A 49,451-nucleotide genomic window follows, 5' to 3' on the forward strand; every position below is an offset into this window, starting at 1 on the left:
CTTAAAAATTACATTAATAATATATTATTAAACACTAAGTTTCAATAATAGACCGCCCGTTACTTTGTAGGTAACGGAGAAACCTTTGTTCCTGCTCTTTTGGAGTAGTCAATACGGAAAAATGAAACAATATGCGATTACATTTTTACCCCTGCTTCTTAGAAGCGGCAGAGGGGCGGGAGACCTTTTGCAAAATTTAGAAGTTAACAAAGCCCTAATACAAAGAATCCGCGTGTTTTATTTGTTTAATTCCTGTTTTGAGTAGTTTATTAGAAAAAATGTATGATTTCGTTTGGTTGTTTTAAGAAATATGCTCATATTTACACCGATATTTCAACCCGTTACCTACAAAGTAACAGAATAAAAATCAAGCACTTACACCGACCACAGATCGTTTTATAAAATCAAGTACCTGCATATTTGCTTCATCAATTTTCTTATTTCGGAAAGGCTTCAAATAAGTTTCTGTCACGGTGATGGACGAATGTCCCATCGCTTCGGAAATAATACCCGGATGAATTTCGCAATAATACGCAGTCGTAGCCCAGGTATGGCGGGCGGTGTACGAGCTCAACCGGTCTTTGAGTCCCAATGCCTTTCCTAATAATTCCAACTGATAATTAAAATTGCGCAATGCCAGTTGATATTCCCTATACGCCTTTGGCGAACCTTCGTCACTATGAAGAATCGGGAACAAATAAGGCGACTGTTCCTCCCGATTCATATACTTTTGCAAAAGAAACATCGCTTCCGTCGTCAACGTCACAGACAACGGACGTCCCGTTTTACGACGACGATAACTAATCACATTTCCCCGGAGATCACTCTTGCGCAAATAAGCCAAGTCGACAAAAGGCAGTCCCCGAAGCAAGAACATAAGAATGAACAACTCCTGCGCCCCCTTCATGGCAGGAGTGATGGCGTCCGACTGCAACAGACGGGCAAATACCTTCTTCATATCCTCCATATCCAATGCCCGACGGCGGTCTGCCCGCGTACCTGTATATACGGAGCGAAAAAGATGCGGCACGTATGATGCCTTCCGAAGATCGACAGCGCGATTGTAAACCGCACGCAACGTGCGAAGATACGTAGACACCGTATTCCAACTACACCCACGTGCACGAAGACTACCCTCAAAATGCTTCAGCCACTCCGGAGTGATTTCCCGAAACGACAAACGATCGGAACCCTGAAAAGTAAGAATCGCATTCAACGTACTTCTGTATACATGAGCAGTCCCTAAATTTCCACTCTGCTGCAAATCAACAGCCACTTGTTTCATAAACAAAGTAAAACTTTCCTTTTTCATTAAAAATAAATTAATAATTAATATTTACTTTTCCCACATTTTACTTTAGTAAAATACAAAAATATATCTTCAAAAATTTACATACATAAAATCTAAAAAATAAAAACTAAAACATTTACATTAATCATCAAAGTAAATTTCATACATTTGCGCAATTTTTCAAACAACATATTATTTTAACCATTTAAAGTATAAAAAAATTATGAACAACAATGAACCAGCTGCCGAACGCTACAGCATTAATGGATTCAAGTATTTCTCCGAATTGGCGAAGGAGTATTTTCCCGATCTGGCAAACGCTTCTTCCGCCAGCAAAAAAATGCGCAAACGCATTAAAGCAAACAAGACATTGAACGAACAACTGGTTGCTGCGTATTACACCAGCCAAACAATCGATGTCAGTCCTGAAATGCAGCTAATCATCTACCGACACTGGGGACCTCCCCACATTGACTTGCCGACAAACGTTTAGCGCGTAACAGAAAACGAAAACACGGACAAGAAATAAAAGGAAAATCGAACTATATATTTTTAAATATATCATTTATCTTTTATTGTTTATTATGTATTCCACTTTGCGTTCATCACTTTTTTTCAAAACGAAGATAACTACCAATCATACAGCTATTTACAGAAAGAAAAAAGCGTTCCACAAAGCGTTCGGCAAAAATGACCGTTTTTTCACTACAAACAAGACCTTCGAATCCCCCCAAACGAAGGCTTTGTTTTTTCTCCAACAGAAGCTCCACCAGTCACAAACAGAAGCTCCACCAACCACCAACAGAAGCTCCGCCAACCACCAACAGAGCATTCGTTCCATCCCCACTCCTTCCCCGGCTTCATGAAAGAAGAAAAAAACAGCCATTTGCGCATCGCGGCACCCTTTATTCATCCACACCCGTCCGCACGGAACCACACCCCTTGCGCATCGCACAAGAACGGCGTACCTTTACAGAAATTTAAAACGATAACCCAATGAACAATTTCAATTTTGAAGCCATGATGGAACATGGTTTTCTCATTATCCCCAAAGCCCTGCTACAACAACAGATAGAAGACCCGAACATAGAAGCCGGAGAAATAGAAGCGCTCCTGAAAATCCTGATGAAAGTAAACTATTCGGACACGTTATACAGCGACCGGCAGCACAAAGACTACCTGTGCAAAAGAGGCGAAAGCATGTTCAGCTACCGCGACTGGAGCCGCATTTTCCGCTGGTCTGTCGGAAAAACCTTCCGATTCATACACGCCCTTGCCATCCTGGGGATCATCGAAATCGTCCCCCATCCCAACAACTCGTCCCTGCATATCCGTGTCGTCGAATACGACAAATGGGTAGGAGCCCCCGACAGCGGCAAGCAGAAAAAGAAAGCCGTCAACGAGAAGTTCCGCCTGTTTTGGAATGAGTTTCACAGCATCACGCAGCTTCCCAAAGAAAACATCGCCAAAGCGCAACGCAATGGAAAAAATTAAGCGACAAGGAACAGCAACTCGCCATCGACAAGGTAGAAGATTATTATTTCCACCAAACAAACATCAACTACCTGCTCCACGCCGCCAGCTATTTATCCAACAAAGCTTTCCTAAACGAATACTGATAAAACGAATCCCAATTAAACGAAGACTGATTAAACAAACACTGATTATGAATACCGAAAACAGAGTTTCACCACAGGCTCCCGAAATAGAAGAAGCCATCATCGGCGCCTGCCTGATAGAGCAGAGGGCTATACCACTGATAGCCGACAAGCTGCGCCCCGAAATGTTCTACGTCCTGCGCCACCAACTGATCTACGCCGCCATACTGGCTATGTACCACGCCGGAATGAAAATAGACATCCTCACCGTAAAAGAAGAGCTTTCCCACCGCGGAAAGCTCGAAGAGGCGGGCGGAGCGTTCGGCATCACCCAGTTGAGCAGCAAAGTGGCGACTTCCGCCCACCTCGAATATCACGCGCAGATCGTACACGAGAAATATCTACGACGCGAAATGACCTTGGGATTCAACAAACTACTCGCCTGCTCGCTAGACGAAACGATGGACATCGACGACTCGTTGATGGACGCGCACAACCTGCTCGACCGTCTGGAAGGCGAATTCGGCCACAACAACCACATGCGGGACATGGATGAACTGATGACCGCCACCATGACCGAAGCCGAAGGACGTATTGCCAACAACATAAACGGAGTGACCGGCATCCCTACCGGACTGGCAGACCTGGACCGCATGACGTCCGGACTCCAAAACGGCGAACTAGTGGTAATCGCCGCCCGTCCCGGCGTAGGAAAAACGGCATTCGCACTACATCTGGCACGAAACGCAGCCATGGCAGGACATGCCGTAGCCGTCTACAGCCTCGAAATGCAAGGAGAAAGACTGGCCGACCGATGGCTGACAGCAGCCAGCGAAGTCAGTGCCCGCCATTGGCGGTCGGGAACCGTCAGCCCGCAAGAGCTTGCAGAGGCACGCACGGCAGCCGCCGACCTCAAACGTCTGCCGATACACGTAGACGACAGCACCTCGGTCAACATGGAACACGTACGATCCAGCGCGCGACTGCTGCAAAGCCAACATGCGTGCGACGCGATCATTATAGACTACCTGCAACTCTGCGACATGACAACCGGCCAAAACAACCGCAACCGCGAACAGGAAGTGGCACAAGCCACCCGCAAAGCGAAGTTGCTGGCCAAAGAGCTAAACGTACCGGTGGTACTGCTTAGCCAGCTAAACCGCGAATCGGAAAACCGCCCCGCAGGCCGCCCCGAACTGGCACATCTCCGCGAAAGTGGCGCAATCGAGCAGGATGCGGACGTCGTGATATTACTCTACCGCCCCGCCCTCGCACGAATAACAACCGACCGCGAAAGCGGTTACCCTACCGAAGAACTAGGCATAGCAATCATAGCCAAACAACGCAACGGAGAGACGGGAAACGTATACTTCAGGCATAATTCGGCAATGACAAAAATCACCGAATACGTCCCACCGCTGGAATACATGCTGAAACATGCTAAATAGATACAGATTCACCCCGATTCCATACAATTTTATATTACAATATATAGCTGTATGGAATTTCTTTTTTTATTTCATTATTGATATAAAATAAATAGCAAAATACTTGACTTTCCCTTTCAAATTTCGTATATTTGTAATGTCAACAAGGACAGAAAATATTATTACTTAAACCTTAACTTTTTTAATTGTATGAATGTATTAGTGGAGCGCTATCAGCGCAGAAAGTATGTGAATCAGCCGGATTCACAGATGTTGTATTATGTACGCCAGAAATCGGGTACAGTGAGAGTGATGGACATCAACAAGCTGGCCGATGCCATCGAAGCGAACTCATCGCTTACAGCAGGAGATGTGAAGCATTCCATCGAGGCTTTTGTTGAGCAGTTGCGCCTGTCGCTTACCCAGGGCGACAAGGTGAAGATCGACGGATTGGGCACGTTCCATATCACGTTGAGCAGCGAAGGGGCGGAAAAGGAGAAGGATTGCACGGTGCGCAATATCCGCAGAGTAAATGTTCGTTTTGTGGCAGACAAGGCACTTCAGCTGGTGAATACGAGTCATGCCACTACCCGAGGCGAGAATAATGTCGATTTCATCCTGGCCGGAAAGGGTGACGGAGAAGACGCGGATGGTGGAAACAGCGGTAGCGGTGGAAGCGGAGAAGCTCCGGACCCGGCAGCTTAATCATTAAAAACAGTGCCGCATGGGTATTACAGAGTGATTTCTACAGTTACTCTCCATGCGGTTTCTGTTTTCTTCTACATTTATTTTTTAATTCTCAATTTTCAATCCTCAATTTATTAAAATGCTCGATAAAATCATAGAGATCATTATGACGATCCTGCCCTTTCTGGGCAGTAATCGCAAAAAGCGCAAAGTAATGGCGCAAGAAGTAAAAGAGTTCAGCGAACTGGTGAAAGACCAATATACTTTTCTGATGCAGCAATTGGAAAAAGTGTTGAAGGATTATTTCGACCTTAGCTCGAAAGTGAAAGAGATGCATACGGAGATATTCTCATTAAGAGATCAGCTGGCACAGGCTGCTGCCTTACAATGTATTAATAAGGAATGTGCACAACGTAGTGCAGCAGAGGCATGATAATGATTCAATTAATGCAAATTATGGAACCTGTGCAATTTACAGAACCTATTCAATCTATTTAATCCATTCATGAGAACTATAAACCTGATAGTAATCCATTGCTCCGCTACGCGCGAAGACAAGAGTTTCACAGAATATGACCTGGACGTCTGTCATCGCAGACGAGGATTCAACGGAACGGGTTATCATTTCTATATCCGCAAGAACGGGGATATAAAATCTACCCGTCCGATAGAACGAATTGGTGCGCACAGCCGCGGTTTCAACAAAGAAAGTATAGGTATCTGCTATGAGGGCGGACTCGATTGCAAAGGACAACCGAAAGATACCCGTACCGAATGGCAGAAACATTCGCTCCGGGTATTGATTCTCGCTTTATTGAAAGATTATCCGAATTGCCGGATCTGCGGACATCGGGATCTAAGTCCCGACCTGAACGGAAACGGCGAAATAGAACCGGAAGAATGGATCAAGGCCTGTCCCTGTTTTAATGCTGAAACGGATTGGGATAAAGTCTAAAAAAAAATAGCTTTATTATAATTTAGGCACGGATAACACGGATTTCACGGTTGCTTTGTACAAGCATAGCACTAACCGTGAAATCTATGTAATCCGTGCCTAATCTTTAACTTATGATTTTGCTAGACTACGCGTTATCAAAGGTTGTTTCAAACCGACGCAATATGCTGTCTAATTTTCCAACGAGGTAAAAAGGTAGATTTATCAATTTGAATTCTTTTCCGTCTGCCGTCTTTACCTCATCCACAGCATAAGGCTGCGACCATATTCTGACTGCAACAGTCTGATTAGAGTGATTCATAAAAGAATGTAAGGAACGCAAGTGGGCGTTATGCCCTGATTTGACTTCAATGGGATAAACCATAGAATCCTGCACCCACACATAATCGACTTCTGCATTAGAACCACTTTTATTACGCACCCAGAAACAACGTTTCTGACTGACTTTATCTGTCAGTGTCAACAGTTCTTGCGCTACAATCTGCTCCGCTATCATACCACGCCAAGCATCCATTATATCTTTTGCTCCCAAAACCTCTTTCTGTACTTGTGCCGCATAATTCACCAATCCTGTATCTAACCAGACCAGTTTGGGCATACGCTTTATTTCAGGAGTGGCCGGAACTTCCGTTGCCGTAGTCGGATAAACTAATTCCAGCAACATCGCCTTTTCCAATAAACGAAAAGCCTCTCCCACTTCCCGAGCATTATAAGACGAACCAGCAAATCCTCCTAAAGTTATAATTTGTCCAGCTTTATGCCATCCTTCTTTTAATATAAAGCGAATCACTTCCGGAAGTTGTTTTCCCAAAGCATATTTTTCCACATCATCCCGGTAGCCTTGCAAAAGAGTTTCATAAGTGGACTCCAAGGATAAAATATCCCTGCGCTCCGCATAGAGTTGCACAACTTCCGGCATACCTCCAATCAACGTATAGATATTAAACAATAACATCAAACGATCATGGAAAGCGAGAGTGATTTCAGGCTTATCTAAAACGGATAATAAAGGTTCTTCTCCAACAGCACCCAGAAACTCGCGAAATGAACAAGGACGCAATGCCATATATTGCACCCTTCCCACCGGAAATGAAACACGTACATCTATCAGGTTTTCTAATAATGAACCGGCAGCAATTACATAAATATCAGGTAATTCTTCATAGAAATAGCGTAATAACGCTACTGCCTTTGCTGAATTTTGAATTTCATCAATAAAAAGTAATATAGTTCCTTCATTCCTTATCTTTCCACAATGTGCAAAAAATAAAGGCATCAAATCTTTTAGAGATACATTCAACTCAAACAAGGATGCTGCCTCCCGTTTCTCCAAATTCAAATACAGGTAATTGTCAAACTGCTTTCCAAATTCGTTGACTACCGTTGTTTTACCGACTTGCCTTGCTCCACGCAATATCAAAGGCTTTCTATGCGTATCGTCTTTCCATCTTTCCAGATGAAATAAGATATCTCTTTTAAACATAAACCACAAATTTATTGATTTTCAGCAACAAAGTTATAAAGAATTTCCAAAGATGGGGCAAAATACCATTGATTTTGTTTCAAAGATGGGGCAAAAGTCTATCGTTCATGTTTCAAAAATGGGGCAAAGCCACCTAATACTGTCGTAAATATGGGGCAAAAAGAACGTATTTACAATCAGCTAATCTACAAATTAGACGACTTACCATGTACTAACTCCAATCGTACATCGTAAATCGTCTAATCGTAAATGAACTTAATCGTAAATTATTTTTCTACTTCACGTCGAATGCAGCATCAATCAACGCTTTCAAGTTCAGATAATGACTTCTGTATATTCCACTGGAAGCATTTGCCGCATTGGTCAGGTCTCTTCTAAGATCAGTCAACTGTCCGCGTGCAATAGTCGGTGCTTCAGAAGGGAAATCGAAAGCTACGAGCGAATAACCACCCAGACTTCCGAGCGAACCGGAACTGTTCTTCGGTTTATCAAGCATTCCAATCAACGCATTGACATAAGTCTTTTGCAAACTACGTTGGGAAGCATCCGGTTTCTTTCCTCCTTGCATATCGCTCCAGATACTCTTCTTCAAATCACGGAACAAATCGTTGGCTGTGTATGCCTTCGCTCCGTTGACCAGTTCGTTGTCCGTCATCTTATCAAGTGTGCGGCTGCTAAGCAGTTGTTTCAATGTACTGCTCTGTACACGGTAGATCGAATTGAAAGTATTGATACCAGTTCTTTCGGACAGTTTATCATCCATCAGCCAGGTCGGTGTGGTAAACAGTTCCTTGTTCAGGAAGTCGACCGCTTTCTTCTGAATATCCTTCGGAACATATTCCACCGCTTTCATGTCTGTCTGTTCCACAGAAATCGGATTGTGGTAGATACCGGCCACATTGGTAGCCACATGGCCCATGTACAAGTCGAATTGTCCCACCACATTCTGATACAAACGGACAGCTTTCATATAACCCTCATTCGGTTCATAAGTCCAGTTCATGATTTCAGGCATCACACGTTTCAGGTTTTTGATTCCATACGAGCTTGCCAGCATGGCATCATCTCCCAAATCTTCACTCTGGTTGCGGGGATCGTTTCTGTCGAGTTCCGTTCCGAACGTATAGCGTTTGTCCTCCCGCAGCTTCTCAATGATCCACTTATTCAAATGAGGTATTTCGGCTTCCGCCGTTTCATATTCAGGCATCCAACGATAGCCCCATTCAATCGCCCATTTATCATACATACCGATACGGGGGAATATTCCCGAACGTGAAACGTTGTCTTCCGGCTGTGCCACATAGTTGAAGCGTGCATAGTCCATGATAGACGGTGTATGACCGTTGGCTTCCACCCATATTTTGTCTCTAAGTTTCTCTACCGGGACGGTATTGGAAGAACCGAAGTTATGACGCAGTCCTAATGTATGTCCCACCTCGTGGGAAGATACAAAACGTACCAGTTCGCCCATCAGTTCATCGTCGAACATCGGTTTGCGTGCTCCCGGATCAATGGCTCCTGCCTGCACGATGTACCAGTTGTAAAGCAGGCTCATCACATTGTGATACCAGTTGATATGCGTTTCAAGAATTTCACCGCTGCGAGGGTCGTGCACGTGAGGTCCGCTTGCGTTCGGAATATCGGAAGGCTTGTACACGATAGCCGAATGGCGGGCGTCTTCCAAGCTCCAGGTAGGATCGTCCGTCGGTGCTTCTTTGCCGAAGATTGCATTTTTGAATCCTGCTTTCTCAAAAGCGGCTTGCCAGTCGTTCACTCCCTGAATAAGGTACGGAACCCATTTCTTCGGAGTGACAGGGTCGATATAAATGATAATCGGTTTCTTTGGTTCCACCAATTCGCCACGCAGGTATTTCTCGCGGTCTTCGTCTTTGGGTTCGAGACGCCAGCGGGTGATATTCGCTTTATACTTCACTCCTTGCGGATTCTCGTCAAAATCCTTATAGCTCACAGCAAAGTAACCTACCCGGTCGTCGTGCAATCTCGGTTTCATCGGTTCCTTGGGAAGTAATAGCATAGAGCTGTTCAGTTCGTAAGTCAACGGAGTGGTAGAGGTGGCAAAGAAAGCTGCCAGCAGTTTCTCAAGTCCACTGCCTCCTCCTTTCTTCCGCTGGAAGGTACGCACGGTACGTATTTCGATGTTTTGCGGAAAGGCTTTCAGTGTGTCGATATAACTGGCGTCGTCTACCATGCTGCTCGCTCCGATGTTGTCTTTCACCCGGCTGGTGAATGAAAACATTTCGTTGTCCTTACGGATATAGTCGGTCATGTCGATCACATAGTTGGTAGTTTCTCCTTCTTTACGGACAGTTTTCAGCGGGAAGGTGGCCACAATGGGTTGAACATTGGAGTTCAATACGGCCTGATACATACCCAGTGTATCAGCAGAATGTTCGAGATAAGAGATTTCACGCACGAACAGTTTGTCGCCGCGTCCTTTCTCGAAACGGATCACTTCGTCGCTGATGTAATCTCCCGGATAGCCTACTTTACGTTTCTGCGCGTCTACCGGTGCTTTCACAACTCTGTTCACAATCAAAATATCACGTCCGAAAAGAGAGTCGGCTATTTCGAAGAAATATTTACCATCTACGTAATGCACTTTAAAAAAGCCGTCCATTGTTTTGGCTTTGCCGGTGATTACTTTTGCGTAAGGTTGCAGAGCATCTTTCTTACTCTTGGCAATGGAGTCAGCCTTGGCTTTATCCACCGCTTCCGTCTTGCTCTTCTTTTTCTTCTTTTTCTTGAAGATGTCCGTCGATTGTGCTCCGGCCAATGGAACGATCATTGCCAGAATCATCAGAATTGAAACTAATTTCTTCATGCTTTCTTTTTTAATATTTATATACAGATACAAAGATAATAATTATTCGATACCGGCAATGCCATACATATTTAAGTTGTTGATACTAGACATCTTTTCATTCGGTTTGCCTGAAATAGTATATTCCTGTCCATCAATTGTCAAAGTAAAATTATAGGTATAAGTTAGCCCTGTTTCAAAAGGTACGGCAATCATCATATAACAGGTCTCCAAACTGGCACCAAAATACCCGGCAGTTATCTCGAAGCCGCCATTAGGAAGATTATAAGTAATACTGTTTATCGGAGTACCGGAAATTTTACCTGTCGACAAATCTACAGTTGCTCCATCTTCGTAGGCAATCGGATGGTCACAGCTCACCACCACTTTAGTAAATTTCTTACCGACAAAAGAATCCGGGCATCCCGCACCCGGTAAAGTGATTTGAGAAAACAATGGTTTGAATTCTCCCAAAGAAACAGTTGCAGCAGAATAGCTAGATGTAGTAGCCGAAGCATAAGCAAAGCTATAATTACGATGCGGCATAAACTCTGATTCATAATACTCCTGCACAGCTAAGTTGGGCAAAGCGACAGCCTTATAATCTTGTGAAGCTGCGTTATAGGGCGTATAGGCATAAATAGTGTGATCGCCACCCTTAAATCCTGCAGCAAGTTCGGAAGAAGGATTCAGCGTAATATCTTCAGTCACACGACTATCACGATCATATACTATATACGTTTTACCATCCAATTCTGTAGTAGTAGCCACCGCTACTTCCGACGGAGCATACGGCAAGTTATCCTGCGGTTTGCCATCGGACAACACATATATTCCTATCTTGTCCGCTTCAATCCATCCCTGGCTTCCATGGGAATACACATTATAAGCACCGGAAACAGCAATTTTCCCCACTACGGGAATATCTGCATCTTCTTCTTCACCATCGTCACTGCTGCAACTTACTGAAGACAATACTAAAGCTACACAAGCAGCAAAATAAAACAGTCTATTTTTCATACTTTTCTCGTTTAAATGATTAATTATTTACTGATAGGTTATTTTCTTTTTCCAATTAATATTCTCCTTCATAGTTCGTGCACCATACCATGCCTTTCACATCGCCAAACCCGCTAAAAGTCTTCAATTCCAAATCGGGAGCAAAACCTTCGAAGAGACGTACCATCTGGCTCGTGTTTACATCGATGATGGCGATATCCCCATTTTCCTGCGAAAGTGCCAGCCGGAAATTCGGATCAGTGCTATTTCCCCCATAGCCATAAAACTCACAAACAACAGGACTTCCACTGATGCCGGTGATACGGCTGCCTGCTGTGTAAGCCAGCATATGGCTGCGCATCTGCATACTGTATATATAGAGATTCTTATCTCCATCGGTAAAGTAGAAATAAGGGTTCTTTTCAAAATTGGAGGACATCTTAATGACACTTTGCGGAGTCAATAAGGAGCTGCCGCTGAATCCGTATTGATCCGTACCGGTTATCAGGTGAGAGTTATTATCCATGTCTTTTACGGCAAACTCGTGCAAATCATAATTTCCGGTTCCCTGCACGTCAATCAGCGACACGTAGTTTGACCAAAATGTCAGCCCGCCGTTGGAGGCTACATCTTTCTTTTCGTAAGCCCCTATTGCCAGGCAGCGGGTTCCCGCTCCCATATTGTTCACCCGCAACACACCGGAGGGAACTTCCAAATCCTGATCGTATGTTTTGAAGTAGACGATGGCAGGAGTATAAACTGCTCCCCACTGCGGATAATGTGTAATGCCGATAAAACGGGCATTTTGCTCATCATACAAGATACAACGTTCTTCGTCGGCACACCAATAAGTGACGTTGTGGAACGGTGCGAAACAGGTGATACGGCTACCTCCCTCAAACTCATACGGCATGGCGCCGTACTTCCCGTAATAAGGAATCGCTTTATTGTCAGTGCCTACGGCACGGATATACACTTCCCCCTGTTCGGAGCAAATCACGTAATATTCTTCCTTGAATGCGAAGTCCATTATCTTCAAGCCTTCCGGCTCTTTACGGTTTTCAAATTCGTGGGCAAGCCACATGTCTTTTTGCAACGAATTGCCATCTAGCGTGACACTTCCACTACCCTGATTTATCAGGATTTTCGGCAAACCTGACACGTAGGAACCGGAGATAGAGCCTAATACATAATAGTAATAGATCCCGAGCGGGTCTGTACCCAGACCATCTTCGATGATGTTTTCTACATCGTGCGTAGCCCGGAGGCCGGGATTGATGAAAGATAAAGAAGATTTTCCGTCTCCTTTGTTGGAGAGAATCATCCAGCCCCAGTCGAAACTGTTCTTTCCCGTCAAGGTATATTTATTGCTGATGTATGTTTCATTCGTTTCCTTATTGATGACTTTCAGTATCAGTTCGTACGTTCCGCCTTTTTCGAACTGATACTTCAGATGATAACCTGTGTAGATCAGTTCACGGTTCAGATACCATTGAACGGTGAAAAGTTCATCAACATTCCCGATGTCCGTTGAGAAGTTGATGGGCGCATCCATCTCGAAAAGGTCGCCTACCATAAACGTGTAGTCCGATGAAGCGGAGTTCACAAAAGAAACTTTGGTAGAGTTTGTATAGTCATAGTTTCCCAAATCGTCATAACAGCCGGTTATCACGAGAAGCTGCAGGATTGAAATGAATAGTATTGTTTTTCGCTTCATAATTTATTATCAGTTATCGAGAATGGTTTCATACAGCGGTGTCACTCCGTCTGTATCATAATATTGGTAATTGCCTTGCTGCCACTGGTCTTTCCACCAGGCCTTGAAGTCGGCTATCAGGTTGACAAACTCAATACCGGTGTATTTATCCAATGATTCGAGTATCTCACCATCCATGAAAATGATAAAAACACGGTATTTCATATCCGAATAAGTACCCAGATTGGCTGCCGAACTCTGGTTCCACCAAACAGGTTGGGAAATCCGGTCGGTCACTTGAATCGTGACGTGTTTGTATTCTGCCGGACCCACCAGACAGTTTTCCACTGCATCCAGTGAAAGGGTAAGGGTGTAGTCTGTGTTGAGCAGGTCTTCATTGCGATAGACGGTGACTTCGTAGGTGTCTTCCGCCAGTCCGCTATGGAAGATGCCGGAGGTCAAAGGGGCATAGTCGATGCCGGAACGGGCGGTGCTTTTCTCTCCCACTGCGGAAATATCACAGGTGGCATTTTCTTCGAGCAGGTAGCCAAGAAGTGTCATTTTCACTTTCACGGTTCCTTCTCGAAGCAAGGGTGCATCTGTAGCAAAGTTGAATGTTATTTTCTGTGGAGACTTATCGCTCATGTAAGTAAAATAGACGTAATTGTCTCCATTATAAACGTCCAGCTGCTCTTCACTGCAAGAGGTGAGAACGAACAGCAGGCAGAAGATGGTATATGGCAATATTCGTTTCATCTTATCCGGGCATTAGTTGGTTGTTTCACTGGTAGGCAATGGAAGTACATAAGAACCTGTCATGTTGATTTCTCCTTCCTCGTCGGAATCGGGCACGGTGGAGAGGTTCATCCGTTTGTAGGTGTAGAAGGTTCCACCTTCGCCTATCATTTCTTTCCGTATATCGAGCAGTATTTCGGCATCCAGTTGTTCACGGGTGCTGACTGTCAGACTAAGGGTACGTTCAGCTCCACGGGCTTTTCGAACTGTTTCGAGGTAGTTGATTCCTTCGGTTATCTTGCCATTATAGCTACTGATCTCCGCCAGGATATGACAGATTTCACTGAACCGGATCACTGGTATCATCGGATTCTCCATTGCTTCTACTACTGATTCTACGGAAGGGTTATACTTCAGTGTGTAATACTTCGACTGGGTTTCATTGGTAGTCCCGATCAGGTAGGTGAGCCGATAGTCGGTATATACGCCCGTATTGTCCGAAGCAAACAGGGAAGGGATATTTGCCAACGGCAAACGGGTGGTTGACGAAGAAGAGGAAGAGCCCCATACGGCCTGTTCATAATCCGTAGCCAGCTGTTTCTTGTACAAGCCGAACAATATGTCGTGGGAGACTTTTGTATATCGGGAATTGAGATTGCAGGTAATGTTCTCTCCTTCTGTAAAGCCTATCCACCGTTTCTGCTGGTAATAGGTGTTGTAAAGTTCTTTGGCGGCTGTCTCGGCATTCTTGTAGTAGGCAGGACCGGCATAGATGCAGACACGGGCTTTCAACCCCAGCAATGCCAGATAGTTGAAGCGGATGCCACGATACCAGAAGAATGCTCCCATATCGTCTATATAGGAACCGGAGTTGAAGCGGTAGCGGGCATTCCATTCGGGAGTAGGTTCGTACATTTGTGAAGCGTACATCGCTTCGGGATGGTATTCGGTGTCAAACTTACGCAGAATGTCTTCCGCTTCGAGCAGGTCTTTCAGGACTTTCTCGATAAAATCGGTAACGGTACATTTTTCTACCACTGCGGCTTCGTATTTATCGCGGTAAGGAAGATAGGCGCCCGAAGGATTGGTTGCCGTTGCAGGAGCAAACAAGCGAAGTAGGTCAAAATGCATCATGGCTCTTAATGACAAGGCTTCGGCGTAAATGAGGTTTTTCTCTTCTTCTCCGTATTCGAACAAAGAGATGTCCGTGGGCCGGATGTTCTCGATGAGCTTGTTCAGGTTGGCTATCACTTTATAGCCTTTTTCCCAGATAGCTGTCACGACGGGTTCGGTGTCGACCGTGTTATAGATAAGTTCGGAAGCGTCGGCATACATCGGAGAGATGGTTCCCGCCTTTTGATTGTATTGCTGGGAGATGGCACTAAGGAATCCCCAGCTTAGTTGCTTACCGTAAAGTTCGTCGGACGCCAGATTGGTGTAGATACCATTCAGGGCATTCCGGTAGCCGAAACCGGTGGAAAACAGATCGTCGTCGGCTATCGCATTTTCTGGTGTTACGTCCAGCCAGGCATTGCAGGAAACGGCTAACATTCCTGTCAGGGCTATTAGTATATGGCTGATTAGTTTCTTCATTTGTATGGTTAGAATATGATGTTAGTAGTCAGATTGAATGAACGCGAATAAGGATAATCCAGTCCCCGTTCCTGACGGATGGTAGACCAATAGAACAGGTCGTTCATCGTGAACGAAAGACGCAGGCCGGACAGATGGAGTTTCTTTAATTGTTCGGGACGGAAATTGTAGCTCATTGTCAATGAACTCCATTGCAGGGTATTGTTTTTCTGTACAAAACGCGAAGATGCGCCGGTGGTGACATTACGGTCACGAATATCTTTCATGGTGGTTATGTCTCCCGGTTTCTGCCAACGGTCGAGCAATACCCGCTTATCTACATTGTCATTTTTAATGTCGGCATTCTCTACATAGGAGACGAGGGTATTGTTGTAAGCATCTCCACCAAAAGTATAGAGGAAAGAAGCAAACATGGATAACTGTTTATAGGACAGGGTATAACCGAATGAGCCTTGTCCCTTGGGAGCTGTATCGCCAATAATGGTCCATTCGTCGGCAGACCATACATCGGTAACGTCACCATTCCGGCGAAGGTAGATTTCTTTGCCGTTTGTGGGGCTGATTCCCAATGACTTCATCCCGTAAATAGAGGTCAGAGAGGCTCCTTCGTAATATTTCAGGTATGTTTTAGCATATTTTGAATCGGAGCTGCTTTCGGGGTTATATCCGCTGAACAGTTCTTCCACTCTTTTATTATAGTCGCGCATTGCCTGGGAGATTTCAATAATCGTGTTTTTGTTTCTTGCAAAGCTGCCGTAGAGCTGGAAGAGCCAGTTTCTGTCACTGTAAAGTCGTGCCCGCAGTTCCAGTTCGACGCCGGTGTTTTTCACCTTTCCCATGTTTTCTTTGTAGGAGGTGAATCCGGTAGAGGAAGGGATGGTATAATCGGTTATCAGGTCGATGGTACGCTCGTCGTAGGCAGAGGCTTTCAGATAGATTTTATCGTGCCACAGTCCGATTTCAACTCCATAGTCGAGGGTGTATTTACGTTCCCATTTCAGGTTCGGATTTCCCATCTGATAGAGGAATACACCGTAGCCTGTGGGATACCAGCTGTCTGTTTGCAGCTGATACATATCTTTGGCCGAATAGAGGGAGAAGTTGGTCTTTCCGGTCAGTCCGTAGGAGACACGGAACTTCAACATGGAAAAGAGTTCATTCGACTTCATAAAATCATAATTATGAATGTTGATTCCTGCTCCTGTTGACCAGAACATGGACCATCTTTTATCGGAACCGAATTCGGAAGAACCGTCGATACGTCCTGTAAGGTCGGCGAGATAGATATTGTTGTAGGTGTAGTTGGAAGTGAGCAAGGCTCCTACCAAGCGGGTGGTATTATCGGAGCTGCTGGGCTTTCCGTATACTTCTGCCGCATAGTTTGAAGAGACAAGGTCGCCACCCGGAAATCCCCGGTAACGTGTTTCGGAAGCAGTGCTCTGCGTTTGTCTCATGTTGGAGGACAAGCAGATATTGAGATTGTGTCCCTTGAAGGTATTGTTGTACATGAGTGACAGGCTTCCGTCTATCACTGTTCTCTTTTGTGTGGATTCTGTTTTTTCACCATTGATGTTGCCTGTACTGGCTGAATAACTGGCCGATGCGGGATCTTTGTACAGATCACCGGTAGAATTTCTCATCAGGACGGAAAACTGACCGCGCAGACGCAGACCGTCGGTGATACGCCAATTCAGACTAAGATCATCGGTTACTTCATCATAACCGGAATGGTCGAAGCTGTTGTAGAAGTTGATTTCGTACAGTGGATTTACTTGTGTGCCGCTAGCCCCGTCGAACTTTTCGAGACGGCGCACATAATCGCCATTTTCATCATACAGACGCATATAAGGAAGTAAATGGGAGTAATCGCTGAATGAATTGAAGGGGACATCTGTACTTTTGTTATAAGTGTAGGTCACTTTGTTCTTTATTTGTAGTCCGCCAATGCGGTAGTCTACATAAAAAGCGGCATTGGCATTCTTACGGGAAGAGTGTTTCATCACTCCTTCCGTTCCTCTGAATCCCAGTTCCACTCCCCAGCGCACGTCGTTTTCTCCACCGTCTATGAAAACGGAGTGCTTATGGTTCAGAGCCGTGCGTAGTCCTTGAGAAAGCCAATAGGTATCGACACCTGTCAGTACATTATTGAGTCGTTGGTAGTAACCGTTGGTATAGGGGTCTATTTCCGGGGTGTTGCTGTCATATAGTCCTGCCAGGCGTTCGGTTTCCAGCTTCTCACGGGCGTTCACCAGATTGTAGGAGGATAAATCCGGCAGTTCGGCAGAAAGTACTCCGGAATACTGTACACGGAACTTTCCGGCTTCAGGCGCACGCCGTTCAATGACAATTACTCCGTTGGCCGCACGTGAACCGTACATGGCAGTGGCGGCAGCATCTTTCAGGATATTGATGCTGTGGATGCTATTCATATCGAGGTCGTATATCTTTTCTACATCGACTTCAAAGCCGTCCAGTATGAAGATAGGCAGGTTGGAATTACCGCTTAGCACTTCCCGCGAAATGGAGGAGGTGGAGGTCTGCCCAAGTGTCGTTTCTCCGATACCGGTCTGACCACGCAAGACGAATTGAGGCAGGCTGTTGGGATCGGAACCAGCAGCCAGATTCTCCTGTATTCTGAAAGAGGGATCGAAAGTCTGAATGGCCGAAATCAGGTTGTTCGGGTTGACTTTTAACAGGTCTTCTTTCTCTATCTTTGTGGTATTTCCAGTGAAACTTTCTTTCTGTATGGAGTTATAGCCGGTTACAATCACTTCCTGAATACTTTCGGTAGCTTCTACCATCTGCACATCGACTTTCTGCCGGGAAGTGACTTTGATTTTACGGGTTTCAAAACCGATGTAGGAATAGATAACCAGACCGCCTTTTTCGGGCAGGGTCAATACATAGCAACCGTTTATATCGGTAATTACACCAGTAGAATGACCATCCAAACGAATCGTCACTCCTACCATCGGTTCTTTAGAGAGTTTCTCAATCACCCGGCCATAAACATAATTTCCGTGTGGAGGAAGAAGATATGTCTCTTTTGAATTATTTTTGTTTTGGGCTATTGCATTAGTAGATAGTGATAAAATGTATACAAACAATAAGATTCTATTCAAAGCCCCGGAATTTAGCTTTTGCATAACGGATATATATAGTTATTACACCCGCAAAAGTATTCTTATATGATAGACGGAGCAATCACGAATTTTAGGTATTTTACACAACTATTATACCAAAATATAATTAAAGCAAAATCTTTTTGCTTCTGTTTAGGTATTAATCAATAGCAAAAAGAATAACTGCATCATTTATCCTCTATCAAAAGGCAAATGATGCAGCTGTCGGTTATATCTGTTTTTTTATAATGCCAGACGGTATATCTCTTTGCTGTCCTGTTTCGCTAATTTGACATAGTTGCCTACCAATTCACCTTTATTCCGGTGCAGACTATCTGCAAGGCGGTCGATGTCGGGATTCTCAATGCCAAGTTCTTTGAAGGTCACAGGCAGGCCGATGGAAGTAAAGAAGGATTTCAGACGGGAAATTCCTTCAAGGGCTACCGCCTTTTTATCGTCTGATTCTGCCACTCCCCACACTCGGATGGCGTATTGGGCTATCTTATCCACATTGTGTTCTGTCATCCATGTCATCCAGGCAGGGAAGATTACGGAGAGTCCGGCACCATGAGTCACGTTATAGATGGCGCTGATTTCATGTTCGAGGAAGTGGGAAGCCCAGTCCTCTTCACAACCTACACCACAGGTTCCATTGTGGGCGATCGTTCCGCACCACATCAGATTGGCACGGGCTCCGTAGTTTTCGGGGTCTTTCATGACGGTAGTTGCCTCTTTGATGATGGCAAGCAGGGTACCTTCGCACAGGCGATCGCCTATTTCTACATCTTTCGTGTTGGTGAAATAGCGTTCCATGATGTGTGCCATCATATCGGCAATGCCGCAGGCGGTTTGGAAAGGAGGAAGTGTGTAGGTCAGCTCGGGGTTCATCACGGCAAAAACAGGACGTAGTACACCGGGAGCACGGAGGCTTAATTTCTGTAAGCCATCGACTTTCGTGATGACGGTGTTACCGGAACCTTCGCTTCCGGCAGCAGGAATCGTTAACACAACGGCTACTTTCAATGCTTTCGTCACAATGGCTTTTCCGATGTAGAAATCCCAGAAATCTCCGTTGTAAGGAACTCCGGCTGCAATGGCTTTCGCCGTATCAATCACAGAGCCACCACCAACGGCGAGCATCATGTCTACGTTTTCTTTCCGGCAGAGATCGATTCCTTCATACACTTTCGTGTCTATCGGGTTAGGCTGTACACCACCCAGCATGCAATAGGGAATACCTACTTCCTGCAATGATTTCTCAACACGGGCCAACAAGCCGCTACGTATCACGGAACCGCCACCATAAACAATCATTATTTTGCGTGCACCGTATTTCTGTACTAACACTCCGGTCTGCGCTTCCGTATCCCGACCGAACACGAATTCAGTAGGGCTGTAAAAGATAAAATTATTCATTGTCGTTTCCTTTATAGGTCTTTTCGTCAGTCTTTTCTATAGATCCAAATAGAACTCCTTTGACAAGTTTTTCTATAAGTTCTTTTATAGAGCCCTTCATAAGAGTCTTTATAGATCAGACAAAGTTATAAATTTAAGCAGAATATCTTTCTTTTGATTGTTTAAAATTTCCTACTTTCATTAGTACAAGTCCGATTACAATCCAGACCATTTCGCGTATACGGGTAATCAAAGCGGCATAGACTCCGTAAGCTCCGGAAAGGGAAAGGCCGCCTACGGCGAGGGCAAAGCCACCTTCACGACCTCCCAATTGCATAGGCAGGAAAAACAGCAGATTAGCAAGTAAAGAAGAGAAAGCCGCAATCAGGCAGCAGTCGGCAAAGCTGACATGGGTGGTCAGCACGTTCAGTATCAGCCATATTTCAAGACAACTGACTACACGGGCGGTATATTCCAGTAAGAGGGCGCTATAAAAGGTTTGTTTCTTTTGTTGGTGGAGAAGGGCAATTTGTTTGTCTATATTCTCCAACTTCTCTTTATGCGCGTTTGCAAAATGAAATACTTTCTTTTTCAGAAAAGGAATACGACCACCCATACGGACAAAAGCCACAGCCATCCCCTGCCGATAGCCTTTCATAAAAAGAATAACAATCAGCAAGCAAAAGACAGTAATAGCTCCTAAGATTATCCCCATCATCCACCCCACCGGATAGAGACAAACGTAAAGCAACACTGAACTTAACCAAAAGCAAAAGTGGGAAAAGATATGCATCATCACATAAAGAATCACGGAAGAGGTGGCGCGTTCTATTCCTATATAGGGTTTCAGCTCCATAATGCGATATGGTTCGCCTCCCATCAGCCCAACAGGAGTCACGTAATTAAGCGCAAAACCTGTTACTGTGAATTTGTAGAGCCGGACAAATGAAAACCCCGTCTTACCACCACTACGGATGATGATGTACCACGATACTGTATTAATAAGGTAGACAAACAGCCATAGCAACAAAACCAAAGGTAAATATACCCCTGCACGCTTCAAATTCAGCCAAAGCTCCTGATAATCCATATCAAAAGTGAATATCATTATCAGAACGGCAATGATACCAAAAGCGAGAAATATATTACGGTACTTGTTCTTCACTATTTGTGAGACTTATATCTATTTTTTATATGGGTATATATCTGCTTTTATATGAGTATATACTTGCTTTTTGTATGGGTATATATCTCACTTTATTCACATATAATCTTACTTTATATACGTATAATATCTTTCGAAGAATCTTTTGAACGCCGGGATTCTCATCAATATGTATTCGAATACCAGCCAACCGATTAACGCGCAAGAGATGCCAAGTAATACATCAATGATATAATGATGGCATGAATAAATAGCTGTTCCCCAAATGCCGACCATGATAATAGAGAAAAGAGTAACCACATACCACCTGCATTTACCAATAATGGCATACACCAATGCAACTACCATATAGGCCGCATGCAGTGAAGGCACTGCCGCAAAAACATTAGCATTACGCCCGTAGATAGAATCAAAGATGGTTACTCCGAAGAATGCATCAAAGCGTCCCAATCCTGCAACATTACCCGGTGTGTTTAATATCGGTTCGAAACCGTAGTTGATGGCATACCAAGGCGGAGCGGCCGGATGAATATAATAACCGGCAAAACCAATCAAATTGACAAACAAGAATACTAACGCAAAGCGAAGGTAGGTTTTTCTTTCTTTCTTGAAATACAGGCAAAGACCGAACAGGATGGGAACGGGAACCCAACAAAGGTAGAAGATTCCGGCAAAAACGTCCGCTATCGGCCAGTTGTGTGCAGCGAAGTATTCGCAAGGAGTAACCAGAAGACCATTATCCATTACTCCGAAAAGAGACTTTTCGAGATTATACAGTCCGGCCACATCAATCGGGTTCACTTCGTAGTTGGGGCAAATACGCATCCAGTCATACGAGATTCCAAAAATGGCGAAAGGTAACAGGGCCACAGCCAACTTACGAGTAGGTAATCCGGCAAAAAATAAAACTAAATAGAGTACCGCCATTAACAGGTGCTCGGAACGAAGCCCGATGAAGATACTTGTCAGCAAAAGGAAAAGAGCCATAATGACTGTCACAGTCAGGGCTTCTCTCTTCGACGGCATTTGAATATTCTTTATCATTATAATGTTTTGATTAGACAACTAGACTATTTACTATTAGACTATTTACTATTGGACTATTTACGATGTACTATTTAGGATGTACGATGTAAATAGTAAATCGTCCAACAGTAAATTAATTCATTCTTTCATCACTTTGTAGCAATGTCTCACACGAGCAAATGCCGTGATATTGGCAAACAGGGCAACAAAAGCCAGAGGAACAATCATAATCAGGATTGGTTCGAAAACGGTGATATCTTTGAAAACGCCACAGAACAAAGCTCCGAGACTGGTCAGCACTACGCGTTCCGGACGTTGCATGAATCCGACTTTACATTCAATTCCTAAGCCTTCGGCACGGGCACGCACATAGCTTACCATCAGTGAGCCGATTAGTGCCACAAATGCAATGAGTGCATAAAGGAAATAATCTTTCATTGATAAATAGTAACAGATACCAAAGAAAGTCATCAATTCACTATAACGGTCGAGTACTGAATCGTAAAGCGCACCGAACTTGGAACTCATGTTGCCTAGGCGAGCTACACGTCCGTCCATCATATCGAACAGTCCGGCAAACAAAATCACACCTCCTGCCCAGCCGATAATGGCCAAATCGTTCTGTCCGCCATATATGCCGGCATATACAAACATACCTGCCGCTACTACATTCAGGATAAATCCGGTAGTGGTGATAAAGTTAGGAGTGATTCCTATTTTAATCATTCCGCGTATCAGGGGATTGATAATCTTATAAATCAACTGTTGTAAATAATCTCTGTAATTCATCTGTTTAAATCTGTTTATAGCTATTTTTATCTAAATCTTCTGTTTTCTCAATCTGTATATATCTAATTCTTTCGTTTTCTCATCAGTCTTTTCAATCCGTTTTTCAGTTTCTTTTTCCGAACAAACTTCTTATATCTATATTCCGGTAAACAAAAAAGCGTTGCATATTATAGTTCCAGAACAGTGCCACGATGACTGCCACTACCACTTTAGGAATAATGAAAAAATCTCCGAAATACAGGCTAAGTGTGTTGCGTACCCAGGGAATCTTCGCTAATGATTCCGTCAGTGCATACGTTCCCCACGTATTGAGCCAAACACTGCAAACCCATACAAGGATAAATTTTACAGCAACGTGTGTTTTCTTTCCTTTCGATTTAAAAGTCCATTTATAGTTGATAACGCAATTAACGATTCCTCCATAGATAGCTCCCGCCAGGGTGGCATATACATAGTAGACATCAAACAGCCTGACCAGAAGAATCGTAACGAGAAAGTCTGCAATAGTTGCCATTTGAGCAGAAAGCTGCGCCCTCAAAAACATGAAGATGCCGCCTTTCTGGGAAATCATCCGTGCAACTTTTTTCAGCCAATCACCCATCTCGCTCCCACTAACAATATAAAACTATACACTCCCGCCAAAACATCGTCCATCATGACCCCTACCCCACCTTTCAGGCTTTCCATACGACGTATGCCCAACGGTTTGGCTATATCAAAGATGCGGAACAAGGCAAAAGCCGCAATCACGTACCAAAACCATTTGTCATCATTGGGAACAGCCAACAACGGTATCCACACTCCCACCATCTCATCCACTACCACACGCGAAGGATCTTCTCCCCAATAAGTCTCCAGCTTATCGGCAGCCCAAATGCCGGCGAATGTAAATACAATCACCAAAGCGGCAGTCAGCCATAATACCCAAGAGAAAGGAAGGAGAAAATAAAGTGCAATCCAAATGATAGAAGCCAGTAACGCCCCAGCCGTGCCGGGAGCAAAAGGAGAAAAACCGGAGCCAAAGCCCGTGCCTATAAAAACAGGTAGAAAGGGAGGACGCTTCATTTATTACTAATTACTAATTACAAACTACGAGTCGGTTGTGTCACGAGTCCCCCAAACGAATGGGGAATTTGTACAATAAAAAAGTAAAAGTTGAGGTTGAGTATCCACCAGTCTTTATAGGATGGTAAATCTCAATCTCAACTTATTATTTGGGGTTACTGATTAAGCTAAGTAATCAGGTTCTTTTTCACCAATCATGTTACGCAATGTCTGTTTTACCATTCTCCATTGTGTAAACAAGTCGTGTTCGGGCTGATGTTCGAAATCGTGCATCGGGCTCTTGCAGAAGAATGACAACCAAGTCTGGATGCCACACATGCCTGCACGCATTGCCAAGTCGCTGAACAACACAAGGTCAAGAGCGATAGGAGCTGCAAGGATAGAGTCGCGGCAAAGGAAGTTCACCTTGATTTCCATCGGGTAGCCCATCCATCCGAAGATGTCGATGTTGTCCCATGCTTCTTTGTTGTCTTTGCGGGGAGGATAATAGTTGATACGTACTTTATGATAAACATCTCCGTAGAGATCCGGATATTTTTCAGGTTCGAAGATAGTATCGATTACAGACAGCTTGCTGACTTCTTTTGTCTTGAAGTTGTCCGGATCATCGAGCACTTCACCGTCGCGGTTACCGAGGATATTGGTAGAGAACCAACCGTTCACACCCAGCATACGGGTTTTGAACATCGGAGCCAATACGGTTTTCATCAGTGTCTGACCACTCTTGAAGTCTTTACCGGAGATAGGTACATTCTTTTGTTTAGAGAATTCCCACATAGCAGGAGTATCCACACACAAGTTAGGAGCACCCATCACGAACGGAGCGTCTTCTGCAATAGCAGCATACGCGTAACACATACTCGGAGAAATCACGTCTGTATTGTTTTCCTTCATTGCTTTCTCTAAAGCAGCGAGTGACATGTGTTCGTCAGACAGCGGAATGTAAATTTCAGTACTTGCAGCCCAAAGCACCACTACGCGTTCGCAGTTGTTAGCAGCTTTGAAGTCGCGGATATCCTGACGAAGTTGTTCTACCATTTCCCAACGGGTAGCAGCCTTCTTCACGTGTGTACCGTTCAGACGTTTTGCCCAGTTGTGATCGAAAGCAGCCGGCATCGGTTTGATAGCTTCCAACTCTTCTTTTACTCCATTCAGGTCTTTTTCTTTCAAAACCTCGGCGTACATAGCAGCTTCGTATGCGTTGTCCGGGAAAATATCCCATCCTCCGAAAACAATGTCTTCCAAATTCGTCAAGGGCACAACGTCCTTGATGAGTTTTTCTTCGTTGTTCTCCATGCGCATTGTGGCTAACTGTGTAATAGATCCTATCGGTTTTGCCAGTCCCTTGCGAGAGGCTAGTGTACCTACAATCATCGTGGTAGCTACCGCACCACCCACTCCGACTACCAAGACGCCAAGACGCCCGGTAGCGGGTTTAATTTCTTGTTTCATTTCTATTCTATTAAAATTAAACTAAAATTGATGCAAAAATAAGATTAATTAATTACTAATACAGTCTTTATTTGTCATATAAACATTGCAATTAGCAGGATTTAACTTTTAAAAGGTCATGTGGAGACTTATTCTCAAGCCTGATCTGTCAATCCCGGGCGAATCACGATAAGTGAGCCTCCAGATATAGTCCAAACGTAACACCTTGAAAATGTTTTCGATACCTACACCCGCCTCCACATAAGGTGTTTTTCCCATTGTTTGTGTGTTTTCTATCGGAAAAGCGAACAAACCGTCACTCAAAGCCGGGTTGTTTTTATCGCTCAAATGTCCATATAATCCACGACAGGAAACTATTTCCCTCCATTTAAGTTTTTTCAACAACGGCACCCGGTTGAACAACCATCCGTTGAGGAAATAAGTAACATCCCACGAGAAATACTCATCGTTCATAAACTCCATCGCATTCATCAACGAGTAAGATTCCGGTTGGATGGTATAAGAAAGGTTGGCATTAGGCATGATAAGCAGCGGGAAAGGTACTTTATCCCACACTTTACCTGCTTTTAGTATAACGTCCGTATAGCCGAACGCAGAAAACCAGAAGCGTTTCTGAATACCGGCTTCGGTATGATTGTAGGTGTAATCGCTGCCCAACACTCCTTTTCCGGCAATGGTATGCGACAAGGTAAACACCGGTGCATCCAACGATACGGGAAAACGGTTCCATTGGGTCTGGAAGAATTTCTCGTTCGGAGCATAACGCAACTTCAACTCTGCGGCACTGATAGAGAAATCTTTTACCGGGGTGTAGGTATCTCCTTCTTTCTTTAAAAAAGGAATCAGGTAGGAGGACTCATCTTTCCGTGTACGTGCTGTCAACTGGAAAGAAAAGCCGGAATAAAACTCATTGGTATAGGTCATCTCCGCCTGCCGGAAATAGCCGATACGGTCGTCCTTCTCACGTTTCAAGGCCAGGAACACATTGTCTTTGCTTGTATACAGGTAATTTTGTCCATACTGGTTCACATCTGATTCGTAACGCAATTTCAATGAATGGATGGGAAATTCGTTGGCGTATTCTTTCTTCTTTTTGAAAGAATATTCCAGTTCTGCCAATCCTTTCACTCTTTCATCTTTAAACCCGTAAGCCACATATCCTTTGCCAAACAGGTGCGGATTGAGCCAGGCGGTAGTCATACCTCCGGCACGGATACGGGGACCTTCCAATGTGTTACCGCTGATAGTGGCATTCATCGGACCGATATAGAAAAGCGGCGCTTCTTTGGAGGTAGGAATATATCCCGTAAAGAGAATGGAGAGTACTTTCTCCGTCCAGTAATATACCGGATAACTGCGTAATTGTGTCATCAGGCGGTCTACCGAGTTTTCCTGCTGGGAGATAGCGGCTTGCGGACGATTCTCCGCCCAGAATGTTGCGGGACGCGACAGGGCTTCCGTCTCTTCAATAATACGTTCGGGTTTGGTGAAAGCTTTGTCGGCTTCGGCAGTCGGCGTAAAGGTGTAGTTGCTGTAATCCGCTACACGGCGGGCAAAAATACCGTCCTGTCCTTCGGTCAGTTTAAACTCAACAGTGATACTTTCATGATCGAGCAGACGTGTGCCGTCTTCAGCGCGCTTAAATTCCTGTTCGAGCAACATGTAGTCTACAAAGTTCAGGTTTATCTTTTTGGGAAAATTGAATACGGCACGTTTGACAAAGTAGGTAGAGTCGAGCGTCACATACAGGTGTCCGTTGAAACCGAAAGACTCGGAATTAAAAGGCGTGAAAGCAAGGTCTGCACAAGGCTCTCCGGCAATCTGCAACGTGTCCATCAGGTAATATTTATAAAAGCCTGTGCCGATACGGGACAAGGGACTGACAAACTTATTTGTAAACAGGGAAATGTTGTTTTCATAGATGTCGACGTCTTTAAAGACTTCATTGATAGCTGCCTGCATCCCTTGTTTAGAGAGAAATTCATCAACACCGGCCTGTTTGCGTCCTTTCACCCATTGCTTCTCGGAACGGGGAGATTTCCGGTAATAGTCTGTGGCAAGCAGTTCACGGGCTGATACCGTCAGAATCGGTTTACCGGTAACGGCAGAAGTATCTACATATTCCGTCAGGAAATCAAATTTACGATATAGCCATTTTTTCTGTTTCTCTTCATCGAAGTTATTCAACGCAAAGGTGGTCTTTTCATAACGTTCGCGTTGCCAGAAGTCTTTCTCGTAGGGAGAGTAGTTGTCACGGCTTTCAATCATACGGCGGACAAATTCTACGGCGGGATTATCTTTCTTCCGGTAGTGCTCACGTTTGGGTTTGACTACCACTTCACCAAGCGCGTATTCGGTAGGCGCAAGTGCTACTTTATAGGATGCATTACGGGCAGGGCGAATGGTGCGGATATAGTCATTATATCCGATTACAGAGATTACAAGCACTGCTTCCGAGCGATGAGTTTTGAAGTAAAAGCGTCCGTCGCTTCCGGTAGTAGTTCCTTCGGTCGTGTCTTTTAAGCGTACAGATGCATAAGGCAAAGGCTCTTTGGTCAGAGAATCAGTCACCACCCCTTGTACCACATACTGCGCACTTAGCGGAATACTGATAGCCAATAAAAGAAAGAGCGTCAATGTGCCTTTTTTCATTAATCTCATACCTTAAATCCTATTGAATTGAGCGGGGCAAAGGTAGGAGTGATTTCAAGACAAAAAAAGGTCTATTTGACGGAAGAAATGTTCTTATTTGACACAATTAGGGGAAAGTAATACGGAATCGGGTCAGTCCGTCGGCATAGGTTCGCAAAGAGAATGTACATCCATGACGCATCAGTACTTCGCGAATAAAGATAAGTCCGATTCCCTGTCCGTTCGGTTTGGTAGAGAAGAAAGGACTGAACAGTTTAGCTTCTGTTTCTTTGCTGATCCCCAGACCGTTATCTATCACTTCAACAGTGGCCGGAGCGAGGGTGCGGACTATTATTTCCCCATCGGTCTCAATGCTTTCCGCTGCATTCTTGATGATGTTTACGAGTACTTGCTCAAACAAAGCGGCATCCAGCATCACATCTTTCAGACTTTCGTCTATTTCCATGCGGAGTGTGATGCGACGGTCATTACACATTCCTTCCATAAACCGCTTGCAGGTGAAAACCAAATCATTCAGATTAACAGAAGAAAGTGTCGGTTCGGGGATTTTCACCACATCGGCAAAACGAGTGATGAAACGACTCATCGAGAAACAACGGTCGGTACATACACGCATCACGTCGCAGATGTCTTCCATTCCTTCTTCGCTGGAAAGGGCTTGTTCTACCGTATCCAGTGTGGAAGTAATGCCGGCAGTCGTGTTGTTCACTTCGTGGGCAATCATGCGAATCACTTTCTCGTATGCTTTCTTTTCCGCTTTCATCACTTCGTCGGTGAGGGTTTCTACCAAGTAGAAGGGATGCTGAAATCCACGATCAATGAAAGAAGAATGAGTACACCGGTAGATATTCGAGTCGTTCAAACGGACGGTTACCTTCTCTCCTTTCGGGAGGTTGGCCAATTCCACCGCTAACGGAGAATCAACCTCTTTCATCTTCTTGCCTTGTACGTCTTCCAAACGAACACCCAGCATTTTCAAAGCCATCGGATTCAATTCCGAAAGGTCTTCATCAAGGGAAGTTATAATCACTCCCATCGGAGAAGCTTTAATCAGCAAATCGAGAAAATTATTCTGTTCACGCAGGCGGAGACGTTCATTCTTGAGCTGTTCCATCATGCGGTTGAAAATATTCACCACACGATCGGCCTCATATTGACCTACAGGACTAAGGCGGCTACTGAAATCCTGCTCACGCAACAGTTCCATACCGCTTCCGATTGTATTCAACGGCTTCACAATCTTACGATAGAAAAAGGTCAGATAAATGAGGATGAAAAGTATCAGCCCCTCCCCTATGTAGAAAAAGATTGTATTCAGTTGACTGGAAAGGAACAGCAATACACTACCTAATGCCAGCAGCAGAAAGACTAGTATGTAAAAGAATCCTTTTATACGCACGTTATCTGTGGTTAACGGTTAATCTTAATATTATTAGGCACGTGCCTAAATTTATCACATTGTTATATTATATTTTTCGAGACGGCGATAGAGTGCTGCACGGCTGATACCCAATGCCGTAGCTACCTGACTCAAATTTCCTTTGTAACGGTCCAACGCCTGGAGAATGGTCTGGCGTTCTATTTCATCCAAAGTCATACCGGCCAGAGCTGCGCCTTCGGTCACTCTTGCGTCATTGTGGCGAATATACTGCGCATCAAAATCGGAAGCATCAAGCAGCGGTTTACCACTTACCAGAATGGTACGTTCCACCAAGTTCTTCAATTCACGAATATTCCCCGGATAGGGCAATCGGCTCAAGAATTGCAGGGCATCGGCAGAGAACTCCGTACGGGGCAATCCGTTGGTTACCGCCTGACGGTCGGCAAAATGACGTGCCAGCAAGGGAATATCTTCACGACGTTCGCGCAAGGCCGGCAGTTTCACTGTTATCAGATTGATACGATAGAAGAGGTCTTCACGAAAAGTACGTTCGCCCACCATTTTGCGCAAATCGGCATTGGTGGCTGATACTACCCGGATATCCGTCTTGCGCGGACGGCTGTCGCCGAGCACTTCAAATGTCTGATCCTGCAATACACGCAGTAACTTCACCTGGCACGAAGGGTCGAGATCACCTATTTCATCCAGGAAAATCGTCCCTTTGTTTGCCATTTCAAAACGTCCGATACGGTCTGCGGAAGCATCGGTAAAAGCTCCTTTCTTGTGCCCGAACATTTCACTTTCGAACAGGCTTTGGGAGATACCTCCAAGATTCACTTTCACAAAGGGATGTTTGGCACGCTGACTGTTGATATGAATGGCCTCGGCTATCAATTCCTTACCTGTTCCGCTTTCCCCTGTAATGAGGACAGAGGCATTGGTCTTTGCGATGCGGGCAATCGTGTTCAACACCTCCATCAATCCCTGGCTACGCCCGATGATGTGGCTGCGGTCGAAAGAATCGCTCTGTTCCTGCGTTGGTTCCTGTGGAGTTCCCGAAAGTTGGAGTGCCGTTTCAATGCGTTGCAACAAGGCGGCATTATTCCAGGGCTTCGTTATGAAATCAAAAGCTCCTGCCTGCATTCCTTGCACAGCAAGTTGGATACTTCCCCAAGCGGTCATCAATATCACTGGTGTTTCGGGACGGAATATTTTTACTTGTTTGAGTAGGGTCAAACCCTCCTCACCCGTTGTAGAAAGAGTGAAGTTCATATCCATCAGGATCAAATCCGGAGCTACGGAACGTACTACTTCCATAGCTTCCCGCGGACCGGGAACGGTCTGTGCTTCATATCCTGCCCGCTTCAACATGAAGCTAAGCGAAGAACGCACTGCGCTGTCGTCATCAATTATCAGAATCATAGTTAAAATTGCAAGATTCCTCTACCAAGAAAACTTCTTCTGTTTTTTCAATCTTCCAAGAAGAAGTATTTCTTTTTTTATTTATAATGGGGGATGAATTTTTCTGTATTATTTACGTATTTTTCATTTCCCGAGTGTTAAAATCGAGTTTCAAAGGTACTATAAATAGTTCGTAATACCAAATGAATCAGGCATAAATACGCAATAGTCTGTTTGCAGACTTGAAAAACTTTTCCCATAATCTCCGGCAAGTTCCTCCATAAGATTCAAAAGCTTTTTCCTCCCCTTTCTATTGCCGGATGATTTCATCAAAATCAGCTTCAAGTTCGGTATTGGTACGAAAATCCCATAGTGTCAGACTGCGAATCTGATAATAATAATACCAATAATAATAAAGTTCGGAAATATGTTTCTGTCTCGCATCATCTTTAGAGTTCTGCGCATCATTCAAATCCAAGGTATTGATTTTACCTATCAGGAAAGTTTCAATACTTGTTTTATATCGTTGCTGGGCTATCGCATCGGCTTCTTTGGCTATGTCCAATTGCTGTGCCTGATTATTGAAATGCTCCACCAACAGAAAAATATCCTGGTTGAAGTTTATCTGTTCCTGACGAATTTTTGAAAGCACTACATCCCGGTTACTCTTGGCTACCCGGACTTTCCCACGGCGTTTTCCCCAATCGAGAATCGGAATCTTAACGCCTACCTGAACAATCTGATTGTCCTGCAAGTTCCTGTAAACGGCCGGAAAATTCCGGTTCTCACCCGTATACCCTACGCTTGCAAACAAATCGACACTACGCAAATTTCCGCGTGCAGTAGCTACTTCATAATCGGCTTCCAACTGGCGGCGACGGATATTCTGTGCAAAAGAATTACGTTCCAATGCTTTATTTAACACCTGATTGTACTCCATCCTCGGGCCATCCACAGCTTCGGGAAGAACCGGGTTTAGTACTTCATCCTCTCCTACTCCCAAAAAGGCACGGAGCTGGAACATCTTGGCATTGAGATCACTCTCTGCTTCCGTCAATGCAGCCTTCGCATTTAAAGCGGAGAGCTTCAACTGCAAGAGTTCATTCTCGGAAATTTGCCCCATTTTGCGTTTGGCAAGGGCTACTTCATAAAGGTGGTCGGCGTTTGTCTGGTTCTGTTTCGCCGTGCCAAGATTTTCTTTTGCCAACAAAAGATTAAAGTAATAAGTGATGGCACGCATCGTCACTTCTTCGGTAGCAGTGATAAAAGCTGCTTTCGCTTCGGCATAACGAACCGGTTCGATGCGTCTGTTCCACTTTATATTATTGACTCCAAAGATGGGTTGTGTAAGTTGTAATGTGACAGGAACCGACATAAAATGCCGGTCTCCTCCGGCTCCCAATTGCTTGATATAGTCGAGAGAGGAAGTCAGCGAAAGTTTACCACCGGTAAGCCAGATGTTTTGATCGATAGAAAGATCACCGGTAAGCCCCAATGTGTTATTACGGACGAAACCGTAAGAACCGTCCGAATTTTGATAGGAACTATATGATTTGTTATAATTGGGCAGGGTTCCGGTCAAGTTGACTTCCGGCAGAAGATCGGCACGAAAGGTACGAAATTCCCAATAGGCCGTTTTCAATTCATTCAAGGCAACAGCAGCGTCAACAGATTGAATACGCGCCATAGCAATAGCTTCATTCAAGGTTATTTCCCTTTCCTTCTGTGCCGACAATGCCAACGGCAGGCAAACGGCAGCAAGAGCAAACAATATACTTTTCTTTTTCATTATGCACAGTATTTTCCACTATGAGAGAATCAAACGATGTGCCAAAAAAGTAAAGTTTTTATTATCAACAGATTAGAAAATAAGAAAAGTGTCCATTTTCGGACACTATGCCCAAAAGTGAACGTTCGATTATTCGCAGTAGTTAGGAAGGCGCACAGTGAAACGAGTGCCTTTACCTACTTCGGAGGTGACGGAGATGGTACCATTCAGACGTTCGATGATGGTCTGACAAATACTTAATCCCAAACCTGCCCCTTGGGTGAAATTATCGACTTTATAGAATCGTTCGAATATATGACGGATACCTTCTTCAGAAATACCGACTCCGGTATCCTCCACAAAGATGCGGGTGTAGCCGGGAACCTCATCGTCTTCATAGCCGAAAGTAATGAAACCGCTGCTCGTAAATTTAGCAGCGTTATTTATCAGATTATTCACGACTTGCTGCAAGCGTACATTATCTGTCGTGAGATATTTCTTATCACTTTCGGGCATACGCAACACCAGTTCTACTCCCGGTGGCATATTCAAGCGTTGAGAATCATGGACGGTCTTTAATAACAGCGGCAGGTTATGCTCGGCGAACATAAATTCCATGGTTCCCGATTCGATACGTGACAAATCAAGAATATCATTAATCAAAGCCAGCAACAGGCCACAATTCTTATTAATAGTTCCGATAAACTGGGCAATCTCTTCGCTTGTAAAACCACTCGTATCGCTTAGCAAATCGGAGAAACCTACAATCGCATTCAACGGAGTCCGAATCTCGTGACTCATGTTGGCAAGGAACGCCGATTTCAGTTTGTCAGCCTGGAGGGCTTTATCACGGGCCTCTCTCATCTCCTGCTCGGCAGTCTTATATCGCTGGATACTCTGACAAACACCTAATATATTGTACAATGAATCTTGTGTCAATCCCGTGATTACGGAAGAACGATATTCCCACCATTCATACTCTCCGTTGACATTCCGCTGACGGAAGTTCAGACGGGTATTGGAATCTTCCCCGGTCAATGCTCTGTTAAACAACGGTCTTATTTCTTTCAAATCGTCAGGATGGATAGTGCGATCCATTTCATCACGGGGGATGGTAGTAACCGATTCATCGTATCCGAGACGTTTCAAGAAACCTTGCGGGAAAATAAAACAGTTCGTTTCCATATCAAACTGCCACGGATATATGGAGCTTTCGTCTACCGCCATATCAAAGAAACGTTTCTGCATTTCTTCATCCGAAATATTCCGCGCAGAAAGTGCCATACCGGTAATCGCGTCCTTTGAACGGATCGGAACTATTTCCCCCGACACAGGGAAGTACTTATCACTATGCACTTCTTTCATGAAAGCTCCCTGCGGTATCTTCACACTTTCTCCTTTTGAAGCTACCTGCTTCAGCATTTTATGAAGAATGTCCTGACCGTTATAATAGATCTTAAAGATACTGCCAGCCATCATTCCTTCATAAAAACGCCCACCTGCCTCATACGGCAAATGAAGCATTTGTAATAAGGAACGGTTTGTGAAATGAATGTGCAAATCGGTATCATACGTTATCACACCATCACGGATGGAATGAAATACATTATCAAACTCATTACGCTGTTCCACCAGTTTATTCTGTACCAGCAGACGGGTCTGTGCCTGAATCCGTCGTTTGGATTCACGCCGGTTGGCACGCATCAGCCACACGATAGAGGCTATCAACAATGCGAGGATAGACGGATAGAGAAGTATAAAAAGGTATTTATATTTCTCCCAATATGGTTCATTGACTATGGTTCCGCTAGAGGATACTTTATCAGAGTCGACATGGAAAAAATCTAATTGCTTGTAGTCAAAGATGAATCCCTGTGTAATTTCCGTCACTCCTATATCCCGGGGAGAGGTACCTTTTAAGACCGAAGCAGCCCTTTGAGCAGCCAATGATGCAGAAGTATAGCTGTCGGCATCATAAGCACTAAACACACCGTTAGTCAATCCTACATTTTGAGTTGAAAATACGGGAGCTTTTGAGTTTTTACCTACAAATGAAAGGAAAGGCGACCATTTAGGAGCAACAACCAAACGTTCGTAGCTGTTACGAGGGTAACAAATTGCCGCAATGATATGACTAGTCGTATGATTTTGGGTATTATAGATTTTCATTCTATAATCCGGGTTGTCTTTCTGAAAGATTTTCCACTCTTCTTCAAAATCTTCAAGCCCTTTGTTACTTAAAAAGCTGTTATCTATCACACAAACCACTTCTTTCCGTCGGGGAAATATCTTTTGTGCCTGACGTAATATGACATCGAAATCCGGATTGGCTGTGAATCCGCAAACATTGGGATGAGTGGTAATCAACTTCGTATCGGGATACTTAATACCGAAAAACACCACCGGAATCTGCAAAGGCAACGAATCTCCACATGCAAAAAGGGTATAAAAAGCTTCATCACTCGCAGTTACAATCAAATCTGTCTGCCTGTCGCGGGCACGCTGACAAAAACGACGCATGATTACCTTCTCGGAATTGAATGCCCAAAAATCTGCATCAAGATATTCCGTTGTTATGTTAACCTTTAGACCGCTCTCTTTAAACCCTTTAGCCAAGCCCTGATTAAGGTCACTGTGCCAAGGAGTCTGCGAGGTGTAAGACTGTATAAAAAGGATATTGAATGTACGTTCCGCTGCCGCCGCCTGAGTAAGAACAGCAAAGAACAGAACTATAAACATACAATAGTAGCGTCGATTCATATAATTAAAACCTGCGGTGTTTTCAATATTATGCCGACAAAGATACGTTAAATCTATTGAAAACAAATAGATAGCCCAAGTTTTTTATTCTTCGCGCAGCGCTTCGGCAGGCTGTATGCGGATTACCTGACGGGCAGGAAACCAAATACCTATAAGAATCATTAAAGACATCAGGAAGTAGGTTATGACAAATGTAATAAGAAAACGCACTACTCCCCACTCCATATACCCTTCAGTCAACTCCAGATGGCCGATATTATAACAGATGACGGCGGCAGGCAAAGCAGCCAGAGTCAATAATAGCAATCCTTCTTTATTTAAACGTTGCCAAAGCTGCATCCGGCTGGCCCCGACTGCTATACGAAGCGCAGACTCGGCACGACGGTGCTGCGTACGGAACCAGAAGGTGCCGACAATGCCCAACAGGATATTAAGCAATAAGAAGCCCATCATCCAGAAACGTACCTGTACCTGATTATAACTTCCTTGCTGGAAGTCATTCCGCAGATCTTCATAATCATGCACTTTCAGAATGAATAAGTTACCGACACTCAACTGGTTGGCGGACAATTTCATCAAATGTTCCGCAAAGTCTCTGGAAGTCCCCGGTTTCACCCGCAGACAAACTTCTACACTCGAAGGATAAAGTTCATCGTCAAGTTCGACCATTATCTTTTCAGGAAATTCAATGGCTACATACCGATCACTGTAGTTAGGCCAAAAGTCATTGTAACGCACCTTCTTCGAAACTCCCCCTATCTTGTACACTTTCGTAGAATCATCCACATCGACCATTTCTTTACCCAACAGCGTACGATCGCCTTTATAATCTTTGGGCCAGAAATTTTCACCAACAACGACATTGCCATTCTTTAAAGCTTGCACCAACGGCTGATAACCACGCCCATCAGCACTTTGATAACGGAAGACCTGAAAAAAGTCAGGGGTTACCGAACGTCGTAGCGGATTACTAACCAATGTATCGATACGTAACATACTACCGGAATTACTCCCGATATAGGGACGCGCATTATTGGATATTGAAACGGCCTCCACTTCCGGCAATCTCCGGAGACGATTGGTCAACTCGATAATATCTTGTCCTAAAGATGTACTCTTTTGCTCTTTCGAAAGATAAGAATTACTCTTGTCGTTTTTCAGGCTTAGCTCCAAATAATACGTATCGGTAATATCAAATCCTACCGGTTCGTAATAAGTACGCGCTGTCACATACGTCCAGTCGACCACATACCACAGGACCACAAAAACAATTAATAGTTCTGACCACAACCATCCGTTTGACCGGCGCTCGTTCCATATTTGTTTTAATAGTTGCATTTTCTTTAGAATTTAGATGAGTTGAAGAATTATCTTTCGTTGATGGCATCCACAATATTGGTGCGAGTTACTCTCCATGCCGGAATGGCGGCACTTAATAAATTGAGTAGGAAGCAAGCCAGAAATGCCAGCAGGAATACGGTAGGATCGAACAGTAAGTCGACACACATGGTCCGCAAATCTTCCACCCCATTGGATACAAAGTCTACGGAGAAAAGCATTCCTCCCAAAAGGAAAGCGGCGACATAACTTAATACCAGTCCGAGAATTCCTCCGAACAGGGAATAAAGCATATTTTCGGATAGTACCTGCATCATAAGCTCCCGTCTGGGGGCACCAAAGGCTTTTCGCACTCCTATTTCGGAGATACGCTTACGCATGCGTGACAAAGTAAGTCCGGACAAGTTGACGGCAGGAACAATCAATAAGACAAGTAATGTCAGTATGTATTGCCGTACTGCTTCTTTCACAGCCGGAGGATTGTTGGCGGAATAGCGTTGCGCGGCTACGAAATAAGTATCAGGCTGTCCGCGATAGAGTAAATCGAAATTGGGATGCCCTGCCATAAAGATAGCCCGCAAGCGGTCTGCCTCCTGACGAATAGCCGGAAAATCGTCTTTCGATTTAGCCAGTATATAGACGGCAGTCATACCCATGATATTGTCATCGCCCCAAGTGGCTATGAAGGCACTTGTTGAACTCAAAGGAATCCAAACTTGCGCATAGGCGTACTTCGCCAGTTTAGAGACCGGACGTACCACTCCGCAAACAATATAAGCCGAATGATTCAGAAGGAATGTCTTTCCAACCACTTCTGATGTTCCGAACAAACGGCGAGCCATATCTTCGGAAATCACAGCTTTTGCTGCTCCGGCATCAAAATCGGCATTATCATACGGTTTACCGGATAGAAACTCAAATTCAAATATTTTCCAGAAAGCATCGTCTGTTTGCAACACACTACAACTTTCCATCTCACCTGCCGGTTTAGCAGCCAGCATTGTTTCCTGCCAGATATTGGTTATGGAAACTGCTTCGGGAATTGTCATTGCTTTGAAACAAGCCTTTGCCGTATTGTATCCGATAGGGCCATTGCTTTGCCAATTCACGTTGGACTTACTTTGAAGTCCGGCAAACCGGAAAATAAGCATCCGGTCACGATGGGTTTCCGGTGCAAAGGGAGCAATAGTCGCACGTAAAGTAATCACAATTACCATTATCATAGCAATAGCCAAAGCTGTACCAATAATGGAAATAGATGAAAGCAGTTTATTTTCTCCCAACAGATGGAATGCTTGTTTAAAATAGAGTTTTATCATGATCGTTACCAGTATAGAGTTCAGTATATTTCTTACCCGTCTTTTTTATTCTTCTTCGATTAGGTTCCACAGAAGTTCGTCAAAGAACGTTCCATATTAGAAATTCCATCCCTTCTTTGTTATATCCTTACATTTCAGGTTTTTGTAATTGATTTTACCAACACCATCCTTTTTAAAGAATGCAGTATCAGTCTTACCCGATAAAGTGATATTCCCTACTCCATCCACTTTAGCCTTGATAAGGCCACAGTCAACATTCATTTTCATATTGCCTACTCCGTCGACATCGAGTTTCAGTTCATCGCAATGAAGATTTTTCACGTTGCAATTTCCCACTCCGTCAAGTTCGAAAGCTATATTTTTAAGATTCAATTTTTCCTTTGTATCAAAGTTCCCTACCCCGTCGATTTTCACTTTACTCAAATCGGGAGCAGTGATGTAAAAAGTCAGATTCTTGACATTCTTTACGTTCTTCTCTTTATAATCAATAACCAGTGTACCGTTCTTCACCGTTACCCGGGTTTTCTCTACAAATTCGGAAGGCCCTTCCAAACGGCAGGTACATTCTGCCGATTGAGCGAAAATAATATTTCCGACAGATTGCAGGTTGATGGCAGAAAAGTCGCCTACATTATAATCTTTACTCACATTTTGTGCCGATAGCGAACAAAAAGCAACACTTAACAGGACAGCTATCGCAACGATAAAAATATTCTTTGTCATGGTGGTTTTTAATTTAGAGAGATATTAATCTATTTTCTATTTAGTTTTATGTATAAAACGCAGGTTCTACTGCACCTGTCGTCCGTCAAAGAAACGAATGGTACGCGAAGTCTGCTTTGCCTGTTCTTCATTATGGGTGACCATAACAATGGTTCGTCCGTCTTCTTTATTCAGCCGGTGAAGCAGTTCCATGACTTCGGCTCCCATCCTTGAATCCAAGTTACCTGTCGGCTCATCGGCAAGGATTATTTCAGGATTACCGATAATAGCACGGGCAATAGCTACACGTTGGCACTGACCACCGGAAAGTTGTGTAGGAAAATGTCTCATACGATGGCTTAACCCTACTTTTTCCAATACCTCTTGTGCCAACCTCTTTCGCTCACTACTGCCAACACGGCGATAAAGTAAAGGCAACTCCACATTATCCGTCACATTTAACGAATTAATCAAATGGAAAGACTGAAACACAAAACCAAGCGTTTTATTACGGAAAATTGCCAATTCTTTGTCCTTCATTCCTTCTGTACGTATTCCATTGATTTCCACTATTCCCATGGTAGGTGCGTCAAGTAATCCCATTATATTCAACAATGTAGATTTTCCGCACCCGGAAGGTCCCATTATACTTAGGAATTCTCCACGTTCTACCGTCAGATTCACATTTTCCAACGCTACCGTTTCAATCTCATCAGTACGGTAAATTTTGGAAAGAGAGTTCAATGTTATCATAACTTCTAGTGTTTAATTTATTTAATCTTCAGCTTATTCTTGTTCTTATATGCACTCATATCGCTTATCACTACCCTGTCACCCGGTTGCAATCCACTCAAAACTTCTACATATTCAAAGTTTGAATCACCCAACTGTATCTTACGTTTGACCAGTTCATTGTCAGAATTGCAGACAAACAATTCGTATTCACCACGCCCCACATAGAAAGAGCCATTGGCAACACGCATCACATCTTCCTTCACAGCATTCATCACATAAACATCTGTCTTCAATCCGGAGCGCAGACGACGATGATTATCTTCCTTCAACTGAACCGTGAATGATATGACGCCATTTTTGGATAACGGTGTTACACTGCTGACCGTTCCTTCCAGTTTATCGCTTCCTATCTTAACAATTGCTTTTCCTCCAGCTGCCACACGGTCGCCATACGTATCAGCAATCTCACCTTCCACCTTAAAATGACTTAAATCGGAAATGATAGCGACTTGTCCGCCTTCGGAAATCTGCGCACCAATCTGGTTATTAATATAGGTAAGAATAGCTCTGCGCGGAGAACGGATTTGCGCATCATCCAAAGTACGTTTCTTTTCGGAGAGACTCTTACGGAAAATATTAAAATCAAGTTCCTGTACTTTCAGTTCGGCAGCAGCCACCTCCTTCTCATTTTTATATTGCTGCCGGAGTTGTTCGTACTCTAACTGGGCAACATTATAGCTCAATTCAGCTTGGCGCACTTTATCCGTTGTTCCCGCACCGAGACTGTCCAAATAGTGTTCATTTCTCAACTCCACCTTCATCCGGCTTAATTTCATAGCCGAAACTTTGATCTGCATCGCCATATCCGAAAGCTTCGTCTGATTATTGACACGAAGCTGATCGAGCTTATACCGACGCATCTGCTCTTCGTCCAGCAACTTTTTATATTCGGTTTCCGTACTCTGAAGATCTAGTTTCAGAATCGGAGTACCTACATCTACGCTATCTCCTCCTTTTTTATAAACTTCAAGAATACGACTGTTGATTGGAGAATTGATTATTTCTTCAAATGCAGGAACCACCTTGCCGGAAGCACTGACACTTACCTCAATAACTCCTGTATCGACTGTGGAAAAGACAAGTTCTTTTGCCTCCACTCCTGCCCTTAGTAAAGATATAAGTACACCAATGACAACAATACTTGCCACCCCGATGGATGAATAACGAATGATCTTCTTGTTACGTTCTTTCTGACGTATTTCTTTAGGAATTTCTCTGTCCATATCTGATCGTTTACGATTTTATCATGTATCAATTTAGCATTTTATATACCAAATCTATGCCAAAAACGTAAGTAATTGATAAATAGAATATAACAAAAAACAAAGGGTGTCCGATATCGGACACCCTGTACGAATTTACTGTTCAGAATATGAATCTATCCACCTGTCGGCGGAAGGTCAGTACACTTGGATAATGACGGATTGTCAACTACGGTATAATGACTTCTCATTGACTATTTTTTCTCTTGTCCGGAAGCTTGCTGAATCTCCTGCGGAGAGTGTTGCTTCGGTTCCTGTATCAGTTCTTTTCCCCAATGATTAGTCTCCTCCAGTTTTTCACGATCACGAATTTCTTTTGCTTTACGGGCATAGACAATCATACGCATGGATTGATCGTAAGTGAAATAATTCCAGATCCAATTTAAGAGCACAATCACTTTATTACGCACTCCAAGGATAGAACGCAGATGAACAACCAGCCACATCACCCAGGCAAACCATCCCTGCATCTTTACTTTACTAAACTCTGCCACGGCACGATTGCGTCCGACAGTCGCCATCGAACCTAAATTGCGGTAATGGAAAGGTTTCATTTCCTGTCCTTTTTCCATACGAATCAGATTCTTTGCCAATAGTTCTCCTTGCTGGATCGCCACTTGTGCCAGTTGAGGATGCCCGTTCGGGTAATTTTCATCAGCCAACTGAATACATTGGTCGCCAATAGCAAACACATTATTCATCCCTTCTACACGGTTGAATGAATCGACTTTAATACGTCCTCCACGCCCAATCAGAGAGGCATCCAGATTGCCGATAGTCACACCGGTGACACCACTCACCCAGATAAAAGTACGCGTGGCAATCTCTGTACCATCTTCGAGTACTACTTTATGGTCACGATAATCCACAACTCGTTTATTCAACAGGATATTTACTCCCATTTCACGGAGAAACTGTTCAGCATGTGCAGATGATTCTTCCGACATTCCGGCAAGCAATCGCGGCCCGGCTTCAATCAAATAGATGTGCATCAGACTGCTGGGCATATCAGGATAATCATTCGGCAAGACAAATTTCTTCATCTCGGAAAGTATTCCGGCTACTTCTATCCCGGTAGCTCCACCTCCCACAATTACAATATTCAATAACTCTTGTTGTTCCTGCTTCGTTGAACAGGTCAGCGCTCGTTCCAGATTAGCCAGAAGAGCGTTTCGCAATCCCATCGCTTCTGACACATTTTTCATCGGCATGGCTTCCTCTTCGATATGTTTATTACCGAAATAGTTGGTTGTAGTACCTGCTGCTAACACCAGATAGTCATATTCTGCTTTTCCGATGGAAGTCTGTATCATATTCTTTTCCGGGAAAATGGCACGTACTTCCGCCATACGGAAATAGAAATCTTTCCGATGCTGGAATATTTTACGGAAGGGGAAGGATATGGAAGTTGGCTCCATACCGGCCGAAGCCACCTGATAAATCAAAGGAGGAAACTGATGATAGTTGTTTTTATCTATCAATACGACTTGAAAGCCTGACTTTTTCAGCTTGTTAGCCAGTTTCAAGCCACCGAAACCACCGCCTACTATGACGACACGTTTCTTATTACTTTTTGCAATGTTTAGACTCATATTCTAATCATGTTTTATCAAGATAATAACACATGAATGAGTCATTAAGTTTTCGAAATTCGAACCTTTTGAGAGAAGCCTCTACCGCAGACGCAATCTATCTCCGATTTCCGGAACATACTCACCATCCTTACGATTCATCTTATACAGATTTTTGAGGCGGATACCATATTTTTGAGAGATGCCATGCATGGAATCTCCATCTTTCACAACATATACAGTATAAGGTTTGGAAGCCTTTTTCTTCTTGCTCTTCAGGTAGATGATATCTCCTTCCATCAAGGTATAATCACGCTGCAAGTCGTTGTACTTCACTAGTTTCTTCCAACTAATATCAAATTCGTTACCTAAATCTTTAAAGGTATCACCGTTGCGGGCTACCACATAAGCAATATCATTAGCGATATACACCTGATGCGGGCTCATCAACCAAGGATTCTTTTTCAGCTTCCGTTCCGAATATACACCCTTACGGTCGTATTTATACAAGTCATAATCTTCGATAATTGTAATCAGACGGTTAGCATAAGAAGGATCGGTAGCATAGCCTGCTTTTTTCAGTCCACGCGCCCAGCCTTTATAATCGGTGATATCCAGTTTGAAAAGAAAAGCGTAACGGGCACCTCTTCTAAGGAAGTCGGAATGATCTTCGTAAGAGTCACGCGGATGCTTATAAGCACGGAAACATTCGTTGCGCGCATCATCATCATGACGAACCGTACGTCCCCGCCAACTGCCACCACACTTAATACCAAAGTGGTTATTACTCTTTCGTGCCAACTGGCTGTATCCGGCACCGCTTTCCAACAATCCTTGCGCCAATGTGATACTAGCCGGAATCTTATGAAGCTTCATCTGTTCAACAGCCAAATCACTATACTTATTTATATATTCGACGTAACGAGCATTCCGTTTCTGTGCCTGCACTCCTACGGCAAAGAAAAAAACAACGGTTAAAAAGATAAGTCTATGCAGTTTATTCTCCATTTTTATTCAGATGTGAATTAGATGGCACAAAAATCCGAAAAATAATTGGGATTATCAATCTCTTTCCTAACTTTGTAACATTAATTGTAGAAACCAATACCCTGACGTATATGAAAGACCTCACAATTACCGCTATTATTAAAGTATATCAATATGATGAGTTGAATGAGGGCGATCGGTCACTAATAAAGACTGCCATGGAGGCAACAGCTCGTAGTTATTCTCCGTACTCCCATTTCTCCGTAGGTGCCGCTGCGCTATTGGGCAACGGGACAGTAGTGACAGGAACCAATCAGGAAAATGCGGCCTATCCGTCGGGGCTTTGTGCAGAACGTACTACCCTATTCTATGCCAACTCCCAATATCCCGACCAATCGGTTGTCACTCTTGCCATTGCGGCACGAACGGAAAAGGACTTCATCGACCATCCGATTCCTCCCTGCGGTGCTTGCCGGCAAGTGATTCTGGAAACGGAAAAGCGTTACAAACACCCCATCCGCATCCTATTATATGGCAAAGAATGTATCTACGAAGTAAAAAGTATAGGCGATCTACTGCCATTATCATTTGACGCATCAGCAATGGAGGATTAATTATGTTACAACAATATCACACGAAACTAAAAGGAACACTCGCACTTACAGACTCTTATCTGACAGAAAAAGCACTGCAAAAAGAAAAAGGGCTTTATAAATTTATATGGGTACGCAACGGAAGCATCACGGTAGAAATCGACCATCAGGAAATGACGCTTACCAAAGATGAAGTGATTTCACTCACTCATCTGCAACACCTCGAATTTAAATCGATTGATGGTGAATACCTGACTTTATTGTTCAATAGCAATTTCTATTGTATCTATGGCAACGACCATGAAGTGTCATGCAGCGGCTTCCTGTTCAACGGTTCATCGCACCTGATCCGTTTCACACTGAACGAAAAAGAACGTAAAGAACTCGACACTATTACCGAAGCACTGGAAAATGAGTTTACCGTTTCCGACAGCCTGCAGGAAGAGATGCTGCGCATCCTGCTGAAACGTTTCATCATCCAATGTACCCGGATTGCACGTCATCGCATGAATATCACTCGTGAAAAAGAATCCGGTTTTGAGATTGTCCGCCAATACTATAATTTGGTCGACGAGCATTACCGGACGAAGAAACAGGTGCAGGACTATGCCGATATGTTGCATAAATCTCCCAAGACACTATCGAACATCTTTTCCACCTGCAAACTGCCTTCGCCGCTTCGGGTTATCCACGAACGGGTGGAAGCGGAAGCTAAACGTCTCCTGCTTTACAGCAACAAAAGCGCCAAAGAGATTGCCGATATTCTGGGATTTGAAGACCAGGCTTCTTTCAGCCGTTTCTTCAAAAATATGACCGGACAGAGCGCCGTGCAATTCAGAAATACACAGGAAGGGAAAAATTGACAAGGCATACGGAAGTATTGCTATTTGGGGGGTAGTGGAAATGGACGACCTTTGCAACATAAGATAAACCAATTAAAACCCCAACAAAATGAAAGAGAAATTGATCGCTTTACTGACCTTCACTTCAAGTCTGAAAAGTTTTGGTATGAAATTTATCCGCGTTGCCATTCTGGTGGTATTTGTATGGATAGGCGGATTGAAGTATTTCCATTATGAAGCCGACGGGATTGTTCCGTTTGTTGCCAACAGTCCTTTTATGAGTTTCTTCTATGCTAAAGGTGCACCCGAATACAAAGAACATAAAAATGCGGAAGGTGCTTTTGTCCCGGAAAATCGTGCATGGCACGAAGCAAACCGCACTTATACTTTCTCTTATGGACTGGGAGCTCTTATTATGAGTATCGGCATACTGGTATTCCTGGGAATCTTTTTCCCAAAAGTGGGATTGGCAGGCGACACCCTCGCCATTATCATGACGCTCGGCACACTTTCTTTTCTTGTCACCACCCCGGAAGTCTGGGTTCCCGACTTGGGAAGCGGAGAATTTGGTTTCCCATTACTATCCGGTGCAGGGCGGTTGGTGATTAAAGACATTGTGATCCTGGCCAGTGCCGTAGTGTTATTATCCGACTCGTCACAACGCGTACTCAAAACACTTAAAAAAAACTAAGACAACCACTAAAGAGGATTCTGACTTCTTGCCATTGCGGAACAAATCGTATTTTCAGACTGTTATATAGTCTCATACGAATCGTTAATACAAGAAGTTATGAAACAATATGATGCAATTATTATAGGATTCGGCAAGGCAGGGAAAACCCTGGCTGCCGAACTTTCCAACCGCGGATGGCAAGTGGCCATCGTAGAACGTTCCAACATGATGTATGGAGGAAGCTGTCCGAATGTAGCCTGTATCCCAACAAAGACGCTGGTGCATGAAGCCGAGGTTTCCGCTTTGCTTTACCACGATGATTTTCCGAAGCAGACGAATATGTACAAACAGGCCATCGGCCGAAAGAACCGCCTCACTTCCTTTCTTAGGAATGATAATTACGAAAGACTAAGTAAACGTCCTAATGTGACTATCTATACCGGAACGGGGTCTTTCATATCCGCCGATACCATAAAAGTGGAACTTCCCGAAGGAGAAATCGAACTGAAAGGAAAAGAGATATTTATCAACACGGGGTCTACTCCCATTATCCCTGCAATAGATGGTATTCAGCAAAGTCAGCACGTATATACCAGTAGTGCGCTTTTGGACTTAAGCGTACTTCCTCATCACCTGATTATCATAGGTGGAGGATATATCGGACTGGAGCTCGCTTCTATGTATGCCGGTTTCGGCAGTAAAGTGACGATACTCGAAGGAGGAAACAAATTTATGCCTCGTGAAGATCGGGATATTGCAAACAGCGTCAAAGAAGTGATGGAGAAGAAAGGTATTGAAATCCATCTGAACGCTCGTGCGCAGTCTATCCATGACACGAATGACGGAGTGACACTGACTTACTCGGACGTATCCGACGGTACTCCTTATTATGTAGATGGAGATGCCATTCTTATCGCAACGGGACGTAAACCGATGATTGAGGGATTGAATCTGCAAGCAGCGGGTGTAGGAGTTGATGCCCACGGAGCTATCATCGTAAACGATCAGTTACGCACTACTGTTCCTCATATATGGGCAATGGGAGATGTGAAAGGCGGATCGCAATTTACTTATGTCTCGCTGGATGATTTCCGGATTATCCGTGACCAACTCTTCGGTGACAAGAAACGTGATATCGGAGACCGTGATCCTGTGCAATATGCAGTGTTTATTGATCCGCCATTGGCGCATATCGGAATCAGTGAAGAAGAAGCTCTGAAAAGAGGATATTCATTTAAGGTTTCCCGGTTGCCGGCATCCTCCATCGTCCGTACCCGTACATTGAGGCAGACAGATGGTATGCTAAAAGCTATCATCAATAATCATAACGGGAAGATTATGGGCTGTACTCTATTCTGCGCCGATGCTTCAGAAATCATCAATATCGTAGCTATGGCGATAAAGACAGGCCAGACGTCTACATTCTTGCGCGATTTTATCTTCACGCATCCCAGTATGAGTGAGGGATTAAATCAACTGTTTGATGTATAAGAATAAGAAAGAGTATAACTCACTTCTAAAACAGAGCCTCTGAATAGAGTAAACAGAGGCTCTATTTGGAGTAATCGGAGGCTCCGAATGAGGTAAACGGAGCCTCTAAATAAATGAAATTCATTCTTTTTCAGTCTTAATAGAGTGAAATCTAATAGAAAGTGTTATCTTTGCAGCCAAGTTAAACTATATACCTACCACAATGAGAATTACTAAGTAAGACAACACTTCTAAGTAAACATCACTTTTCTTATATGCTTTTTCTATTTTGTTAAGCATCACGAAATCCGTGTTGTTTAGCCAGTATTGTGTTTGTCGTTCCCCCTATCCTGTGTTTTTTTTCACTCTATTTTCAACCTCAAACCCAATAGATCATCATGTCTATCAGTATCCAACAAATCAGCTATATCCATCCGGATAAAGAAGTATTATTCAGTGACCTCAATTTCGCCATCAGTAAAGGGCAGAAATTGGGATTAGTCGGTAACAATGGTTGTGGCAAATCTACTTTGCTACAAATTATTGCCGGACAGTTATCACCCTCTTCCGGTGTCATTGTCCGCCCGGACGACCTATATTATATCCCGCAACATTTCGGGCAATATGATTCACTGACCATTGCACAAGCTCTTCAAATAGAGCGTAAACAGCAAGCTCTGCACGCCATCCTGGCAGGAGATGTCTCAAACGAGAATTTCACCATTCTAAATGATGACTGGAATATCGAAGAACGTTCCATTGCCGCTCTCGATTTATGGGGATTAGGACAGTTTACGCTATCCTACCCGATGAATCTGCTTAGTGGCGGCGAAAAGACCCGCGTATTCCTGGCAGGTATGGACATTCATCATCCATCTGTCATACTTATGGATGAACCGACCAATCATCTCGATTCTTCCGGCAGACAACGTTTATATGACTGGGTAGAAAAATATCGTTCCACCCTGTTGGTGGTAAGTCATGACCGTACCCTGCTCAATCTTCTCCCCGAGATTTGCGAACTGGAGAAGCATCAAATCAATTATTATGGCGGAAATTACGAATTCTACAAAGAACAAAAAACGCTGATGCAGGAAGCATTGCAACAACGTATTGAAGAAAAAGAAAAGGCACTACGTATTGCCCGTAAAGTGGCTCGCGAAACGGCCGAACGCAGGGACAAACAGAATGTACGCGGCGAAAAGAGTAATATAAAAAAAGGAGTTCCACGCATTGTATTGAACGCACTCCAAGGGAAATCCGAGAAGAGCACTAGTAAACTGACTGGCGTTCATCAGGAAAAAGCCGAGAAGTTAACAGATGAGCGCAACCAGCTTCGAGATTCGCTCTCTCCGACTGCTGCATTAAAAACCGACTTCAACAGTTCCTCGCTTCATACCGGGAAGATATTAGTGACAGCAAAAGAGATTAACTTCAGTTATCATTCCAATTCGGTTAACAATGATATTCTGACGAATGATGAAATAAATTCGTCTAACACAGGTTATCATCCCAATCCGAATAGCAATGATATTCAAGAAAATAGCATCTCAAAACAACAGCTTTGGCAAGCTCCTGTCAGCTTTCAGCTAAAGAGCGGAGACCGCCTCCGTATAGAAGGAGCCAACGGTAGCGGGAAAACAACTCTATTGAAATTAATCACCGGCCAACTTCAACCACAGGAAGGAACCCTGACACGGACGGAGTTTAGCTATGTCTATTTGAATCAAGAGTATTCGATCATTGACGACCGGAACAGTATTCTTGAACAGGCTTACGCTTTCAACAGCCGGAATCTGCCGGAGCATGAAATAAAGATTATTCTAAACCGTTACTTGTTTCCTGCATCCGAATGGGACAAATCCTGCCGGAAACTTAGTGGTGGTGAGAAAATGCGTCTCGCTTTCTGCTGTCTGATGATTAGTAACAATACCCCTGATATGTTTATCCTGGATGAACCTACCAACAATTTGGACATACAAAGTATTGAAATTATCACTGCTACTATCAAAAATTATGCAGGTACTGTGATAGCAATCTCACACGACAATTATTTTATTCAGGAAATTGGTGTCGAACAATGCATTTTATTGAGTTAGTCTATTGATATTTTATCCAGGGCAACCGCACCAAAATTTAATTCATATCCGCACAGTTTTGAATAAAATAATGGAGTATTCTGGAAACGTTGTGGTAAATCTGAAAAAGATGATTGAGTTTTTAAGATTCCCCGTTATCTTTTTATTATAAGATATGGGTCAAAGGTGAGGGTTGGTGAGGGTAGATTTATAACTTTCGTATTTTTTTTTATAGATAAAAAAGGAGATAGTATAGAAAATAATAAAATAAAAGGTTATAAATCTACCCTCACCAACCCTCACCTTTGACCCATTCATTAGCGCAACGTTTAACTCGTTTCAGTACAGTTCTTAATTAAATGGGAATTTAGCGGTTAAATGAGAATTTATCGGTTAAATGGGAATTTTGCAGTTAGGCTGAAAGCCTTACAATTATATATTTATTGGGGTGCCCTGAAAGGGCTTAATTATATAGCGTAGGGCAACGCCCTACGTAAAAACGACAATCTGAATTTGCGCCCTGAAAGGGCATAATTGTATACAGTTCCGCCCTTTCAGGG

At 43.8% G+C, this 49,451-nt stretch carries 38 protein-coding genes and 1 pseudogene; 11 read left to right on the forward strand and 28 right to left on the reverse strand.

Annotation, left to right across the window (positions count from 1 at the left end):
- Positions 1 to 367: 367 nt before the first annotated feature.
- Positions 368 to 1,312, reverse strand: coding sequence for a tyrosine-type recombinase/integrase (locus DW173_RS08545; RefSeq protein WP_004314322.1), 945 nt, complete (start codon positions 1,310 to 1,312; stop codon positions 368 to 370).
- A gap of 202 nt (positions 1,313 to 1,514) precedes the next feature.
- On the opposite strand from DW173_RS08545, the gene DW173_RS08550 reads away from it, so the two are divergent.
- Positions 1,515 to 1,784: a DUF4248 domain-containing protein gene (locus tag DW173_RS08550; protein ID WP_004300655.1), complete on the forward strand. Its 270-nt coding sequence runs from the start codon at positions 1,515 to 1,517 to the stop codon at positions 1,782 to 1,784.
- Between the two features lie 156 nt (positions 1,785 to 1,940).
- Here DW173_RS08550 and DW173_RS23795 read toward each other — a convergent pair whose 3' ends face one another.
- The gene (locus DW173_RS23795; RefSeq protein WP_153882625.1) at positions 1,941 to 2,246 is read right to left on the reverse strand and encodes a hypothetical protein; all 306 of its coding nucleotides are present in this window, start codon (positions 2,244 to 2,246) and stop codon (positions 1,941 to 1,943) included.
- Between the two features lie 41 nt (positions 2,247 to 2,287).
- On the opposite strand from DW173_RS23795, the pseudogene DW173_RS08560 reads away from it, so the two are divergent.
- From DW173_RS08560 to DW173_RS08580, 5 genes and pseudogenes are all read left to right on the forward strand, one after another.
- Positions 2,288 to 2,910, forward strand: a pseudogene (locus DW173_RS08560) (hypothetical protein).
- A gap of 47 nt (positions 2,911 to 2,957) precedes the next feature.
- Positions 2,958 to 4,337: a replicative DNA helicase gene (dnaB, locus tag DW173_RS08565; protein WP_004314319.1), complete on the forward strand. Its 1,380-nt coding sequence runs from the start codon at positions 2,958 to 2,960 to the stop codon at positions 4,335 to 4,337.
- Between the two features lie 189 nt (positions 4,338 to 4,526).
- Positions 4,527 to 5,021, forward strand: a complete 495-nt coding sequence (locus DW173_RS08570; protein WP_004314318.1) for an HU family DNA-binding protein — start codon at positions 4,527 to 4,529, stop codon at positions 5,019 to 5,021.
- 121 nt (positions 5,022 to 5,142) lie between these two features.
- Positions 5,143 to 5,436 carry a hypothetical protein gene (locus DW173_RS08575; RefSeq protein WP_008648736.1) on the forward strand — a complete coding sequence of 98 codons (294 nt, stop codon included), beginning with the start codon at positions 5,143 to 5,145 and terminating at the stop codon, positions 5,434 to 5,436.
- 72 nt (positions 5,437 to 5,508) lie between these two features.
- Positions 5,509 to 5,958 carry an N-acetylmuramoyl-L-alanine amidase gene (locus DW173_RS08580; RefSeq protein ID WP_004314316.1) on the forward strand — a complete coding sequence of 150 codons (450 nt, stop codon included), beginning with the start codon at positions 5,509 to 5,511 and terminating at the stop codon, positions 5,956 to 5,958.
- Between the two features lie 127 nt (positions 5,959 to 6,085).
- Here the strand turns inward: DW173_RS08580 and DW173_RS08585 are convergent, their stop codons facing one another.
- From DW173_RS08585 to DW173_RS08710, 26 genes are all read right to left on the reverse strand, one after another.
- Complete coding sequence (locus DW173_RS08585; protein ID WP_004314315.1) at positions 6,086 to 7,441, reverse strand: ATP-binding protein; 1,356 nt, start codon at positions 7,439 to 7,441, stop codon at positions 6,086 to 6,088.
- Between the two features lie 274 nt (positions 7,442 to 7,715).
- Positions 7,716 to 10,283 carry a zinc-dependent metalloprotease gene (locus DW173_RS08590; protein WP_008016862.1) on the reverse strand — a complete coding sequence of 856 codons (2,568 nt, stop codon included), beginning with the start codon at positions 10,281 to 10,283 and terminating at the stop codon, positions 7,716 to 7,718.
- A 42-nt stretch (positions 10,284 to 10,325) separates the two neighbouring features.
- Positions 10,326 to 11,282: a fimbrillin family protein gene (locus DW173_RS08595; protein WP_004314313.1), complete on the reverse strand. Its 957-nt coding sequence runs from the start codon at positions 11,280 to 11,282 to the stop codon at positions 10,326 to 10,328.
- 55 nt (positions 11,283 to 11,337) lie between these two features.
- Positions 11,338 to 12,978, reverse strand: coding sequence for a PKD-like family lipoprotein (locus tag DW173_RS08600; RefSeq protein ID WP_008016860.1), 1,641 nt, complete (start codon positions 12,976 to 12,978; stop codon positions 11,338 to 11,340).
- A gap of 9 nt (positions 12,979 to 12,987) precedes the next feature.
- A complete protein-coding gene (locus tag DW173_RS08605; RefSeq protein ID WP_117809070.1) occupies positions 12,988 to 13,713 on the reverse strand; it encodes a DUF4843 domain-containing protein in 726 nt (241 codons plus the stop codon).
- Between the two features lie 12 nt (positions 13,714 to 13,725).
- Positions 13,726 to 15,285 carry a RagB/SusD family nutrient uptake outer membrane protein gene (locus tag DW173_RS08610; protein ID WP_004304210.1) on the reverse strand — a complete coding sequence of 520 codons (1,560 nt, stop codon included), beginning with the start codon at positions 15,283 to 15,285 and terminating at the stop codon, positions 13,726 to 13,728.
- 8 nt (positions 15,286 to 15,293) lie between these two features.
- On the reverse strand, positions 15,294 to 18,431 hold the full coding sequence (locus tag DW173_RS08615; RefSeq protein ID WP_008648740.1) for a SusC/RagA family TonB-linked outer membrane protein: 3,138 nt from the start codon (positions 18,429 to 18,431) through the stop codon (positions 15,294 to 15,296).
- A gap of 219 nt (positions 18,432 to 18,650) precedes the next feature.
- A complete protein-coding gene (locus DW173_RS08620; protein ID WP_004314277.1) occupies positions 18,651 to 19,823 on the reverse strand; it encodes an iron-containing alcohol dehydrogenase in 1,173 nt (390 codons plus the stop codon).
- Positions 19,824 to 19,956: 133 nt separating this feature from the next.
- Positions 19,957 to 20,967 carry a lysylphosphatidylglycerol synthase transmembrane domain-containing protein gene (locus DW173_RS08625; protein WP_032851591.1) on the reverse strand — a complete coding sequence of 337 codons (1,011 nt, stop codon included), beginning with the start codon at positions 20,965 to 20,967 and terminating at the stop codon, positions 19,957 to 19,959.
- Positions 20,968 to 21,075: 108 nt separating this feature from the next.
- A complete protein-coding gene (locus DW173_RS08630) occupies positions 21,076 to 21,993 on the reverse strand; it encodes a phosphatase PAP2 family protein (RefSeq protein WP_004326585.1) in 918 nt (305 codons plus the stop codon).
- A 138-nt stretch (positions 21,994 to 22,131) separates the two neighbouring features.
- Positions 22,132 to 22,782 (reverse strand): CDP-alcohol phosphatidyltransferase family protein, encoded by a 651-nt coding sequence (locus DW173_RS08635; protein ID WP_009040796.1) that lies wholly within the window; start codon positions 22,780 to 22,782, stop codon positions 22,132 to 22,134.
- A gap of 103 nt (positions 22,783 to 22,885) precedes the next feature.
- The gene (locus tag DW173_RS08640; protein ID WP_081104589.1) at positions 22,886 to 23,353 is read right to left on the reverse strand and encodes a GtrA family protein; all 468 of its coding nucleotides are present in this window, start codon (positions 23,351 to 23,353) and stop codon (positions 22,886 to 22,888) included.
- Between the two features lie 14 nt (positions 23,354 to 23,367).
- Complete coding sequence (locus DW173_RS08645; RefSeq protein ID WP_004326579.1) at positions 23,368 to 23,847, reverse strand: phosphatidylglycerophosphatase A; 480 nt, start codon at positions 23,845 to 23,847, stop codon at positions 23,368 to 23,370.
- Positions 23,848 to 24,009: 162 nt separating this feature from the next.
- Entirely contained in the window at positions 24,010 to 25,299 is a 1,290-nt protein-coding gene (locus tag DW173_RS08650; RefSeq protein WP_004300682.1) for an inositol-3-phosphate synthase, read from the reverse strand.
- A 108-nt stretch (positions 25,300 to 25,407) separates the two neighbouring features.
- Positions 25,408 to 27,960 carry a DUF5686 and carboxypeptidase-like regulatory domain-containing protein gene (locus DW173_RS08655; protein WP_120144307.1) on the reverse strand — a complete coding sequence of 851 codons (2,553 nt, stop codon included), beginning with the start codon at positions 27,958 to 27,960 and terminating at the stop codon, positions 25,408 to 25,410.
- Positions 27,961 to 28,057: 97 nt separating this feature from the next.
- Positions 28,058 to 29,350: a sensor histidine kinase gene (locus tag DW173_RS08660; RefSeq protein ID WP_120144309.1), complete on the reverse strand. Its 1,293-nt coding sequence runs from the start codon at positions 29,348 to 29,350 to the stop codon at positions 28,058 to 28,060.
- A gap of 54 nt (positions 29,351 to 29,404) precedes the next feature.
- Positions 29,405 to 30,754, reverse strand: coding sequence for a sigma-54-dependent transcriptional regulator (locus DW173_RS08665; protein ID WP_120144311.1), 1,350 nt, complete (start codon positions 30,752 to 30,754; stop codon positions 29,405 to 29,407).
- A gap of 289 nt (positions 30,755 to 31,043) precedes the next feature.
- Positions 31,044 to 32,522: a TolC family protein gene (locus DW173_RS08670; protein WP_004326575.1), complete on the reverse strand. Its 1,479-nt coding sequence runs from the start codon at positions 32,520 to 32,522 to the stop codon at positions 31,044 to 31,046.
- A gap of 129 nt (positions 32,523 to 32,651) precedes the next feature.
- Positions 32,652 to 35,261 carry a PAS domain-containing sensor histidine kinase gene (locus DW173_RS08675; protein ID WP_008644664.1) on the reverse strand — a complete coding sequence of 870 codons (2,610 nt, stop codon included), beginning with the start codon at positions 35,259 to 35,261 and terminating at the stop codon, positions 32,652 to 32,654.
- 84 nt (positions 35,262 to 35,345) lie between these two features.
- Positions 35,346 to 36,599 carry an ABC transporter permease gene (locus DW173_RS08680; RefSeq protein ID WP_120144313.1) on the reverse strand — a complete coding sequence of 418 codons (1,254 nt, stop codon included), beginning with the start codon at positions 36,597 to 36,599 and terminating at the stop codon, positions 35,346 to 35,348.
- 29 nt (positions 36,600 to 36,628) lie between these two features.
- Positions 36,629 to 37,918, reverse strand: coding sequence for an ABC transporter permease (locus DW173_RS08685; protein WP_120144315.1), 1,290 nt, complete (start codon positions 37,916 to 37,918; stop codon positions 36,629 to 36,631).
- 96 nt (positions 37,919 to 38,014) lie between these two features.
- Complete coding sequence (locus DW173_RS08690; RefSeq protein WP_120144317.1) at positions 38,015 to 38,641, reverse strand: GIN domain-containing protein; 627 nt, start codon at positions 38,639 to 38,641, stop codon at positions 38,015 to 38,017.
- 66 nt (positions 38,642 to 38,707) lie between these two features.
- Positions 38,708 to 39,373 (reverse strand): ABC transporter ATP-binding protein, encoded by a 666-nt coding sequence (locus tag DW173_RS08695; protein WP_004314289.1) that lies wholly within the window; start codon positions 39,371 to 39,373, stop codon positions 38,708 to 38,710.
- A 17-nt stretch (positions 39,374 to 39,390) separates the two neighbouring features.
- Complete coding sequence (locus DW173_RS08700) at positions 39,391 to 40,638, reverse strand: efflux RND transporter periplasmic adaptor subunit (RefSeq protein WP_120144318.1); 1,248 nt, start codon at positions 40,636 to 40,638, stop codon at positions 39,391 to 39,393.
- A 233-nt stretch (positions 40,639 to 40,871) separates the two neighbouring features.
- Positions 40,872 to 42,269 carry an NAD(P)/FAD-dependent oxidoreductase gene (locus DW173_RS08705; protein WP_008025751.1) on the reverse strand — a complete coding sequence of 466 codons (1,398 nt, stop codon included), beginning with the start codon at positions 42,267 to 42,269 and terminating at the stop codon, positions 40,872 to 40,874.
- 81 nt (positions 42,270 to 42,350) lie between these two features.
- On the reverse strand, positions 42,351 to 43,256 hold the full coding sequence (locus tag DW173_RS08710) for a glucosaminidase domain-containing protein (protein ID WP_004314292.1): 906 nt from the start codon (positions 43,254 to 43,256) through the stop codon (positions 42,351 to 42,353).
- Between the two features lie 110 nt (positions 43,257 to 43,366).
- Here DW173_RS08710 and cdd point away from each other — a divergent pair, with 110 nt between their 5' ends.
- From cdd to DW173_RS08735, 5 genes are all read left to right on the forward strand, one after another.
- Entirely contained in the window at positions 43,367 to 43,849 is a 483-nt protein-coding gene (cdd, locus tag DW173_RS08715) for a cytidine deaminase (RefSeq protein ID WP_049702434.1), read from the forward strand.
- A gap of 2 nt (positions 43,850 to 43,851) precedes the next feature.
- Positions 43,852 to 44,691: an AraC family transcriptional regulator gene (locus DW173_RS08720; protein WP_008025757.1), complete on the forward strand. Its 840-nt coding sequence runs from the start codon at positions 43,852 to 43,854 to the stop codon at positions 44,689 to 44,691.
- 88 nt (positions 44,692 to 44,779) lie between these two features.
- Positions 44,780 to 45,361, forward strand: coding sequence for a DUF417 family protein (locus tag DW173_RS08725; protein ID WP_049702433.1), 582 nt, complete (start codon positions 44,780 to 44,782; stop codon positions 45,359 to 45,361).
- 99 nt (positions 45,362 to 45,460) lie between these two features.
- Positions 45,461 to 46,834: an FAD-dependent oxidoreductase gene (locus DW173_RS08730; RefSeq protein ID WP_120144320.1), complete on the forward strand. Its 1,374-nt coding sequence runs from the start codon at positions 45,461 to 45,463 to the stop codon at positions 46,832 to 46,834.
- A gap of 377 nt (positions 46,835 to 47,211) precedes the next feature.
- On the forward strand, positions 47,212 to 48,912 hold the full coding sequence (locus tag DW173_RS08735; protein ID WP_120144321.1) for an ABC-F family ATP-binding cassette domain-containing protein: 1,701 nt from the start codon (positions 47,212 to 47,214) through the stop codon (positions 48,910 to 48,912).
- Positions 48,913 to 49,451 lie beyond the last annotated feature (539 nt).

This window comes from Bacteroides sp. AM16-13, assembly GCF_003602705.1.
GTDB lineage: Bacteria > Bacteroidota > Bacteroidia > Bacteroidales > Bacteroidaceae > Bacteroides > Bacteroides xylanisolvens.

Coding starts and splice junctions, on each gene's coding strand:
- DW173_RS08545 (WP_004314322.1), bottom strand. CDS start 1,312: ATGAAAAAGGAAAGTTTTACTTTGTTTATGAAACAAGTGGCTGTTGAT.
- DW173_RS08550 (WP_004300655.1), top strand. CDS start 1,515: ATGAACAACAATGAACCAGCTGCCGAACGCTACAGCATTAATGGATTC.
- dnaB (WP_004314319.1), top strand. CDS start 2,958: ATGAATACCGAAAACAGAGTTTCACCACAGGCTCCCGAAATAGAAGAA.
- DW173_RS08570 (WP_004314318.1), top strand. CDS start 4,527: ATGAATGTATTAGTGGAGCGCTATCAGCGCAGAAAGTATGTGAATCAG.
- DW173_RS08575 (WP_008648736.1), top strand. CDS start 5,143: ATGCTCGATAAAATCATAGAGATCATTATGACGATCCTGCCCTTTCTG.
- DW173_RS08580 (WP_004314316.1), top strand. CDS start 5,509: ATGAGAACTATAAACCTGATAGTAATCCATTGCTCCGCTACGCGCGAA.
- DW173_RS08585 (WP_004314315.1), bottom strand. CDS start 7,441: ATGTTTAAAAGAGATATCTTATTTCATCTGGAAAGATGGAAAGACGAT.
- DW173_RS08590 (WP_008016862.1), bottom strand. CDS start 10,283: ATGAAGAAATTAGTTTCAATTCTGATGATTCTGGCAATGATCGTTCCA.
- DW173_RS08595 (WP_004314313.1), bottom strand. CDS start 11,282: ATGAAAAATAGACTGTTTTATTTTGCTGCTTGTGTAGCTTTAGTATTG.
- DW173_RS08600 (WP_008016860.1), bottom strand. CDS start 12,978: ATGAAGCGAAAAACAATACTATTCATTTCAATCCTGCAGCTTCTCGTG.
- DW173_RS08605 (WP_117809070.1), bottom strand. CDS start 13,713: ATGAAACGAATATTGCCATATACCATCTTCTGCCTGCTGTTCGTTCTC.
- DW173_RS08610 (WP_004304210.1), bottom strand. CDS start 15,285: ATGAAGAAACTAATCAGCCATATACTAATAGCCCTGACAGGAATGTTA.
- DW173_RS08615 (WP_008648740.1), bottom strand. CDS start 18,431: ATGCAAAAGCTAAATTCCGGGGCTTTGAATAGAATCTTATTGTTTGTA.
- DW173_RS08620 (WP_004314277.1), bottom strand. CDS start 19,823: ATGAATAATTTTATCTTTTACAGCCCTACTGAATTCGTGTTCGGTCGG.
- DW173_RS08630 (WP_004326585.1), bottom strand. CDS start 21,993: ATGCCGTCGAAGAGAGAAGCCCTGACTGTGACAGTCATTATGGCTCTT.
- DW173_RS08635 (WP_009040796.1), bottom strand. CDS start 22,782: ATGAATTACAGAGATTATTTACAACAGTTGATTTATAAGATTATCAAT.
- DW173_RS08640 (WP_081104589.1), bottom strand. CDS start 23,353: ATGATTTCCCAGAAAGGCGGCATCTTCATGTTTTTGAGGGCGCAGCTT.
- DW173_RS08645 (WP_004326579.1), bottom strand. CDS start 23,847: ATGAAGCGTCCTCCCTTTCTACCTGTTTTTATAGGCACGGGCTTTGGC.
- DW173_RS08650 (WP_004300682.1), bottom strand. CDS start 25,299: ATGAAACAAGAAATTAAACCCGCTACCGGGCGTCTTGGCGTCTTGGTA.
- DW173_RS08655 (WP_120144307.1), bottom strand. CDS start 27,960: ATGAGATTAATGAAAAAAGGCACATTGACGCTCTTTCTTTTATTGGCT.
- DW173_RS08665 (WP_120144311.1), bottom strand. CDS start 30,754: ATGATTCTGATAATTGATGACGACAGCGCAGTGCGTTCTTCGCTTAGC.
- DW173_RS08670 (WP_004326575.1), bottom strand. CDS start 32,522: ATGAAAAAGAAAAGTATATTGTTTGCTCTTGCTGCCGTTTGCCTGCCG.
- DW173_RS08675 (WP_008644664.1), bottom strand. CDS start 35,261: ATGAATCGACGCTACTATTGTATGTTTATAGTTCTGTTCTTTGCTGTT.
- DW173_RS08680 (WP_120144313.1), bottom strand. CDS start 36,599: ATGCAACTATTAAAACAAATATGGAACGAGCGCCGGTCAAACGGATGG.
- DW173_RS08685 (WP_120144315.1), bottom strand. CDS start 37,918: ATGATAAAACTCTATTTTAAACAAGCATTCCATCTGTTGGGAGAAAAT.
- DW173_RS08690 (WP_120144317.1), bottom strand. CDS start 38,641: ATGACAAAGAATATTTTTATCGTTGCGATAGCTGTCCTGTTAAGTGTT.
- DW173_RS08695 (WP_004314289.1), bottom strand. CDS start 39,373: ATGATAACATTGAACTCTCTTTCCAAAATTTACCGTACTGATGAGATT.
- DW173_RS08700 (WP_120144318.1), bottom strand. CDS start 40,638: ATGGACAGAGAAATTCCTAAAGAAATACGTCAGAAAGAACGTAACAAG.
- DW173_RS08705 (WP_008025751.1), bottom strand. CDS start 42,269: ATGAGTCTAAACATTGCAAAAAGTAATAAGAAACGTGTCGTCATAGTA.
- DW173_RS08710 (WP_004314292.1), bottom strand. CDS start 43,256: ATGGAGAATAAACTGCATAGACTTATCTTTTTAACCGTTGTTTTTTTC.
- cdd (WP_049702434.1), top strand. CDS start 43,367: ATGAAAGACCTCACAATTACCGCTATTATTAAAGTATATCAATATGAT.
- DW173_RS08720 (WP_008025757.1), top strand. CDS start 43,852: ATGTTACAACAATATCACACGAAACTAAAAGGAACACTCGCACTTACA.
- DW173_RS08725 (WP_049702433.1), top strand. CDS start 44,780: ATGAAAGAGAAATTGATCGCTTTACTGACCTTCACTTCAAGTCTGAAA.
- DW173_RS08730 (WP_120144320.1), top strand. CDS start 45,461: ATGAAACAATATGATGCAATTATTATAGGATTCGGCAAGGCAGGGAAA.
- DW173_RS08735 (WP_120144321.1), top strand. CDS start 47,212: ATGTCTATCAGTATCCAACAAATCAGCTATATCCATCCGGATAAAGAA.